The organism is Ruminococcoides sp. (genome assembly GCF_057037865.1).
Genome location: NZ_DBLZMS010000012.1, coordinates 389 through 45,027 on the forward strand (window position 1 = coordinate 389; position 44,639 = coordinate 45,027).

Here is a 44,639-nt window from a genome sequence, read left to right on the forward strand (position 1 = left end):
AGTTTTATGAAATTGATTCTTAAGCATACACAGGGATTACATTATAGATAGGTTGAGTCTATATTCAAATATCTGTAATAAAATATATTTTTTAAACAATTTGAGGAGGAAGAAAAAATGAAGTTGATTAAAAATCACACTAAATTAAAAAAGCTAAGCAGACATAAGTTTAAAAATTTATGCTTAGCAGTTTTGATTGTAGGTATGGCGGTTCTATTTTCTGCATGTAAAAACAGTTTGGGTAATGTTTTATATCGAAATACTGCATTATCTCAATCCTCAGACAGTGCAGTTAATGCGGATAATCTGTTAGGTACTTGGGTGTCTCCAGACGCGGATAATCAAACTTTGAAAATAGACAGCAGTGAGGTGACATTTAATTACAGAACGTTTTCTTATACGGTGAATGGTAATGAATTAGAGTTATACCAGACTTATCCCTATCAAGGTGGTATTGAAGGAAGTATGCCGTATGAATTAGATGGTGATGAACTTACGATTACTCTTGGTTCTGCTTTTGAGGGATATTTCTACGGCAGAAGCGGAACGGTAGTTTTGGTAAGAAAGTAATATAGTAATTATTAGTACAAATATCAGGAGGATAGAATGAGAAAAATTGCATTAATTTTTGTTATGATTTTTTTAATTTGTTGTATGACAGCTTGCAAAAATAAAGGTACAGTACAGGAAACATCTTCCATAACTAATACTAAGAATACAAGTAATACGGAAAGTAGTAACGTTGAAACAACTGTTGAAGAAACAAAACCATCGTACAATTTAATTGATAAGAGTAGAGATGATTTGAGTGACAGCGAAAAGAAACAACTTAAGTATTATAATGATGGTTACACTTTTATCGCACAGTTAAGTTATGATCAAAAGTGGCTGTTATATAAATACGGTGAACTGTATAAAGTAATTGACGCTTCAGATTTCTATTTGGAGAAAAAAGATAAATTTAAGGACGCATATGCTGATGGTGAAACAATTGGTAATTATATTGTAATGGACAACTATCTATATTTCTTTATAAGTAAAACTAAAGATGTTTGCAGGATAAACTTAGATGATTGCACTATTCAAACATATATTGATGGATCTGAATTTGAAGATTATGCAGTTTATGATAATTCTATAATGTTAAAACATAAAAAGAAATTAGTATTTATTTGTACTTGTGAGGAATGGAACAATATTGTAGAAGTTGATACTACAAAATCAACGCCAAAATTAGAATATAAAGGTAAGTGTGATACTGTTACTATTCCAGGTGATGAATGGAATCAATTTAACTTTATTCCCATTGATGAAGATAACTATAGAATTACAGAATACAAAGACGGTATTGTAAGTGACCTGACTGCATACTGCAGCTATAATTTTTCTTTAAATGATTATAAAATTACTGATGTAGTTAAATTCCCAAACATTGAGTATGATGAAAAAAATTGGCAGGATTATGTGGATGAAGAGTCTCTAGGCTACTTTTATAGAGATAATAAGGATATATTATTCTCATATATTTTAAAATCAGACACTAATGATATAAGCGGAAGGACTGAAAGAAGCTGTGCTATTTTGAAATCTAATTCAAACGGAAACAAAGATTTACTAAATGGTAATGTAGGATGTTTTACATTAAAGATTAGTTATACGGTGGATAAAATATCGCAGCTTAATTCTTCAAAGCTTAGTGAGGACTGGTTTTTATTCAATGGAGAAGGCAAAGATTTAATATACTTTTTTGATGATAACGAATTATACGAAATTGATGGGTATGTAAGTTATGCAGATTTATGGAATGTATATTTGAATCAATATGATGAGAATACCAAGCTGAATTATATTAGCAAACCAATAAGGAATCTAAAAAGTAATATTTATACGGGTAATGACGAAATATAGTTAAATGATTTTGGAGGAAGAAATATGAAAAAGTATATATCAATAATATTTGCAGTTTTAATAGTTATTTCAATTTGCTGCGGCTGTTCATTATTTGGAAGTGATTCAAATAATGGTGTGTTGAACATTCCAGGCAAAGGACAGAAGTATTATAAAAGAGTTGTATATAAAGGTGACGAAAATAGTTCTATTACAGCTAAGTACCAAAATAATTATCTTACAGTATTTGATTATATTTATGATCAAAGTTCTTCACAAAGTAAAAATAGATCTGTTTTGTTTGATAATAAAGCCAAGATATGCTTTGATGGCGCTGATGATAAATTGACTAATTTTTATGTGAATAACGATAAAATAATTACTTTTGATGATGACAGTGATAATGACACAGTTAAGCACTACATTATGGATATTAACGGAAGTAATAAAAAAGAGTTTTTCAGCGGTTATAATCCTTTAGATTATAGGGATGGCTTTTGGCTGGTTTCAAACAATAATCAAAAGTGTGGCATTATTAATGAGAATGGGGAAGAGGTTATTCCTTGCAAATATGATTCAATGTCTCTTTTTGACAAAAAAGGTTATGCTATAATTTATGATTCTAAAGAAGAAAAATATGGAATGATTGATAAGGAAAACAATGTGGTTATTCCTATAAATTATACATATTTAGTACCGTTTAATGCGAATGTAAACGGATATTACAGTCATTTATATTTGCCAAATGATGTTACATATGATTATACCTTGGTGCAGACATCAGGTGATGAAGTTTATACAATTGATAGACAGGGAAACAAGATTTTTGATGTTGAAAATTCAGATTATAAATCCTCGTCAGGTACTACGACATTAACTCAAAATTTATTACCTGTTGAAAAGAACAGCTTGTACGGTTTTATTGATATGCAGGGTAATGAAGTAATTCCGTTAAAATATAACAATATAAAATGGGATTTTGTAAATGGATATGCCTGTGTTTCCATTGGTGGTAACTATGGAATAATTAATGCGAAAGGTGAGGAAATTTTACCTTTCGAATATTCGAGTATAGATCCATTTGACCAAAATGGATTGGCTGTTGCTAATAGGGAAGATAGTAACAATCAACTTGTTATTGATCTTGCAGGAAATATAGCCTATGAAACATCTAACAGTATTGAAGCTCTTGGCGGAGGATATTTCAAAGAAAGTTCAAATTCTGGAACTGAAATTATTCAGATTACTACTGACGGTGGAAATTATGAAACATATTCGCCAAAAGAATTTACAAAGGATTAAGCTGATTTTTTAATAAAGGTTATGAAATCTATTTTGACATTGATTTACTGTTAGTGGCTTTGGAAGAGCTAAAAATCAACTTACATCTCAACAAAAGTCAGATATAAAAAATGAAATTAAAATGGTGAAAACCAAAATTAGAAATATGTAAAAGAGGTGTTGATAATGAAATTTAAAGGCATTACAAAAAATATATGTGCATTTATTCTGGTTGCAATTTTGCTTGTAGGAACGGCAATAGTAGGTGTAAATGCAGAAACAACAAACGAATACGAATATACAGTTGAAGACGGAGTTGCAACTATTACAAAATATATCGGTAATAGCGAAAATGTCGTAATTCCTTCTGAAATTAACGGATATAAAGTTAAGTCTATTTCTTTTGAGGCATTTAGACAGGACAATTGCAAAGTTATTAAGAATGTAGTTGTTCCTGAAGGTGTTGAAGAAGTTTCTAACTGGTTATTTACAGGTTGCACTAATATGGAAAGTATTACTTTGCCAAGTACATTAAAAGTTTTGGCTACGGATTGGTTTTTATCGGCAGTAACAGTCTGAAAGAAATTAAGTTCAGCAAGGATAATCCAAGGTATTATTTAGATAAAGGCGTGTTGTATGATTCTAAAAATAATCAGTTAATGCTGTGTCCTGCTAAAAATCAGTTTGAGAATAATGAATATGAAATTCTTGATGGAACAACTGATATAAGAAGTTGGGCATTTAGCAATTGTACTTCATTGAATAAAATTATAATGCCAAATTCTGTACAAACAATTGGTGACAGTAGTTTTTCTAATTGCTCTAATCTTAACGAGATTGTTTTATCAGAAAATATTAACTTTATGGGTTACGGTTCATTTAGCGGTTTAACATCTTTAAAAGACATCACTGAAAATACCGCTTTTACTTATTTGGGATTTTACGGAGATAGTAAAATATCTGATTTTACTATAAGAGGATATAAAAACACTGAAGCAGAAAAATATGCTAATGACAACGGATTTAGATTTGTAGCACTGGATGATGAAGTAGATTATTTTTCATACAACCCTTTTGAATTCTTTGATAAGTCATTTGATGAAATAACATATATTTTCGGTATGGATTACACAAATGTTTACGAAAGAGAATCAGGACTTCATAAAATTATATGTTACCCTAACACAGGCAATCCATACGAATTTGGTTTTGATAATAATACAGACCGTGTAAAGATTATTTGGATTTACAATACATCTGATAAGTCAGTAAAACTATTTGATGATATTACTGATAAGTCAACACTTGTTGATATTGAAAAATCTTCAACTTCACAAACATACGAGAAATGGATTGGTAAAAATCCGTCTGATGATAACAATACGGAGCAATATGTTACATTTAAACTTGATAATTCCTTTATCGTTAAATTTGAGTGGACTACTAATGATTTTAACACAGAGAGTGCAAATCGAGTTTTAATTATGAAATCTGATTCAGAATCAACTGTTCCTACTACACAACCTTTTACAAACTCTTCAAAAGTTGATTTGGAAACTACAATAACTCCCACTTCTTCAAATGATGTTACATCAAGTATTTCAACAAACGACATTGCTTCAAAAGATAGTGTTGGTAACGATAATGGAGCAGTACAGACAGGTGCTGTTTCAACAATAATTATTTTGATGATAGCATTGTCTGCACTTGCGATAGGTGGTACAGCTGTTTACAAGAGAAAAATGAAATGATAAACAATCTATAATATTTTATTTAAAGCTGACAGAATGAGTGTTCTGTCAGTTTTTTTGTCACATAAATAAAATTGAATTCATATAATATCAGGTGTTTGTTTTTAGACAAGCTAAATTTAGCAAGTTGGAGTTATCAAAAAATAAGTTGTTCATAAACTGCTATGGGGTGGTTTTATGAAATCTGATAAATATGAAATTGAATATGTATATAAAAATAACGGAGTTTCTTATAAAGAGTTAATGGGCAAAATTTTGCAAAGCGAAGTTATACTAAATGGAGCGTTAAAGCAAAAAAATTTAAAAATGAAAGTAGTAAGTAGCTGTCAAAAAAGAAAAGGAAGTGCTTGATATGTCTGTTTTTGACAGCAATAACGATTATATTGTTTACAATGTAGGAATTTATTTGAGATTATCAAAGGAGGATGAAAATACGGGACAGTCTGAAAGTATAGAAAATCAGAGAAAAATAGTAGAAAATTTTATTTCAAATTATAATTGGAACATTGTTGAAATTTATATTGATGACGGCTTTTCAGGACTTAATTTTAACCGACCTGCATTTAAAAGAATGCTTGAAGATATTGAGAATAAAAAAATAAATCTTGTGATTACAAAAGACCTTTCGAGGCTTGGACGTGATTATATATACACAGGATATTATCTTGAAAGATATTTTCCAACCAAGAACATCAGATACATTGCAATAAGTGACGGAATAGACACATATGGAGATAACGGTAACAACGATATTTCACCTTTTAAATCAGTTATAAATGATATGTATGCAAAGGATATTTCAAAAAAAATAAGAGCTGTTATGGATACAAAAAGATTAAATGGAGAGTTTATCGGAGCTTTTGCACCCTATGGCTATTTGAAAGATCCCAATAATAAGAATACATTTATTATTGATGACAAGGCTTCAAAAGTTGTTAAACGTATATTTGATATGTATATTGAGGGAAATAGTATGGGAAGAATTGTAAAAATTTTAAATGATGAAAATATCCCATGTCCTTCAAAATATAAAAGTACTCATTGTTCTTATAAAAATGCAATGGTAAAAAGGTATAAATGGTGTCAGGAAACTGTAAAACGTATTCTTTCAAATCCAACATATATTGGAAATATGACACAGCATAGACAAGAAAAAATAAGTTATAAAATTGATAAGTTCAGAAAAATTCCCTGTAGCAATTGGATTACGGTTGAAGGAACTCATGAACCGATAATATCGCCTGAAATTTTTGAAACGGTTCAAAATCTTATAAAACGTCAAACCGTAAAATATTCAAGAGGTAAAGAGAGTTTTCACCTTTTAAACGGACTTGTTTTTTGTAAGGAATGCGGTAGGAAAATGACCTATCGTCGAGATTCTTCTGGAAAAATGATTATGAATTGTATTACATATACAAAATTTGGTAAAAGTGAATGTACCAGTCATCGAATAAGGGAAGAACTCTTAACCGACTATGTAATAAATGATTTAAAGCGTATTTCCAAACAATATTTAGATAATGGCTTTTTTCAGTCAATTTCTAAATTAGAAACTTGTGAAGATAAAAGTTTAAAATCTGAATTGCGGACAATAGAAAAACGTTTTGGAGAAATAAAAAATATAGTCAAAAGTTTGTATGAAGATAAAATTAAAGGTACTATATCAGAAGAAGATTTTTTGTGTATGACAAAAGAATACAGCGAAGAAAAAAGTCGGTTGCAAAATAAAATGGAAACAATTAATGATAGGTTTAATGAAAAAACAAGAGAATTCAGTTATATAAAGCTATTAAAAGATATAGCTGAGTTTAATATTGTAAATAAAGTAATATTATCACAATTAATTGACAGGATAGAGGTTGATAGTAACAGAAAAATTACGGTATATTATATGTTTACAAACCCTCAGATTGACAATATAGACTAACTGGATTGACACAGAGGGTTTGTAAAATCAACCATAATTGTACAAACTAATAATAACCGTCACCATCCGGACCGCCGTATGGCAGAATGTTACTTATTTTGACTGAGAAATATGTTGAGGTGGGAGGCTTTGCGGTCAAATATTATTCTTTTTGTAATTATGGATAGTAAGTCGTTTTGCGTTTTTAAGGGATAAGTTTCTTTAATCGTGAAAGCATCATTAATTAAATTGTTCTTAATAAGAATATTGATTGCTTTAATTACAACTTTTTCAATCTTTTCAATTCTTACGCTGTGCGATGAATGGCAGTTGCCGTGAATGTAGGCGGAGCATTGGAGAAAATTATTTTTAATCGGAACGAGGGTTGAATTACAGTTTGAACACTTGACAAGATTTTGAATAAGGTGTCTAATTTCGGTTTGTTTATGGGAATGTTCTCTATTTATTATTCCTTGCAAGAATAATATTTGCCTTGTTTGTTCAAAAATTACTTCATCAACAATCGGTTCGTGAGTGCCGTCTGAAATTATCAGGTTATCGTTATAGAAATCTCTGCCTGTTTTGCAGATTGGATTCCACCTGATTTTGCCGATATAAACGGGATTTTGCAGAATATATTCAACGGCACGGCTATCCCAGCGGTTGCCCTTGGCGGTTCTGATTTCTGACGAATTCAAGTTGTCACAAATCATATTTATATCTTTATTATTCAAAAAATCGGCAAAAATTTTACTGACAATTCGGGCTTTTTCGGCGTCAACCACAAGCCTTCCGCCTGTCACTTTATAGCCAAAGGGTGCAATGCTGACGATGCCGCCACGCTCGGCTTTTTCGGTCATTCCTCGCCTTACCTCACCCGAAAGCCGAATCGAATAGTATTCGTCCGACCATTCGATAATGCGTTCAATCAGCTTTCCGAAGGGACCGTCATCAACGGGTTCGGACACGCTGATGACTTCAATACCGTTTTTTCTCAACAGCGATTTATAGAAAATGCTTTCCTCCTGATTGCGGGCGAATCGTGAAAATTTCCAGACAAGTACGGCTGAAAACATGGGAGGCTTTTGCTTTGCAAGGCTTATCATTCGGTTAAATTCAGGTCGCTTGTCGGCATATCTTCCCGAAATTCCGTTGTCACGAAAAATGAACTTTTCATCAATCAGATAGCCTTTTTCATCTGCAAATTTTCTGATGATTTTCAGCTGACTTGACGGTGAAAGCTCAGTTTGATTTTCGGTTGACACCCTTATGTATGCCGCCGCAAAGTGATTTTTATTGTGATTTCCCGACAAATTAATCACCTCTTTAAAGAATAATTCTTTTATGCAATAATATGCCTGCGATTGAAATAAAATTCTTCGGCAAATTTCTCGAAAACACTTTACTTTGCTAACGCACTAATGTATAATATACAGAGATTGTTTTGCAAGGTGATTTGCAGAACATAGGTAGAGAGTATATCAGATTATGGAGGAATAATTATGAAAAAGAAAAAGTTACTTTCTGTACTTCTTGCAGGTGCAATGTCAGCGTCAATTTTTGTAGGTTGCGGTTCTTCTGCAACGGACTGGGATTATATCTCAAACAAGGGAGAGCTTGTTATCGGTGTTACATATTTTGAGCCGATGAACTACCTTGATGCAGACGGCAAGCTTACAGGTTTTGAAACTGAGTTTGCAGAGGCAGTTTGCGAGAAAATGGGTGTTACTCCAAAGTTCCAGAAAATTGACTGGGATTCAAAAGAGGTTGAGCTTAACTCAAAGACAATCGACTGCATCTGGAACGGTCTTACAATTGATGACGACAGAAAGACGACAATGGATATTTCAACTCCTTATATGGAAAACAAGCAGGTTATGGTTGCAAAATCTGATGTTGCAGACAAAATTAAGTCAGCAGATGACCTCAAGGATAAGACAGTAGTTGCAGAGAAGAAGTCAGCAGGTGAAACTGTTGCTCAGACAGACGAGTTCTTCTCAAGTGCAAAGTATGTTTCAGTTGACGCACAGGCTAAGGCTCTTCTCGAGGTTAAGTCAGGCACAGCAGATGTTGCGGTTATCGACTATGTAATGTCAATCGGTACACTCAAGAGCGGTTCTGACTACGCTGACCTCAAGGTTGTTGACGGCAAGGACTTTTCACCTGAGCAGTATGGTATTGCACTTCGTAAGGACAGCCCCGAAACACTCAAAAAGCTTAACGATGCTATTCAGGCAGTTGCCGATGACGGCACACTTGATAAGATTGCAGAGAAGTACAGCCTTCAGGATCTTCTTCTTGTAAAAAAGAAATAATTTAATTAAAATAAGCTTGTACATACAGGGCGGACTATGTTCGCCCGTTGTGCTTTTTATTGATTATAAATTTACAGGTTCAAATTTGTAAGCCTTTTGATATATTCAAAACTGAAAATACTTGGATAGAGTGGTATATAAAATGGATCAATTTTTTAATGTAAGCGGTCAGTTGCTTGAGGGATTCGGCGAAAACTGTATAATTTTCATTGTAACCCTTCTTGCGGCAATTCCGCTCGGACTTATTATCTCAATGGGTTCAATGTCAAAATTCAAGCCGTTAAAATGGCTGACAAAAACATTTGTGTGGATAATCAGAGGTACTCCGCTGATGCTCCAGCTTTTCGTAGTGTTCTATGTTCCGCCGCTTGTGTCAAACGGCAGTGTGACATTTGCACGAATGAATGCCGCACTTATTGCATTTATAATCAATTATGCCGCATATTTTTCTGAAATCTTCCGTGGCGGTATCGAGTCTGTTCCAAAGGGACAGTACGAGGCAGGTCAGGTGCTCGGCATGACAAAGGGTCAGATTTTCTTTAAGGTTGTGCTTTTGCAGGTTGTAAAGAAAATTACTGCACCCATGGGCAACGAAATTATCACTCTTGTAAAGGATACCTCACTTTCAAGCGTTATCGCAATTCCGGAAATTCTTATGAGAGCAAAGGACTTCTCAATGCAGGGACTCATCTGGCCGCTTTTCTATTCGGCAGTATTCTTCCTCGCATTCTGCGGAATTCTTACCTTGCTTTTCTCATTTATAGAGAAAAAGCTTGATTACTACAAGGGTTAAGGGGGAAAGGTTATGTCTTTGTTAAATGTTGAAAACATCCGTAAAAGCTACGGCAAAACAGAGGTTTTGAAAGATATCAGCTTTTCTCTTAAAAAGGGCGAGGTGCTTGCGATTATCGGCTCATCGGGTTCGGGCAAGACTACGCTGTTAAGGTGCCTTAATTTTCTTGAAACTCCGAGCAACGGCAAGATTTCCGTCAATGACAAAGTGCTTTTTGACAGCAATGACAGCTCTGCAAAGAGCGACAGCGAAATCAGAAAAAGACGGCTTCACTTCGGACTTGTGTTCCAGTCATTTAACCTGTTTCCGCAATATACGGTTATCGAGAATATTATGCTTGCTCCAAAGCTTGCCGCAAAAGAGCAGATAAAGCAGACAGGCGAATATATGGGCGCAAAAAGCTATAAAGAGGCTCATGAAATTATCAAGAGCAATGCAAAGTCTTTGCTTGAAAGGGTAGGCCTTTCCGAAAAGAGCGAGTCATATCCTTGTAATCTCAGCGGCGGTCAGCAACAGCGTGTTGCAATTGCAAGAGCGCTTGCACTCAATCCCGATGTTCTCTGCTTCGACGAGCCTACCTCCGCACTTGATCCCGAACTAACGGGTGAGGTGCTTAATGTTATCCGCAGTCTTAAAACCTCCGACAGCACAATGATTGTTGTAACTCACGAAATTGAGTTTGCAAGAGATGTTGCCGACAAGATCATTTTTATGGCTGACGGTGTAATTGCCGAAGAAGGCACTCCCGAACAGGTAATCAACAATCCGCAAAATCCAAGAACCCAGGCATTTTTGTCAAGGTTCAACTGATAACTGAATATTAGGTGAGGAAAGCACTCGAAAGGGTGCTTTTTTACATATTTTTACAAATAACCTTGAAAAGTTTATGCCATTGTGCTATAATAATCGTGTCATTCACTGACGAAGGCACAAAGCCTGAAAAAATGAGAAATCCCGATAGGGAAAACGGAGGAAAAACAAATGAAAAGAATTTTCACAATCAGCGTTGCGGCTGTTATGGCACTTCTTATGGTGCTTTCACTTACAGCTTGCGGTAATTCAACACTCGGCTATTACAAGCTTACAAGTGCAGAAGCAAGCGGTATGAGCTTTGACAGCAGTACTCTTGCCGCTGTCGGTATGGACAAAGGCTACATTCTTCTTAAAGAAGACGGCAAGGCTAAGCTTTCTGCAGCCGGTCAGGAGCAGGAGCTCACATACGATGACAAGAACTTTACAGCAGGGAGCGAGAGCATTCCATACACACTCAAAGACGGTGTTATTACAATGGAAAAAGACGGTACAAAGCTCGTTTTCACATTTGACGCTAACTTCAAGCCCGAATCTTCTAATTCAGAGTCATCAAAGTAATAAAACTTAACGGTGCAATAATTTCGGCAGTCCAAATCGGACTGCCGTTTTTGTATATCCAACCCAAAAAACAAGGGCAGCGGAATTCCGCTGCCCATAATTTTTATAAGATTTTATCAGTCTGAAAGACACTCGTCAAGTGCATCAATAATTGCGTGCCTGTCCATATGCTGACCGATGAATACAAGCTTGATTTCTCTGTCGCCGTATTTTTCGTCCCACTTTTCAGCCATATCGGGATACTCTGCAAGATAGAGCTTCTGCTGTTTCTTTGGGAATGCGGCAAGCCACTTGCCCTGTTCCGTAGCAGTAATCTGAACGCCTGCCTGCTCGAATACATAAACATCTTCTCTCTTGTCATCAAACCAGAGAACACCCTTTGCACGGACTACGCTCTTTGGCCAGTTCTCAACAAACTGCTGGAGCTTGTCCTGATTGAAAGGACGAATGCGGTGGTAAACAAATGAACCGATGCCGTACTCTTCTTCACCGTCCTCATGATCGTGGTCGTGGTGACAGCAATGACCGTGTTCGTGGTCGCAATGAGAGTGGTCAAGACCGTCCTCATCATGGTCATGGTCGTGATGCTCATGTTCGTCATGGTCTTCATCGTGGTGGTGATGGTGGTGATGATGACCGTGACGGTCTGTATCCTCGTCATCTTCATCCTTATCATAAATCTGAGCCCAACCTGCGGATGCGGCTGTTTCTTCAAAATTAAAGCACTTTGTATCGAGAATATCCTTAACTTCAACCTTGCCGAACTGTGATTCAATAATTCGTGCCTTTGGCTGAAGCGTCTTAATCATAGCCTTAACTCTCTTGAGCTGTTCCTCTGTTACCTTGTCAACCTTGTTGAGGATGATTGTTGAACAGAACTCAATTTGCTGAATAAGAAGGCTTTCAACATCCTCTTCATCAACATCTTCCTTGAGGAGATCGTCGCCGCAACCGAATTCTGTTGCCATACGGAGTGCGTCAACAACTGTAACAATGTTGTCAAGACGGACAAGCTCTGGTATATTGTTTTCCTTATCGCCCTCAAGAACCGAGATTGACTGTGCAATCGGAAGTGGTTCGCAAATACCGCTCGCCTCAATGAGAATGTAGTCAAACTTGCCTGACTTTACAAGGTCTGTAATCTGGTTGATAAGGTCAACGCTCAAAGTACAGCAGATACAGCCGTTTGTAAGCGGAACAAGGTTTGTATCTTTCTGAGTAACAACGCCTGCCTTTTGAATAAGCTCTGCATCAATGTTTACTTCACCGATATCGTTTACGATAACGGCACACTTGTAGCCCTCCTGATTGCCGAGGACATGGTTGATAAGAGTAGTTTTGCCTGCACCGAGATAACCTGTAAGAAGCGTTACGGGAACAGGAAGCTTAATGTTAGCCATATATTTCATTTCCTTTCGTTGAATTGTGCTTATTAATGCGGATTACCGCTGTCCTTAAATATAACACTTTGCAAAATTATTGTCAATACAAAGTATGGAGTGCGGTCAATCCGAATAGCTGATTATTGCTGTACATTTTGTGTTTTTTGTATAATCACCTTTTATTTATTTTGGTTTTATGTTACAATAGTCAAAAGTAATTTTACGGAGATAGATTATGATTGTACTTGCATCTGCTTCACCACGAAGAAAAGAGCTTTTAAGTTTTATAACAACCGATTTTAAAATTGTCCCCGCAGACATTGACGAAACGGTTGAGAACAATGTTCCGCTTGAAAAGCGTCCCGAATATCTTGCCGTCAAAAAGGCATTGCATATTTCAAAAAACGGTTATGAAAATGACATTGTAATCGGTTGTGACACGGGAGTTTTTGTTGACGGCAAAATGCTCGGCAAACCTAAGAACAGGGAAGATGCCGAGAATATGTTAAAACTGCTTTCGGGCAGACAGCACAAGGTTATCACGGGTTGTTGTACCGTCAAAAACGGTGTTGCAAAATCATTTTCCAATGTAACGCTTGTTGAATTTTTTGAACTTTCCGATTCGGAAATAGAGGAGTACATTGCAACGGGCGAGCCTTTTGACAAGGCAGGTGCATACGGAATACAGGGCAAAGGTTCTCTGCTTGTAAAGAAGATTGACGGCGACTATTTTAATGTTGTCGGACTTCCCGTAAGTGAATTAAACAGGATTTTGAAAAAGGAGTATTCATATGAATGATAATATAAATAAAACAGTCAATGAAATTCTCGAAAGCTATTCAAAGCATGAACAAACTTGCAGACTTTCGGAGGATAACATTATCAACAAATCTGTGCTTATTCAGGTGCTTGAAGAAATCCGCAAGCTGTTGTTTCCGGGCTACTTTGACAAGAACAGAGTAAGAGAAGAATACATCGGCTATATTGTAGGCGACAGAATAGAATTTATTCAGTACAACCTTAAAAAGCAGATCGCAAAGGCTTTAAAGGGTTGCGAAAAGTGCAACGACCTTTCATATGACGAGGTTATGGAAAAGTCAGAAAAGCTGGTTTATGAGTTTCTCTCAAAGATTCCGTCAATCCGTGATTACCTTGCAACAGATGTTGTTGCGGCCTTTAACGGCGATCCTGCCGCATACAGTACGGATGAAATCATTCTCTGCTACCCAGGATTTTTTGCAATCACGGTTTACAGAGTGGCGCATGAATTGTGGAAACTTAAAATCCCGATGATACCGAGAGTGCTTTCGGAGTACGCACACGGACTTACGGGAATTGATATTCACCCGGGTGCGACAATCGGCAAGTATTTCTTCATCGACCACGGCACAGGTATCGTAATCGGTGAAACTACCGAGATAGGCGAGAATGTAAAAATCTATCAGGGTGTAACCCTCGGTGCGTTGTCAACAAGAAAAGGTCAGCAGCTTAAAGGTGTCAAAAGACATCCTACTATCCGTGATAATGTTACAATCTATTCGGGTACAACTATCCTCGGCGGTGAAACCGTAATCGGCAAGGGTGCAACAATCGGCGGTAATGCCTTTATCGTGAACTCAATTACAGAGGGTATGAAAGTAAGCATTAAAAACCCCGAACTCCAGTTCAGTCCCGACCTTTCGGAAAATAATCAGGACAAGTATTGGTATTGGATGATTTAAGCTTATGTTTTAATTGAAAATTGAAAATTTAAAATGGAAAATTTTGGTCGGGAAGAAAGTTTTGCGTAGAACAAACTTCACATTCCCGACCGTATTCATATTGATTTGCTTTGCAAATCAATTGATATAAACAAAATTCCATATATAATGAAAATTAACTATATAAATGAAATACAGTTACCGAAATAATGTAGGGGAGAACCGTGTTCTCCCGTTCGTGTGCAATGCACACGATTGCACGCATTTGACTACCGCCCTGTGTGCGATGCATACAAAATAATCAACAAAAGGAAGTGACAATATGCCCGACTTTACAGTACGGTACGCTAAGAAATTAGAACTTGAGCGTGTGAATGAAATTCGTTATCAGGTCAACAGGGTTCATTCAAACGGCAGACCTGATATATTCCGAGATGATTTCTGCGATGAGATGAAAAACATAGTATACAAAGTTTTTGACGGCGAAAATTCCGATGTTATCGTTGCCGTGAACGGTGACACAATCTGCGGATTTGCAACCGTTGAATACATAGTCAAGGAAAAATCTCCGTACGGTTTGCAGAGAAAATTCTACCGGATTGCAGAATTCGGAGTTGATGAAAACTTCCGCAGAATGGGTGTTGCAACCAAGCTGATAAGCTTCTGCAAACAAGAGGCTAAGAACAGGGACTTTGACAGGCTGGAACTTGATGTGTGGGAATTCAACGAGGGTGCAATAAAATTTTACGATTCCGTAGGATTCAAAACCTACAGAGAATACAAGGAAATGAATATTTAAACCGAAAAAATCCGTATGAAGATTGCTCCATACGGATTTTATTTTGTGTATCAAATTTTATTTATCGCCATTTAAAGGTGACGAGTCCGTAAACATAGATAAATGCGATAGCTGTAGGAACTACATATTTGAAAATCGGTTTCATCCACGAACGCACTTTCATACCGATGCCCATGTTGGCTTCTTTAATGAAGTTATCCCAACCCCAGCCGAACTTGTTGCAACAGAACAGAGCAAGCACAAGAGAACCGAGAGGAAGAACATTTGTGGAAACAATGAAGTCCCAAAAATCAAGCCATGTTGTACCCTCTGCAAACGGCTGAAAATGAAGAACGCTGAATCCGAGAGCCGTTGTGAGTGCAAGCACAAACACTACAATTCCGCAAATAAGACTGCCTTTTATTCTTGACCAGCCTGTCAAATCACGAATCATTGCAAGAATATTTTCGCAAACACCCAAAACGGTTGACATTGCCGCAAACACCATAAACAGGAAGAAGAGCGAACCCCATATTCTTCCGCCGGGCATATTGTTGAACACGGTTGCCATTGTGTCAAACAAAAGGTTCGGACCTGAATTAACTTCAAGGTTGTAAGTAAAGCAGGCAGGGAAGATGATTATGCCTGCAAGCAGAGCTACGAGTGTGTCAAGAGAGATAACATTGATTGCCTCGCCCATAAGTGAATGGTCTTTGCCGATATAACTTCCGAAAATAGCCATACCGCCCATACCTGTTGACAACGAGAAAAATGCCTGATTCATCGCACCCACAACAACATCACCATTGATTTTTGAAAAGTCGGGTTTGAGGTAAAATGTCATACCCTCACCCGAACCGCTCAAAAACAGACTGTGGATTGCAAGCACAATCATAAGTGCAAGCAAAGCAATCATCATATATTTTGTTATCCTCTCAAGTCCGCCCTGAATGTTGAACGAGAGTATAACAAAGGCGATAACAACCGTTATCATCATAAAAATAACATTGACTGACGGATTTGCAATCATTGTGGTAAATCCGAGGTCACGGTTGTTACCCGTCAGAAAATTTACGAAGTAGTAAATTATCCAACCGCAAACAACTGTGTAAAAAGCCATAATTGCAAGGTTGCCCACAAGGCAGGCCCAACCGAAACCGCCCCATTTTTGCTTTGGCTTTTCAAGTTTGCGGTACATTTTAATCGGACTTGTCTGTGCCGCTCTGCCCACCGAAAATTCCATTATCAAACACGGAATTCCCAAAACAATAAGACAGATGATGTACACAAGCATAAAACTTCCGCCACCGTATTGTCCGCACATCCACGGAAACTTCCACACATTTCCGCAACCGATTGCACAGCCTGCCGAAAGCATTATAAAGCCGAGTCGGCTTCCTAATTTTTCACGATTCACAACACAAGTCCTCCTGCCGAATTTATTTTATCTACACAATATTTTTTCGTCATAAATACTGCTCCTTTGTTTATTTTGCAATACAAAGAGTAGTATAGCAAATAAAATACCATTTGTAAAATTGATAAAGCTGTGCTATAATAACGAAGATATCGTTCGTATAAAAGAGGATTTAGTTATGGATACCAATGTGCTTAAAACCTTTGTAGCTGTGTGCGAATATTCGGGATTTTCTGCTGCAGCGGAAAAGCTCGGCTATACCCAGTCAACCGTTTCATCACAGATAAAACAGTTGGAAAGCGAGCTTAACACGGTGCTTTTTGACCGCTTTTACCACAGAATCAGCCTGACTTCCGACGGCATAACGGTTCTGCAACACGCAAGAGAAATTCTTGAATCTCACGAAAAGATGCTTGAAGATTTGCGTACCCCCGAAACAATTGAGGGCAACATTCGCCTTGCAATGTCAAGTTCTGTCTGCAACCGATTTTTTAAAGATGATTTTCTTGAGTTCAGAAAGCATTTTCCTAATATTCACCTTGTCGTTGTCGAAAGCGGTACAGAGCAGATGTTTGATATGTTACGCAAAAATGAGGTTGATTTGATTTTTACGCTTGACAGCCACATTTATGATTCGGAATTTATAATTTGTGCAGAGCATGAGGAAAAGGTTCACTTCTTTGCATCAGTTGACAATCCACTTTTGAATAAAGAAAATATTTCGCTAAAAGAATTATGTACCGAGGATTTTGTACTGACCGAAAGTAATATGAGCTACAGAAAATTGCTCAACAATGAACTTGCCGCACAATCGCTTGAAATTCATCCTGTTTTGGAAATAGGAAACCCTCTGCAAATTTGTTCTCTAATCAAAAACAGCAAAATGATCTCGTTCTTGCCTGATTTCATCACGGAGGATTACTACAATTCGGGAGAGATAAAACATCTTCCCGTCAACGATTGTGATGTTTCGGTGTGGACGCAGTTGCTTATCCACAAAAACAAGTGGAAATCTCCTGCGCTTAATGCGTTTATTGATTTTTATCGGGATGTTATACGAAAATAAAAAGTATCACATTTTGCCTTACGCACCGCCGTATTGCGTTATGATAATCTTGGCAAGCTTTGCGTTCGGCTTTTTGATATTGACGGGGTACTGTAACTTTTTTTCATAGACAAACATCAGCAATCCTCCTCGTTTTCCCACGGCCACGGTCCCTTTATCCAGCTCCACATATTGGTGCTTGTCATACTCTTTTTCAAAGGACCGAATTTTTCTTCATATTCTTCAACAAGCGGTTTCAATTTTTCTTTGAAACCGTTCATTTTTTGTATCATTGCCGTATCGTGCGGATGAGTGTCAAGATAAATCTGAAGGTCAAGTGCGGCAAATTCGTAGGTTGAAATTTTCTTTAAAAGAATTTCTCTTTCAGTCAAGTCCCTCACCGCATTTCTTTCCGTAGAATGGTTTGTTGAGAACGGGGAACATTGTACCCGACTCAAGTCCCTGCAACGGGCTGTAGGTTGGGGAGTCGAACTGCTGAAAGGGAACATATGCCATAGCCTCGCTCGTTCTCTTTGGCAGACACGGTATTCCGTACTGCTGAGAAATAATTTCTTTAATATCCAATTTAATTCTCCTTTTTGTTCAAACTTATGAACATTGCTGTTCATTCTCATAATATGCCCGTTTCATACTTGTGTTTACATAATAAAAAACAGAGCCGACAGCAATGCCGTCAGCCCTGATACAGAGGTTTTACCGTAAATATCCGATTAAATGTTAATTAACCTTTTTGGCAGAATTTGAAGTAACCTTTGCAATGATTGCAAAAACTACGCAAAGCACAATTCCGATTGCCGAAACGATGCCTACAAGAGTGAAGTTTGTGTTTGAAATGAGTGAAAAATCAAGCACACCGCTGTCGGGGTTCTGAAGTGACGCAAAAACTGCAACGGCGTCAATAATTACGGCAACCATAAGTGAAAGAATTGAAATTGATGCCGAAACAGTTTCCGTAAGGTTCTTTTCAATTTTCTTTGCAACGCTGATTTTTTCACTTCTGAAGTTAAGACAGCCGAAAAGCCAGAATACAGCCGCCGCATTGATTATTGTTTCGGGAATCATATATGTAGCGTTGTAGCTGAGTGAATAGAGAAGTCCGTCGGTTGATGGGATTGAAACACCTGCCCATACGGTACAGCCCGAAATTACATGACAGATATATCTCAAAGCACAAACTCCTACCGTGCCTGTTACGGCAGCGGCAGACGGATTGCTGACCTTGTTTCTGAGAAAGCCTGCAAGACCGATAACCGTGAATGCAATTACATAGTCGAAGAGAATGATTGTTACGGCTGCCCAGAATGAAGTTGCGTATGAAAGGTTTGAAGCTCCCTGAATAAGCTGAATAATGCTGAATACAAATCCCGAAAGCAATCCCCATTTTACACCGTGACGATATGAGATAATTACGATCGGAACAATGCTGAATGCGGTAACACTGCCGCCGTAGGGAAGTTCAAGGATTTTTACAAAGCTTAAAACTGCCGCAAGTGCAATCATAATTGCACATTCGCACATAACAAGTGCATTTTTCTTATTGTTCGTTTTCATTAAAACTACTCCTTAAAATAAAATTCTCTCGGAGAAAAAACACAACAAAAAAGGAGTATGCCAAAAAGACATACTCCAAGTGCGTACACTTCAAGCTTGATATGTCCCTTCGTTGGCATTATCCAAATCAGGTTGACGGTCGAAATCGAATTTCCTCTCATCCGGTAACAGCTCCCGTTTTGTATGTGATTATTCTCACTCTGATTACAAATATTACACATCTTTAGGTTGTGTAATATCTACACTATGATTATAAACTGTATTTGACAATTTGTAAAGTCTTTTGTGTGCAATGTTACAGATAATCGCATATTAATTGACAAACACTTTGCTTTTGTGATAATATGTATCCTGTGATTTTGCGGTTTATTGCCGAATGGCAGTAAATTTTGCAACAATTGATAAACTAATTGAAGAAGGTTTTTTAATGGACAGCAGATTTAATTCACCGGCTGAAATTGCGTCGCTGGTGTCAAAATCAGGTGTAACAAAATCAATGCTTTCTCTGCCGAAAATGATTTTGCTCGGACTTATGGCAGGCGCATTTATCGCATTCGGCGGTGCGGCAAGCGATGTTGCAATGCACGGAGTTGCCGATGTGGGGCTTGCAAGAGTGGTTGCAGGCGTAATCTTCCCCGTGGGACTTATGCTTGTTGTGTTTACGGGAAGTGAACTCTTTACAGGTAACTGCCTTATGATTATTCCGACACTTGAAAAGAAAATCAAGCCTGTTTCAATGATAAAGAATCTTGTTACGGTTTATATTTCAAATTTTGTCGGTGCAATGATTATTGATTTACTGATATTTTTCTCGGGTCAGCTCAATTATTCAAACGGCGGACTTGGTGCTTTTACAATCAAGGTTGCACTTGCCAAAACAACAATCAATCCTGCAACGGCAATTATCAGCGGCATACTTTGCAACATTCTCGTGTGCCTTGCAATCGTTATGGCAACAGGCGCAACAGATGCAATAGGTAAGATTTTCGGCGTATTTTTTCCGATTTGTGCATTTGTAGTCTGCGGATTTGAACACTGCGTTGCAAATATGTTCTATATTCCGACAGGTGTTATGGCGGCAATGAATCCCGAATATGTTGCAAAAGCTCAGGAGCTTTACGGTATTACGGCACAGCAATGTCAGAATCTTGCAAATCTTTCGGGTTGTGAATCTTTGCTGTTCGTTACAATCGGCAACATAATCGGCGGTATGGTCTTTGTGGGACTTCCGCTCTATTTTGCCTATATTCGCAAAAAGAAAAGTGCTTAAAATACATAAACATAAATAATTCATGAGAGCAGTCGTTTTGACTGCTCGTTTTCTTTTTAGTGCAAATTATTTAAAAGTATGTTATAATAAGCCTTACAAAACAAAAACGGAGGATATAATGGATTATTCACAGATTCTTTCACAGCAGTTTAATATTAAAGAGGAGTATGCTAAAAACATCATCACATTGCTTGATGACGGCAACACTATTCCTTTTATTGCACGATACAGAAAGGAAATGCACGGTTCAATGGATGACCAGTTGATTCGTGAATTTGCCGAAAAGCTTGAATATTTAAGAGGACTTGACAAGCGCAGAGATGAAATTCGTTCACTCATTGACGCACAGGAAAAGCTCACGGATGAAATTAACCTTGCACTTGACAAGGCTGCCACACTAAGCGAACTTGAGGATATTTACCGCCCGTACCGTCCAAAGAGAAAGACAAGGGCGTCAATTGCAAAGGAAAAGGGACTTGAACCGCTTGCTAACGATATTTTAAAGCAGGAAAAAGGTTTTGATCCGTCAAAGTCGGCAGTTGATTATATTGATGAAGAAAAGGGAGTTACCTCCGTTGAAGATGCAATTCAGGGCGCAATGGATATCATTGCAGAACTTGTGTCGGATAATGCGGAAATCCGTAAGAGAATAAGAAATCTTACAAACGCAAACGGTGTGCTTGTGTCTGTTGCAACAGATGAAGAAAAGGACAGCGTTTACAAAAATTATTATGACTACAAAGAGCCTGTTAAAAAGATTGCAGGTCACAGAGTACTTGCCGTGAATCGTGGCGAAAAAGAGGGATTTCTCAAAGTCAGCGTTGAAACCGACAGCGAAAAACCGCTTAATTCAATTTTCAGAGCAATGATTACAGACAAAAATCAGCTTTGTTCAGACATTATCCGTGAGGCTTGCACAGACGCTTATCAGCGACTTATTTATCCCTCAATTGAGCGTGAGGTCAGAAACGACCTTACAGATACCGCCTCCGAAAATGCTATGAAGGTTTTTGCCGTAAACCTCAAGCAGCTGCTTATGCAGCCGCCTGTAAAGGGCAAAACCGTGCTTGCACTTGATCCGGGATATCGCACAGGCTGTAAGACTGCCGTTGTTGACAGCACAGGCAAGGTGCTTGATACAACCGTAATTTATCCTACACATTCAGACAAAAAAATTCAGGAATCAAAGCAGACCTTGCTCCGCCTCATCAAAAAGCATCATGTTGATATTATTTCAGTCGGCAACGGTACTGCAAGCAAGGAAACCGAGATGTTCACAGCCGAAACAATCAAAGAGGCTGACCACCCCGTTTATTATATGGTAGTCAGCGAGGCAGGTGCGTCGGTTTATTCGGCATCAAAGCTTGCCGCAACAGAACTTCCCGACCTTGACCTCACACTCAGAAGTGCCGTGTCAATTGCAAGACGACTTCAGGATCCTCTTGCAGAGCTTGTAAAGATTGAGCCTAAGGCAATCGGTGTCGGTCAGTATCAGCACGATATGCCGCAGAAAAAACTCGGTGAAACACTTGACGGTGTTGTAGAGGACTGCGTAAACTCGGTTGGTGCAGACCTTAATACGGCATCGCCTGCACTTTTGTCGAGAGTGTCGGGACTTAACGCAACCGTGTGCAAGAATATTGTTGCTTACCGTGAAGAAAACGGTGCGTTCTCATCAAGAGCAGAACTCAAGAAAGTCCCGAAACTCGGACCTAAAGCGTTTGAGCAGTGTGCAGGATTTTTGCGTGTTCCCGAAAGCAGAAATCCGCTTGATAACACAGGCGTTCACCCCGAAAGCTACAAGAGTGCAAAAGAACTTTTAGGACTTCTTGAATATTCTGACAAAGAAATAAAATCAGGCAACTTCTCCGATATTCAGCAGAGAGTAAAGGCAAAGGGAACAAAGTCACTTGCCGATGTTCTCGGAATCGGACTTCCAACCCTTGACGATATTGTAAAGGAACTTTCCAAACCGGGCAGAGATCCCCGTGACGAACTGCCTGCACCAATGCTCAGAAGTGATATTCTCGACATCAAGGATTTGAAAGAGGGAATGGAACTTAAAGGCACGGTCAGAAATGTAATTGACTTCGGCGCATTTGTCGATATCGGCGTTCATCAGGACGGACTTGTTCATATTTCGCAGATTTGCGATAAGTACATCAAGCACCCGAGCGAAGTTCTCAAAGTCGGTGATGTTGTAAATGTAAAGGTTCTTTCAGTTGATCCCGAAAAGAACAGAATTTCCCTCACAATGAAATTTTAATGCGAATAAAGCAAAAAGACACTTCTATTGTTCCGCAAATCACCTTTGCATTATTCCGCAACTGTTGATATTGTTCCGCAAAAGGAGAATTTTAAATGCGTAAACTGGCTGTATATGTACACGGAAAGGGTGGTAATGCTACAGAATCGGAGCATTACAAACCTTTGCTACCTGAATATGATGTTATAGGCTTTGACTATAAATCAGAAATACCGTGGGATGCAAAACAGGAATTTACAAATCTGTTCGATAATTATTGCAAAAATTATGATTATATAGTTCTGATTGCGAATAGCATAGGTGCATTTTATTCTATGAATGCCTTTTCAGATAAACAGATTGACAAAGCTATGTTTATTTCGCCTGTTGTAGATATGGAAAACCTCATTACCAATATGATGAAATGGGCGAATGTAACAGAGAATGAACTTCGTGATAAGAAAACAATCTCTACTGAATTTGGTGAAACTTTATCTTGGGAATATCTTTGCTATGTTCGTGAACACCAAATTTCTTGGAATGTTCCCACCTCAATTTTGTACGGTGAAAATGATAACCTTACATCGTTTGAAACAATCAACAAATTTGCAAAGAAGATAAATGCTGACCTTACTGTTATGAATGGCGGTGAACATTGGTTTCATACAGCTGAACAGGTGAAATTCTTGGATAATTGGCTAACAAAGTTCATTTGATGTTATTTACAATGACGAGGTGTGCTTATGAAAAAGGCGGTTGCAATAATTTGTGCTATTGTTATTTTTGCGTTTTATTTAAGCGTGTCGAATTGTTGAATCAATCGAAAAAGTGTATCGCCTTATTGAAAGCAGTTGAGTAAAAAAAGGCTGACGAGAAATCGTCAGCCTTTTGTGTGTAATATTCGGTAATTATTCAGCCTTTTACTGCATATGATTTTCAAGGTGATTTTTCAATGCGGCAAAGGTTTCGTCGCTGATAATGTGTTCCATTTTGCAGGCATCTGCGGCGGCAGTTTCGGGATTAACTCCGAGCATAACAAAGAGCTTTGAAAGAACGGTGTGTCTTTCATATGTTTTTTCTGCAATTTCCCTGCCGAGGTCGGTGAGAATAAGCGAGCCGTCATCGCCGACTTTAAGATAACCGCCCTCTTTGAGAAGACCAACGGCACGGCTGACGCTCGGCTTTGAATATCCCATTTCTTCACATACATCAATTGATCTTATATAATTGCTCTTTTTTGAAAGAACATATATTGTTTCAAGGTACATTTCACCTGATTCTTTTAATTGCATATTCTGCACTCCTTTACATTGTCTAATCATATCATGATATGAACAAAAAATCAATAAAATTAATTGTGCTTTCAATAATTATGAAAAAACGATTTACCGAAATCAACAAAAATAATATCCGAATTACAGATGTGAAATATTCAATTTGCCAAAATTCAAAATAAAATAAAATTTTTTCGCAAGCCTATTGACATATTTCGAGTTTTATAGTACCATATAATCGGTTAGCGAGAGCTAACCTTTGATTAACAAATATTGTTAGTATCTGCTAACTTAAAGGAGATTGATTTTATGATGCCTTTGATGTTTGCTAACACAGGTGAAACCAATATTATAAAGAAAGTCGGAGGTTCTCCCGAGGTTAAAAAGCACCTTGAAAATCTCGGTTTTGTTGCCGGCGGAGAGGTCACCGTTATTTCGTCACTCGGCGGAAATGTTATTGTTAACGTAAAGGAAACACGAGTTGCAATCAGCGAAGAAATGGCTCGTAAAATTATGATTTGATTCTATGTAACAAACACACGGCGGAATTGTTCCGAGAGGTGTTTTTATACGGCTTTATGCTGAAATTAAGACGGAGGAAACTGTTATGAAAACTTTAAAACAGGCAAAAGTAGGTGAAACCGTAAAGGTTGTTAAGCTTCACGGTGAAGGCGCTGTCAAACGCAGAATTATGGATATGGGCATCACAAAGGGTGTTGAAATTTACATCAGAAAAGTTGCTCCGCTCGGAGATCCGATTGAAATTACTGTAAGAAATTATGAACTTTCGCTCAGAAAAGCCGATGCTGAAATGATTGAAGTTGAGTAATTCGGACTTGCAAATCCTACGGGAGAAATCCCGTATTTTTATAACATTACGGTTAGCTTTTGCTAATCCAAGAGAGGATAACTGATATATGGAAATTAAAATTGCTCTTGCAGGTAACCCTAACTGCGGTAAAACAACTTTGTTTAACGCACTCACGGGTTCCAATCAGTTTGTCGGTAACTGGCCCGGCGTAACTGTTGAGAAAAAAGAGGGTAAGCTCAAAAAACACAAGGATGTTACAATCATGGACTTGCCCGGTATCTATTCACTTTCACCTTATACTCTTGAAGAGGTTGTTGCTCGTAACTATCTTGTCGGTGAACGCCCCGATGCGATTCTCAATCTTATTGACGGTACTAACCTTGAAAGAAACCTTTACCTCACAACACAGCTTACAGAACTCGGTATCCCTGTTGTTGTGGCAATCAATATGATTGATCTCGTTAAGAAGAACGGCGATTCAATCAACATTGATGAGCTTTCAAGACAGCTTGGTTGTAAGGTTATGGAAATTTCGGCTCTTAAGGGCACAGGCATTATGGAAGCTGCCGAGGCCGCAATCAAAGCCGCAGGCTCAACAAAGACAATCCCCATGCACAGCTTTAACGGTGTTGTTGAACACGCAATCGCTCACATTGAAGAGGCTGCGGTTCACGATATGCCCGAGGAACAGCAGCGTTGGTACGCTATCAAGATTTTTGAGCGTGACGACAAGGTTCTTGCAAAGCTTGATATTCCGCAGAATGTTATTGACCACATTGAAAAAGATATTCAGGCGGCTGAAAAAGAGCTTGATGATGACGCAGAAAGTATCATCACTAATGAGAGATACATCTACATTGCCTCAATCATCAAGAGCTGTTATAAGAAGAAAAACAAGGGTAAGCTTACAACATCGGACAAGATTGATAAGGTTGTAACCAACCGTTGGCTTGGTCTTCCGATTTTTGCGGTTATTATGTTCCTTGTTTACTACATCTCAATGCAGACAGTAGGTACTGCCGCAACTGACTGGGCAAATGACGGTCTTTTCGGTGACGGCTGGCACCTTTTCGGTATCGGCTCATCACAGGCTGCCGAGGCTGAAGAAACCTACGGCGATTCAGATGCAATTATCGAGGCATTCAATGCTCAGTACGGAAATGACGACATTGCCGAAGCTGTTGACCTTGAATCTGAAAATTATTCCGAAGATGCCGCTAAGGCTGCTCTTGCAGAACTCGTAAATCTCACACCTTCAGACGCAAGCGTTACATATTCTGTTCAGGATGAAGAAACTCTTGAAATTACAGAAACTCCCGATACTAAGAAATCTGATCTTGAAAAGGCTGTTTCAAACTATCTCAACACAGATTATAAAGAGGGTTACGGTGCTCCTGATGCCGCAACATACGGAATCTGGGTTCCCGGTATTCCTGTTCTTATCGGCAACGGCCTTGATGCAATCAACTGTGCAGACTGGCTCAACGGTCTTATCCTTGACGGTATCGTAGCCGGCGTAGGTGCGGTTCTCGGCTTTGTTCCTCAGATGCTTGTACTCTTCATTCTCCTTGCTTTCCTCGAAAGCTGCGGTTATATGGCTCGTATCGCATTCGTACTCGACCGTATCTTCCGTAAGTTCGGTCTTTCGGGTAAGTCGTTTATCCCAATGCTTGTCGGCACAGGCTGCGGTGTTCCGGGTATCATGGCGTCCCGTACAATCGAGAATGAGCGTGACCGCCGTATGACTATTATGACAACAACATTCATTCCCTGCGGTGCTAAACAGCCGTTCATCGCTATGATTGCAGGTGCTATCTTCGGTGGTTCACCGTGGATTGCAACATCGGCTTACTTCATCGGTATGGCTGCAATCGTAGTTTCAGGTATTATGCTTAAAAAGACAAAGATGTTCTCAGGCGATCCCGCTCCGTTTGTAATGGAGCTTCCGGCTTATCATCTTCCGACAGTAGGCAACCTTCTCCGTTCAATGTGGGAGCGTGGCTGGTCATTCATCAAGAAAGCCGGCACAATCATTCTCCTTTCTACAATCTTTGTTTGGTTCACAACATACTTCGGATTTGTTGACGGTACATTCCGTATGCTCGGTGAGGACGAAATTGGCAACTCAATTCTTGCCGCAATCGGTAACGGTCTTGCATGGATTTTTGCACCGCTCGGCTGGGGCAACTGGCAGGCAACTGTTGCATCCATCACAGGTCTTGTTGCTAAGGAAAACATCGTTGGTACAATGGGTATCCTTTATCCGGGCGGATGGACAGAAATCGGTGCCGCATTCACAGGACTCAGCGGTTTCTCGTTCCTTCTCTTCAACCTTCTCTGCGCTCCTTGCTTTGCCGCTATGGGTGCTATCAAGAGAGAGATGAACAACATCAAGTGGTTCTGGTTCGCAATCGGTTACCAGTGTGTATTTGCTTATGTAATTGCATTTATGGTATTCCAGTTCGGTTCAATCTTTGCAGGCGGTCTTAATGTAATCGGTCTTATCTTTGCCGTTGCAGTATTTGCATTTATGATTTATATGCTCGTAAGACCTTACAAAGAGGCTACAACTCTTAAAGTTAAGCCGGCTAAGAAGTAATAAATTTATTGATTAACAAATGGGAGGAATAAATATGTTGGAATGGTTAGCGGCTAATATCGGCACAATCATTGTTGCATTAATTGTTATTGCCGTGATTGCTTTTGTGGTTGCCCGTATGGTAAAAGACAAAAAAGAGGGCAAATCCTCCTGCGGTGCAAACTGTGCGCACTGTGCGTGTCACGGTGACTGCCATAATCATAAGTAAATGTTTTGTAGGGGGTACAGCTAAAAAGCTGTACCCTTTCTTGTTTGTTATTGAAATTATGAATTTGGTGTTGAAGAAATTTTACGGTGTAAAGTGTATTCAAAACTGTTCTGAATCGTAAAAAATAAAAGGAGAGATAAATATGGAGTATGTTTTTTACGGATTACTTGCCGTGGCATTCATTGCGTTTGTGGTTCTCGTAATCAGAAGTTACAGGAAAAAGCTTGCAAGCGGATGTTGCGGTGCAAGTGACGAAAGTGTTAAGAAAAACAAGGTTGCCGATAAGGATAAGTCACATTATCCCTATGAAAAAACTCTTGTTGTTGACGGAATGGTCTGTAAAAACTGTTCCGCAAGAGTAGAAAACGCACTCAATTCAATTGACGGTGTGTGGGCGGAAGCGGATGTTTCTTCCGGCAGGGTTACGGTCAGAATGAAAAATGAAATCGAGGAAAAAGTCCTCAAAAAGACAGTTAACGATATAGGCGCATACACCGTTATGAAGGCGGAATAAGGCCTTTTAGGAGAAGAGAGGCAACCTTATGGCAGTATTGCAGAAAATTGACAATCCATACGGTATGATACAGACTGTTGAACACTGCGAATCGTTCAGCATATACCGTTCACAGGACAGCACGGGCGATTGCGAGGTCACCGTGTATCCTGTGTTTTCAGGCATTGAGCTTGTGTATTACGATGTACATATGCAAAGTTGTGACATTAATCTTGCAAAGGGAAGAGAAATGCTCATCATCACGCATTGTCAGGAGGGCAGAATTGAGTTTGAATACAAAAACGGCGAATATCTTTACCTTGCGTCGGGTGATTTGTCGATACAGAAGAATACGGAGAACATCCGACACAGATATTGTCCGCTGAGCCACTACCACGGTGTGTCGGTTGCAATTGATATGAACCGTGTGCCAAGGTGTTTTTCGTGTATTCTTGACGATGTTTTTGTCAGCCCCGAAGAGCTTGAAATGAAATTCTGTTCCGAAAAGCCGTACTCAATTATGCGTGAAAATATCAGCATTGAGCATATTTTTTCGGAACTCTATTCCGTTCCCGAAAATATCCGAAAGGGTTATCACAAGGTTAAGGTGCTTGAACTTCTTTTGTTTTTGAGCGGCCTTGAATACAAGGGTGAGAGTGAGGAAAGACGATATTTTTCACGCTCACAGGTTACCGCCGCAAAAGAGGCAAAAAAATATCTGCTTGCTCACCTTGACGAGCATATAACAATTACGGAGCTTGCCGATATGCTCGGCATCTCTTCAACTTCTCTTAAAATTTGCTTTAAGGGTGTCTACGGCGACACGATTAACGGCTACATAACGAACTGTAAAATGCAAAAGGCCGCTTCGCTTTTGAAAAACACCGACAAAAGTGTGCTTGAAATTGCAGGAATTGTCGGCTACAACAACGGCAGTAAGTTTGCGGGTGCTTTCAGAAGGGTGATGAACAAGTCGCCGAATGAGTACAGAAAATCGCTCGTCTGAACAGAGCCTTATATGTCCGTAAAGAGCAGTAAAAAGACTTTGTAAGGTGCTATAATAACATTGTCGAAAAGATACGCCTATATTCTTTTCTGACAGACTGCGGAAATATCCGCAGAGTATTTGATGATTACTTTGCCGGGTAATTATTCATAATATCTCTTCTCCTTTCAGGGACAGCGTTTGCTGTCCCTAAATCTTTGCTGAAATTGTCTGTCCGTTTGGAGCGTAGAAAACCTTTTAAGAGCCGATAACAACATTGATTGATGGTATATTTTAACTGTAAGATAAAGACAACAAACAAGTCTTGCTTATGGAATTAAGTTAGCAAAAGCTAACTGTAAAACAATTATCGGATAATCACTGTGGTGTATTTATTCAATTCTATTCAAATCATTCATTCAATTATTTAGAGGAAAAGATGTCAGAAGATTTAATTATCAAGCATTGTTCCCCAACGCTTGCAGGAATAAAAACGGCTAACCTTTTTAACTGTCCGTACTCATCACGGCTTGAGTGCGAATGTGATGTGAGAAAGCTGAATAAAATGTTCTGCAAAAAGGGAATAAAAGTTCTGCCACTGAAGTTCAGCAACGGAAAGGCTTTAATCTATATTTTTCGCCCGTCCAAGCTTGCTGTTGATTTGTCCGATGAATATGCGTGCAAGCTGCTTGAGTCGCAGGGGTATCATTCACACGATGCCGCACGCTGTATAAGGGAGCTTCGCCACCGACTTAAAGACTCAACCGAGTTCCCGCACGAAATCGGACTGTTCCTCGGTTATCCTCCCGAAGATGTCCGTGGCTTTATTCTTCATAAAGGAAATTGCTGTAAATATTCAGGTTGCTGGAAGGTTTACGGTAATGAAGAAAAAGCAGCCAAAGAGTTCGCCAAATTCAAAAAATGTTCTGACATCTATTACTCTAAGTGGTTACAGGGCACGCCTATTCAGAAACTGACGGTTGCATGTAACTGACTTAAAGTGTAATCAAGTACAAAAACTGAAAGGTGAGTATATAATATGAGTAAAGTAGCAGTAGTATTCTGGAGCGGTACAGGTAACACAGAGCAGATGGCGGAAGCCGTTGCCGAGGGTGCAAAGTCCGCAGGCGCAGAAGTTACTCTTGCAAATGTAAACGATTTTGATTCTTCATCGGTTGCAGATTTTGACGGCATTGCATTCGGTTGTCCTGCAATGGGTGCGGAGGTTCTTGAGGACAGCGAGTTTGAGCCTGTTTTCAATGAATGTGAAAGTGCATTAAACGGCAAAAGCATTGCCCTCTTCGGTTCATACGGCTGGGGTGACGGTGAATGGATGAGAAACTGGGAGGACACCTGTAAGGGTGACGGTGCAAACCTTGTTTGCGAAAGCGTTATCTGTAACGATGCTCCCGATGACGATGCCCTTGAGGCTTGCAAAAAGCTTGGCGCATCACTTGCTTAACTTAGGCTGTAAGTATTCAATTAGTTAATACCAATTTCATAATTTCATAGAAACGCCTGTTTACGCTTGTAAGCAGGTGTTTTTATTTGTTCATCATTAATATTTTATATTCTGTTTGCGAATTATGAATAAGACTTTAAAAAATCCTGCAAAAATTCCCTTTGTTTATTCCAAAAAAACTTGATTTTAAAGCCTTGTTGTATTAAAATAAGCAATGGATACATATAGAAAAGGAAGTAATTGGTATGCTTACATTAGACAAAATCTATCACGCATCATATGTTTTGAAGGATGTTATCAGACAGACTAATATCGTTCAGGCAAGGGGTATTTGTGATGATTGTGATGTTTATCTCAAACCCGAAAATCTTCAGATTACAGGTTCATTTAAGGTAAGAGGTTCAGGCTACAAGATTTCTCAGCTTACCGAAGAAGAAAAGGCAAGAGGTGTTATTGCCTGTTCTGCAGGCAACCACGCTCAGGGTGTTGCACTTGCTGCTACAAAGTACGGTATCAAGTCGCTTATCTGTCTGCCTGACGGTGCACCTATTTCAAAGGTTGAGGCTACTAAGAACTACGGAGCCGAGGTTTGTATGGTTCCGGGTGTTTATGATGACGCTTATAACGAGGCTTTAAGACTTCGTGATGAAAAGAACTATACATTTATCCACCCGTTTGACGATGAAAATGTAATTGCAGGTCAGGGTACAATCGGTATCGAAATTATGAACGAAATGCCCGATGTTGACGCTGTTGTATGTGCAATCGGCGGCGGCGGACTTATTTCGGGTGTTGCCTGTGCAATCAAGAGCCTTAATCCTAACATTAAGGTTTACGGTGTTCAGGCAGAGGGCGCTCCTTCAATGGTTGAGTCAATCAAGAACGGCGAGCCTGTTCATCTTGACAGCGTTTCTACAATTGCCGACGGTATTCAGGTTAAAGAACCGGGTGAGCATACATTTGAATATGTGAAGAAGTATGTTGATGATATCGTAACAGTAAGCGATGACGAAATTTCATCTGCAATTCTCAAGCTTATTGAGTCACAGAAGATGATTGCCGAGGGCGCAGGCGCAGCTCCTTTGGCTGCTGTAATGTTCAACAAGCTCCCTGTTAAGGGCAAGAAGGTTGTTTGCGTTGTATCAGGCGGTAACATTGATGTTACAATCCTTTCAAGAGTTATCAAGCGTGGACTTCTTATGACAGGCAGACAGCAGACTGTTTGCGTTGAACTTCAGGATAAGCCCGGTCAGCTTGTTGCCGTTTCAAATATTATTGCACAAAAGGGTGCAAATGTAATTTCTATCCACCACGAAAGAGGCGGAGAGGGTACGGATGTAAACGGTTGTTACCTCCGTGTTGTTCTTGAAACAAGAGATTTTGCTCAGATTAAAGAAATTCACGACGCACTTGTTGACGCAGGCTTTAAGCTTGTTTAATCAGTAATTTTTAATATATTGACAGGAGGTCATTATAATGGAAAAGGTTTACACTAAAAATGCTCCCGATGCTATCGGTCCGTATTCACAGGCTGTAAAGGTAAACGGTCTTGTTTTTACATCCGGTCAGATTGCAATTAACCCTGCAACAGGCAATGTTGAGGCTGCAACAATTGAGGCTCAGACAGAACAGGTTTGCACAAACCTTAAAAATGTTCTTGAGGCATCAGGCAGTTCACTTGAAAAAGCTGTTAAGACAGTTTGTTTCTTAAAAAATATGGAAGATTTCGGTGCTTTCAATGAGGTTTACGGCAAGTATTTCACATCAAAGCCGGCAAGAAGCTGTGTTGCAGTAAAACAGCTTCCAAAGGATGTCCTTGTTGAAGTTGAGGTTATTGCAGAAGTTTAATTCTGATTAAGAATTAAAACAACATCTACATAAAAAATCAAAATCCCGATTAACCGTAAAAAGTTAATCGGGATTTTTGTGTTTATATTTGAAATATATGTTGTTATGAGAATGTAGGGGGCGGATAGTATCCGCCCCCACAGCGAGCCACCGTACCCAATTCGTGTAGGTAGTTTGTAATGCCCACAAAACATATCACGCCCGAGCGTAGCTTTATAATTGTTTGTACAATTTATCAACAATATTTTTTTAAATAAAAAAATCGGGAACAAGAATTTGCGTTTGTACACAAACCTTATTCCCGAAATTATCGAACAATTTAATTCTATTAGCCGACAACCTTTAAAAGCTCGTCAACCTTATTTGTCTTTTCCCATTCAACACCGAGTTCTTCTCTGCCCATATGACCGTAAGCGGCAAGTGGGAGATACTTTGTTTCCGTGAGCTTGAGCTGTCTGATGATAGACTGCGGACGGCAGTCAAATACCTTTTCAACAGCGTTTGCCAGTTCTTCGTTTGAATATTTTGATGTGCCGAATGTGTCAACCATTATTGAAACAGGCTTTGCAACACCGATTGCATATGCAAGCTGAATTTCGCACTTCTTGGCAAGCTTGGCGGCAACAATGTTCTTTGCAATATATCTTGAGTAGTAAGCGGCACTGCGGTCAACCTTTGTCGGGTCTTTACCGCTGAATGCACCGCCGCCGTGACGAGAAAATCCGCCGTAGGTATCAACAATAATCTTTCTGCCTGTAAGACCTGAGTCGCCGACAGGACCGCCGATTACAAATCTGCCTGTCGGGTTTACGAAAATCTTTGTGTTCTCGTTCATAAGCTCAGCAGGGATAATCGGTTTGATAACATACTCGATAAGGTCTTTTCTAATCTGCTCAAGTGTAACATCTTCATCATGCTGTGTTGAAATTACAACCGTGTCAATGCCAACAACCTTGTCATCGTCATATTCAACAGTAACCTGAGTTTTGCCGTCAGGACGGAGATATGAAAGAGTGCCGTCTTTTCTTACCTTTGTAAGCTGTTTTGCAAGCTTGTGGGCAAGAGAAATTGGCATCGGCATAAGTTCGGGTGTTTCATCACACGCATAACCGAACATCATGCCCTGATCACCTGCACCGATCTGATTGTCGGTATCGCTTTCGCCGTCTTTAAGCTCAAGACTTTCGTTTACGCCCATTGCAATGTCGGGTGACTGTGCGTCAATTGATGTGAGAACCGCACAGGTGTTGCCGTCAAAACCGCACTTCGGATCGTTGTAGCCAATGTTGTTTACAACCTTTCTTGCAACATCTGCGATGTCAACATAGCAATCGGTTGAAATTTCACCCATAACATGAATCATGCCTGTTGTAGCCGTAACCTCGCAAGCAACATGGGCGTTTTTATCCTGAGAGAGGATTTCGTCAAGAACTGCGTCGGAAATCTGGTCACACACTTTGTCGGGATGACCTTCCGTTACAGACTCGGATGTAAATAAATGTTTAGCCATTTAGAAAACTCCTTCCAAAAAAATAAGCACCGTTCATCCGAAAGGTGCTGTGTTTACTCATCTTTCGGTAAATACCGCAGGATTTGGCACCTTGCATACGCAGGTTGCCGGACTTCACAGGGCCTGTCCCCTCAGTCACTCTTGATAAGATCATTCTTATTCAATTCTATAAATAGATTATACAGTATCTTTCGACAAATTTCAAGATTAATTTGCAATTTTAAAAAGGTAAAAATAGTAAATATTTCAGCCGTTTGGATTGAAAATTTTAACTTATAGTGCTAAAATTAACCCGAGGTGACTGAAAATGAGTATTACCGTGAGAGAATACGGGGAAAATGATATTAAGGGTATGGTTTCCGTATGGAATGAAGTTGTAAGGGACGGAGTTGCCTTTCCGCAGACTGAAGAACTTGATTTTGAAAGCGGAAAAAAGTTTTTTGCAGAGCAAACTTGTTGTCCCGTTGCAACCGATGAAAACGGCGAGGTTCTCGGAATGTATATTCTTCATCCGAATAATGTCGGCAGATGCGGTCATATTTGTAATGCAAGCTATGCGGTTTCCTCATCGTCGAGGGGAAAAGGTGTCGGCAGAAAGCTTGTGTCGGATTGCCTTGGGCGTGCTAAAAAATACGGCTTCAAAATTTTGCAGTTCAATGCTGTTGTGAGAACCAACAAACCTGCAAGAAAACTTTATGAAAGCCTTGGCTTTGTAAAACTCGGAGTTATTCCGAAAGGTTTTTTGATGAAAGACGGTCACTATGAGGACATCTGTCCTTATTATAAAGAACTTTAAAATTTCAATTTAATCAGGAGGACAAGAGATATGATTATTGATTTTAAACATATGGAAGAACAGATTTTGCCGAATTTTAAAGGCGGAGAAAAGGCGTATGCCGTAAAGAAATTCACGGATGACAGAAATATGATTATGCACGGTCGCCTTGAAAGCGGTGCGTCAATCGGACTTCACACTCACGAGGGCAACTGCGAAATGTTCTACATCATTGAGGGAACAGGCAAGGTGCTTATGGACGGCGAGTATGAAAGAGTTGAGGCAGGCGTGTGCCACTATTGCCCGAAAGGTCATACACACCGCCTTATTAATGACAGCGACTCCGACCTTGTATTCTTTGCTGTTGTTGCAGAGCAGAAGTAATTTTATTTTCGGTTTATGATTTCCGATTATTCTCTGTTGTATCTTAAATCCCTATGCAAAAACTAAAACAGGGGTGATTACGGTGAACAGAACTGCAGAAATACTCGGAGAAAAATGGGATTTGCCGCTTGGTTTTACAATGGCACTCGGTGAAAATCCCGACGCAATGTTTGTCTTTTCAAGTATGCCGAAAAAGTACCGTGAAAGCTGCATTGACAGAGCGAGGAACGCAAATTCCCGTTGTGAAATGCAGAGAATAGTATCGGATATAGCACAAAAATCTTTTAATGATTTTATAGGCTAACAAAAAAGCAACGGAGAAAAAACTTCGTTGCTTTTAAATTGCTGTCTGTTATTCGTTTGCACTTTTATAAAAATCTCTTTTACCGATAAGCTCGCTTGCATTTCTCCAACGAACTTTCTTTGAGCAGATGACCGTGCCTTTATAATTGTGTATGTCATCTTCCTTTACATCACCGTTGTCGCACCAATAAATAAGACCGTCTTTTACGAAAAATGATGCATTCAATATTTCACAGGTGTAATCTTGCTTCACGGGATACATGCTTATATATTCAAGTTCGGAAAATTCAAGTTCAAGTGCGGAAATATCCTCAAATTGTCGCTGAATAAGAACTGTTAATGTACGCTTTGTGTTTACCGGCGACATTGACAGATTCGTTTCGACATAAGCACCGCTTGAATATTTTATTTCTTTTATGCAACTGTCGTGAAATCCGATAATTTCTTTCATGAAATTGTCAATTTCATGCTGTGTACGAAGTTCTTTCCACATACATATCAACCCACGATAAATAGAATATGTAAATAATTATACAATATTCCGACCTTTAATTATATCGGTAAACTGTACAATCATTTTATGTCTGCTTTGTTGATAAAGCCAAAAATGCACTCCGACAAACCAAAACTGCCACGACAATGCACGAAGAGGGACATATGATTAAGAAAACCAACCCGACCGATTGCGGAATTTTGTTGTAAAAATATTGACTTTCTACTATATGTACGCTATAATGTACATATAGTAATATAGGAGGTGCGTTTATGATTAATACTAATGTAACTAATTTCAGAAAACAAATTTTTGAATTGATTGATCAGACTGTAAAGTATAATGAACCTATAAACATCAGCACCAAAAGCGGAAATGCTGTTCTTATAAGTGAAGAAGATTATAATAATCTTGTTGAAACAATGTATCTTAATTCAATTCCCGGTATGAGTGAAAAATTAAAGGACGGAATTGAAACTCCGCTTGAGGAGTGTGAAGAATTTGAGTGGTAATTATAAGCTGATGATTACAAAATCAGCCCAAAAGGATAAGGAGAAAATCAAGCAGTATCCTGCATTAAAGCGTAATGTGCAGAATTTACTTGAACTTATCAGCGAAAATCCTTTTCAAAATCCACCGCCTTATGAACGGCTTATCGGAAATTTGAAACAATGCTATTCACGCAGAATAAATTCTCAGCACAGACTTGTCTATATGGTTTATGAGGAAGAAAAAATCGTAAAAATAATCTCTATGTGGTCACATTATGAGTTTTAACAGAAAATCAGTTTATAAATATGAAAAGGCACCTTCAATGTGAGGTGTCTTTTTTTGCATCTTACAAACTGTACCTATAAAAATTCTGAAAATTGTACATACAAATAATGACAGTGGTGTTGTATAATGACAACATCACAAGATAAATGTTGAACTGTTCAGAAATTTTAAGGCGTGGTATGATGACAAAAAAAGCTGTATTAATCAATGATCTTTCGGGACTTGGCAAGTGTTCGCTGACGGCGGCAATCTCTGTTTTGTCCGTAATGGGCATTCAGGCGTGTCCTATGCCGACAGCCGTTTTGACAAGTCAGACGGGATTTGAAAGCTTTTACTGCAACGATTGCACTGATAAGCTTGATTATTACACAAGTGAATGGAAAAAACTCGGCTTTCAGCCTGACGGAATCTATACGGGTTTCCTCTCAAGTGAAAAGCAGGTGGACAAAATTCTTTCATTTATAGACAGCTTTGAAACCGACAACACGCTTGTACTTGTGGATCCGGTTCTCGGTGACGGCGGAAGAACCTACAGTCTTTATACCGAAACTCTCGGCAAAAAGATGAAAAAACTCGTTTCTGTTGCCGATGTAATCACCCCGAACCTTACCGAATGTTGTATTCTGTGCGATACCGACTATTCAGAACTGATTAAAAATGCCGATTCTCCCGATTTTCTTGATACGGTTGCAGAGCTTGCCAAAAAGCTTTTGAAACTCTACAAGGTGAAAACCGTGATTGTTACAGGCATTGAGCATAAAATTTCCGATGAGGTTACAAAGATTAACAATCTTATTGCAGCCGATGATGAGGTGTTTTGTGTCAGCTGTGAAAAGACGGGCGGAAGCTATTCGGGTACAGGTGATTTGTTTGCCTCGGTTGTCTTTTCTGGACTGCTCCGTGGTGACAGCCTGAAAGATACCGTAAATCTGGCGGTAAAATTCATACAGACCTCTCTTTGTGAAACCGTTAAACTCGGTATTCACCGCAACGAGGGTATTGAATTTGAAAAACATTTAAAAATGCTTTTGTGAGGAAATTACTATGACTGCTAAAACTGTTTCAAAAACCGATTCAAAATATAATGTAAAGCTGATTGCAATTACGGCAATGTGTGCGGCTCTTATTACCGTTACAACTGCTTTTATCAAGATTCCGTCACCGCTTGGATATTCTCATGCAGGCGACTCTATGATTTATCTCGCCGCAAGTATCCTTCCCGGACCTTTCGGAATTATCGCATCATCAATCGGCGGCGCTCTTGCCGACCTTATTTCGGGTTATCCGCATTGGGCAATCCCAACAGCTATTATCAAGGCTGTCAACGCAGTTCCGTTTGTGCTTTGCAGAATGGCGATGAAGAAGCGTGGCAAAGATGAAAAAATCATCAGTCCGTCATCACTTCTTATGCTCATTCCAACAACAATCGTTACAATCGGCGGTTACTTTATTGCAAACGGTCTTATGTATGACTTTGGTGCCGCAATTGCGGAACTTCCCACTTGCTGGTTGCAGCCCGGTGTAGGAGCATTAATCTACATTGTTGTAGGCATCGGTCTTGATAAAATCAATTTCAAGAAAAAACTCTCGCTTTAATGTGAGTTTCAATAAGGAGAAGAAAACATAATGGCAGATATTCTTTATGTGTACAAAACATCTATCTATGCTAATCTGACGAACAAATGCCCTTGCAGATGCACATTCTGTATCCGCAACAATACCGATTCGGTCGGCAGTGCAGATACACTCTGGCACAAGCATGATCCGAGTATGGCGGATATTAAAAAGGCTGTTGATGATTTTGATTTCACAGGCTACAAGGAGCTTGTATTCTGTGGCTACGGCGAACCGACTTCAGCTCTTGACAATATGCTTGAAACCGCAAAATATGTAAGGGAAAAGCACCCCGACATCAAACTCAGACTCAACACAAACGGTCTTTCTGACAGAATCAACAACAAGCCCACAGCTGAGTTGATTTCAAAGTATATTGATTCTGTTTCAATCAGCCTCAATACCTGTTCATCGGAAAAGTATGACGAAGTTTGCCGTCCTGTTTTTGACCATGCGTATGAGTCAATGCTCAAATTTGCAGAGGATGCAAAGAAGTATTTTGAACATACGCAGTTTTCAATCGTAGATACAATTCCCGAAGAAGACATCAAGGCTTGTCAGAAAATTGCCGATGACAGGGGAATTCATCTCAAAATCAGAAAATATTCTGATTAATCGTTAATTTTAATTTTTCATTTCATTTTATATTTCAGAAGTAAAGCCGACTTGTTGTTATGACAGGTCGGTTTTATTTTTATTCGGTATGTCATCCGCAACTGTCCGATAGGACAATTTCACTTTCAAATGATTCTATTCTTAAAGCTGTATATCCACCGCCTTGACGGAGGTAATTTTAATTGCTATAATTTATACAAATGGGGTGGTGCTTTGAAAAAGACAAAACTGTTGAAAATTGTCCTCAAACGGACAGGCGCAATTAAGCTTTTGTGCAGTTATGTTATCGTGTTTTTTGCGGTGAGTGTTGCAATATGGATTTTTGAGCCGAACATAACTCGGCTTTTTGACAGCATATGGTACTGCTTCAGCGTTGCCACAACAATCGGACTCGGAGATGTGCTTGCAACAACGCTTGTCGGCAGAGTGCTTTCAATCTTTCTTTCGATATGTTCAATTCTTATCATTGCAGTAGTTCCGGGCGTAATCACAAGCTACTATGTGGAAAGTACAAAACTTCGTGCTGACGAAAGCAGTGCAAAGTTTCTTGATGATCTTGAGCGCCTTCCCGAACTTTCAAAAGAAGAGCTTGTCGAGCTTTCCGAAAAGGTGAAAAAGTTTAATCGTAAAAAGTAAATTTAATAAATGCGGACATAAAAAATCCCGACAGTATCAAAAACATACTGTCGGGATTTTGCCTTTAAAGAAATATATTAACTTATTTTATGAATCCCTGAACAATCAAAATCAGTACAAGAACAGGGAGTACATACTTGAAATACGGCTTTAAAGCCTTTGAAAATTTAATGCCTTTACCGGTGTTACACTCATCAAGGTAGTTGTCAAATCCCCAACCGAATTTTGTAACGCAGAAGAGGAGATACACAAGCGAACCTACAGGAAGAAGGATATTGCTTACGAGAAAATCTTCCATACCGAGAACATTCTGACCGAAAATTTGGAAACCGCTCCAAATGTTGAAACCGAACACACACGGCAAACTTGCGATAAGAATGATGATTGTGTTGATAAGAACAGACTTCTTTCTGCTGATGCCGAACATATCAATCCAGAACGAAATGATGTTTTCAAACACGGCAATGATTGTTGAGAAGCACGCAAAAGTCATAAACAGGAAGAACAGAGTACCCCAAATTCTTCCGCCGGCCATATTTACAAACACATTCGGAAGTGTTACGAAAATCAGAGCAGGGCCTTGGTCGGGCTGAACACCGTATGAAAAACAAGCGGGGAAGATGATAAGACCTGCCATAATCGCAACAAATGTGTCAAGTGCGCAAATTTTGATTGACTCACTCGGCAGAGCGTGGTCTTTTGACATATAACTGCCGAAAATTTCCATTGCCGCAATGCCAAGGCTGAGTGTGAAGAATGCCTGATTCATAGCGGATGAAATAACATTGCCAAGTCCGATTTCATTCACCTTGTCCAAATCGGGAATAAGGTAGAAGCTGAGTCCCTCGCCTGCACCCGAAAGGAATAAGCTGTTGCCTGCGAGTACAAGAATGAGTATGAGCAACGCAATCATCATAACTTTGCTGACTTTTTCAATGCCCTTTTGAATACCTCTGCTGCAAACAAGGAATCCGAGGACGGTGATAATCGCCATCCAAATTACCATTTCAAGCGGATTTGACTGCAATTCGTTGAATACTCCGCCAACTTGCTCCGAGGTCATTCCGCTTTCAAATGAACCCGTCGCAAATTTGTAGAAGTAGCTCGTCATCCAACCCGAAACCGTGGTGTAGTACATCATCAAAAGGTAGCATCCGAGCATACAGAACCAGCCGTGAATGTGCCACTTGCTCTTTGGCTTTTCAAGTTTTTTGTAGCCGAGAACAGCACTTTTTCTGCTCGCTCTTCCGACTGCAAGTTCCATTGTCAAAACAGGAACTCCCATAAGAACGAGGAAGATTAGGTACAAAAGTACAAATAGTCCGCCGCCGTTCTGTCCTGCAACATACGGAAATCGCCACACATTGCCGATTCCGATAGCGCAACCCGCACTTACAAGGATAAACCCAAGTCGGGATTTAAAATTTTCTCTTTCCATAAACGAATTCTCTCCTATAAAAACAAACTCTTTGATTATACAAAAAATTCACACATTTGTCAAGATGCTCTGTTTTTAATAAATGAAGAATTTTCGCAAAAAAACCGCATAAATAAGCCGTTTTTTAGAGCAGAGGGTAGATAATGGGACAGTGGTTTATGGTATAATATTATTAAAGAAAAGAAAAGGAAAAACCTAATTAAAAGGGCAATAACAATAATTGTTACTAAGTTAATGAAAGGCGGAAATTATTATGTTAATGAATTGTAAAAGAAAGATCCACGAAAAGCTTGTGTTTGAAAACGCACCGCAAAATCCCGAAGCAATCAAGGGTATCCGTGCATACCTTTTGGCGCTGCTTTCCTATGCAACGATGTCGAAGAGATGTGAAAATGCTGACTTTGATTTGCATATTGATATTGAGGGCGATGAAACGCTTTTTGAAACCGAAGACGAAAGTGCGGGCGAGATAATCCAGAAGCTCGGTAATCACGGCGGATTCACAATTGACATCACCTGCAGCGGAAAATTTGTGAATATCGGCAACTGTTCCGATGAGGAATTTATCACGGTGGCGTGTTTTCCTGATAGAGTTCCAAGCATTTTTGATTGCCTTGAAAATTCTGGCGAAAAGGACTTCAAGTACGGAAAAATAGCTTATTTTGACGGCATTGATTTGTGGTTATCCCAGTACATTGACGATAAAACCTGTATGGACAATGTTTTTGATTTTGGCGACATTGTTGAGAAAAAGGACTTCGCAATTTCAAATTTGTGGAATAGTGAAATGTTTCTTGTTATCGCATTTGATTTTGAAAAGTATCACGATGAGGCTGAGGAAATCAAGAATATAATCGAAAGATATATTTATGTTGATGATGAAAAAGCATTTAAAAAGTGCCGCAAAAAGTGGGATGAGGAAATGATAATCGGAATTGACGGTGTGCAGTGGATTCCCGAAAATGTGGGAGAAATCGTTGCATTTACCGATGAAATCAACGAAGTGCTTGCTCGACTTGACAGGGATGAAGATGTAGGAATTGAATCGTATGGACTTTTCTGCAATATGGACGAGTTCTTCTCGGCGCAGATTTATGCAGACAATGAGGAACATTGCTTTAAAGTTGTTGCGGTTCAGTCCGTAGTATGAAAAAAGGGAAGGATTTCTCCTTCCCAATAAAAAGTTTGATTATTCTATTATGATGTTTTTAACGCCGTGACTGAGGATTACATTGATAAGCTCGTTTCTTGAATAATTTGTTTCTGCGGCAGAGCCAAGTGACAGTGTTAATAGTTCAACTGAACCTGTGACAAACACAACAGACAGTAATGTTCAAAATGTGACTGTAAATAATTCTGCTAATTCAGATAGTAGTACAAATGTTGAATATTCTCAGAATTTTGTTCAGGTTAATCCGAAAAAGAAACCTGCTCCAATAAAAATAGTGATACCTGTAGTGATATTATGTGTTTTGGCGGCTGTTTTGATTGCACCATTGATTGACGCAAATCCTGTTGTTTCTAACAGGTTGGTTGGAAAATGTAAGAACAGCAACGAAACAACATATGTATTTAATGAAAATGGTATTCAGTACTACTACAACTTACATAACTTGGTAATAAATGCATTTTCAGACGATTTTAAAGACGCTACTTTTGATAGAATTCATCTTTCAGAAAGTGATTTGCAGTAAACAAAAACGAGGAAGGCATAAAACCTTCCTCGTAATTTTTTTGCTATTTTGTTAAGTCGAAAAGTGAAAATTCAAAAATTAAAACTCAATTGCATCTGTGAAATCGTCAGCTTCATCTTCAGATTCGTCAAAATAATCGGCATCGTCAGAATCACTTTCGTCTTCGGAAATGTCAATCATATCGAACTCGTCATATGTAACAGCCTTGTTGAGCTTGAAAAAGTTTGTCTGGCAGAAGTAGCAGCAGACACGGATGTAGTTGAGAAATTCGGGAGTTTCATTTTCATAGTCCTCGGCAGAAACACCCTCTTTGATGATAAGCAGCATCTCGACAATCTGCGAGTTACTGATAAAGAAGTTGTTATGCTCCTCAAAGATGATGAAAATATCGTCATCATCGAGGTCATATTTTTCGCAGGCATAAAGTGCTTCGCTCTTTGAATTCCTCACAACTCTGTAAATCTCAAAATCAATCATATCAGGCTCATCACAATCAATGTTGCCCATAACGCAGAGTTCAAGAAAAGTCTTGCTCATAACAGCCTTGTCGGTCAGTTCAAGGTCAAAGTGCTTTTCAAGAGAAATGATAAGCTCGTCCTGTGACTTCACACCAGGTGTGATGAGTGGCTTGTATCGTTTGATGAGTTTGTTTTTATAAAATTCCGAATTTTCATACTTTAATGAAAGATTAGCGGCAATGTTGTCAAATATATTCATCGTTATCTCCTTAAAAAACAAGTGGTTTTTATGTTTACAAGTAAATTATAATCGAATTTAAGGATAAAATCAATATGCTTTTTGAATATAATGCCCAAACAGATTTATAAATTCGCAGTTTTCATTTATAATCTTAATGTAGAATGACAAACTTGTAGGGGCGGATATCATCCGCCGGCCTTGATGCTATCATATGTTTCTTCTGAATGTGTTGATATGATAAAAATTGTGTATTCGTAATATTGAAGTAAAATATATGATAAGCAGAAAACGGTAAGGAGGAGAGTTATGAGCTTGTTTGATAAAATGAAAAAATATCAGCCCCCTGAAAAACCGAATGACGGTGAATTTAAGAGCGATGTAAACACGATTCTGCACGGTACAAGCGTTCAGAACAGAAAAGAAATGTGCGAGCTTGAATACATGAAGGCAAGACGGCTTTTGAAAAATCCGACCGTTGAAACCGTTGCCCGTGCTAAAAATATAATGAATACCCTTGCAACCGATTTCGATTATCTTCCTGCCGTATTGTGGATGGCTGAATTTTCCGTGAACGGTGTCAAAAATCCCGAACAGGCGGCTATGTGGTACAAAAAAGCCGCAGACCTTGGCAGTGCGAATGGAGCGTCCAAAATTGCAGATATTCTTATGGACGGCAGAGGTGTTACCCGAAATCCGAAACTTGCAATGGAGTACTATAAAATTGCCGCCGATAACGGCATAGCGTCAGCATCATTCGCTTTGGGTGAATATTATGCAAAAACAGGCAATAGGGAAGAGGCAGTAAAAGCCTACGAAAAAGCCGTCAAAGGCGGATATAAAGATGCCGAAAAAAAGCTTGCCAAATTGAAGAAAAAGTTTTGATTGGTAAGATTTTAATTTAGTCAAATAATATATAAATGAAGCAAAGTAGTTGTCATTTTGTAGGGAAGAACCGTGTTCTCCCTTTGCAATTAGATTGTAAGCTTTATAAAAATGCTCTGATTTGATTGATGTTGTGTTTAAATTTGAACGCAGTAAAATGTGCAAAAAGAAAAGGTACTCAGTTTTGAGTACCTTTTCGTGTGGAGCGGATGATTACTTTGTGGTACGAAAGTTGCAAATCTCGTCTTTGTCTAAAGCGTTTAGGCTTAACTTGGATCAACGCTACGCCCTAAAAACAGTTCGCTGAACTGTTTTCTAAACGGGCTTTCGATTCCCATCTGGTTGTTTTATTTTTTAATTTTTGCAAAAAGAAAAGGTACTCGTTTTTGAGTACCTTTTAATGTGGAGCGGATGATTACTTTGTGA

Annotated in this window: 51 protein-coding genes, 1 pseudogene and 1 riboswitch; of the genes and pseudogenes, 40 read left to right on the plus strand and 12 right to left on the minus strand. The window is 39.0% G+C overall.

Annotation, left to right across the window (positions count from 1 at the left end; translation table 11 throughout):
* The first annotated feature begins 117 nt into the window (after positions 1–117).
* From AC2HW8_RS09520 to AC2HW8_RS09550, 7 genes are all read left to right on the plus strand, one after another.
* Positions 118–570 (plus strand): hypothetical protein, encoded by a 453-nt coding sequence (locus AC2HW8_RS09520; protein ID WP_293641461.1) that lies wholly within the window; start codon positions 118–120, stop codon positions 568–570.
* Between the two features lie 36 nt (positions 571–606).
* A complete protein-coding gene (locus AC2HW8_RS09525) occupies positions 607–1,908 on the plus strand; it encodes a hypothetical protein (protein WP_293641459.1) in 1,302 nt (433 codons plus the stop codon).
* Between the two features lie 24 nt (positions 1,909–1,932).
* A complete protein-coding gene (locus tag AC2HW8_RS09530) occupies positions 1,933–3,189 on the plus strand; it encodes a WG repeat-containing protein (RefSeq protein WP_293641457.1) in 1,257 nt (418 codons plus the stop codon).
* Between the two features lie 165 nt (positions 3,190–3,354).
* Positions 3,355–3,747, plus strand: coding sequence for a leucine-rich repeat protein (locus tag AC2HW8_RS09535; protein WP_484327492.1), 393 nt, complete (start codon positions 3,355–3,357; stop codon positions 3,745–3,747).
* Positions 3,748–3,800: 53 nt separating this feature from the next.
* The gene (locus AC2HW8_RS09540) at positions 3,801–4,919 is read left to right on the plus strand and encodes a leucine-rich repeat domain-containing protein (protein ID WP_484327493.1); all 1,119 of its coding nucleotides are present in this window, start codon (positions 3,801–3,803) and stop codon (positions 4,917–4,919) included.
* A gap of 177 nt (positions 4,920–5,096) precedes the next feature.
* Positions 5,097–5,270 (plus strand): hypothetical protein, encoded by a 174-nt coding sequence (locus AC2HW8_RS09545; protein ID WP_181971391.1) that lies wholly within the window; start codon positions 5,097–5,099, stop codon positions 5,268–5,270.
* Position 5,271: 1 nt separating this feature from the next.
* A complete protein-coding gene (locus tag AC2HW8_RS09550) occupies positions 5,272–6,846 on the plus strand; it encodes a recombinase family protein (RefSeq protein ID WP_278418401.1) in 1,575 nt (524 codons plus the stop codon).
* A gap of 89 nt (positions 6,847–6,935) precedes the next feature.
* Here AC2HW8_RS09550 and AC2HW8_RS09555 read toward each other — a convergent pair whose 3' ends face one another.
* The gene (locus tag AC2HW8_RS09555) at positions 6,936–8,138 is read right to left on the minus strand and encodes a recombinase family protein (RefSeq protein WP_484327494.1); all 1,203 of its coding nucleotides are present in this window, start codon (positions 8,136–8,138) and stop codon (positions 6,936–6,938) included.
* 189 nt (positions 8,139–8,327) lie between these two features.
* On the opposite strand from AC2HW8_RS09555, the gene AC2HW8_RS09560 reads away from it, so the two are divergent.
* From AC2HW8_RS09560 to AC2HW8_RS09575, 4 genes are all read left to right on the plus strand, one after another.
* Positions 8,328–9,140, plus strand: a complete 813-nt coding sequence (locus AC2HW8_RS09560) for a transporter substrate-binding domain-containing protein (protein ID WP_117846683.1) — start codon at positions 8,328–8,330, stop codon at positions 9,138–9,140.
* A gap of 142 nt (positions 9,141–9,282) precedes the next feature.
* On the plus strand, positions 9,283–9,933 hold the full coding sequence (locus AC2HW8_RS09565) for an amino acid ABC transporter permease (RefSeq protein ID WP_021883421.1): 651 nt from the start codon (positions 9,283–9,285) through the stop codon (positions 9,931–9,933).
* 12 nt (positions 9,934–9,945) lie between these two features.
* A complete protein-coding gene (locus AC2HW8_RS09570) occupies positions 9,946–10,743 on the plus strand; it encodes an amino acid ABC transporter ATP-binding protein (RefSeq protein ID WP_015523566.1) in 798 nt (265 codons plus the stop codon).
* A gap of 171 nt (positions 10,744–10,914) precedes the next feature.
* Positions 10,915–11,304, plus strand: a complete 390-nt coding sequence (locus AC2HW8_RS09575; RefSeq protein ID WP_119252284.1) for a hypothetical protein — start codon at positions 10,915–10,917, stop codon at positions 11,302–11,304.
* A 116-nt stretch (positions 11,305–11,420) separates the two neighbouring features.
* Here AC2HW8_RS09575 and AC2HW8_RS09580 read toward each other — a convergent pair whose 3' ends face one another.
* Positions 11,421–12,704, minus strand: a complete 1,284-nt coding sequence (locus AC2HW8_RS09580) for a GTP-binding protein (protein WP_021883418.1) — start codon at positions 12,702–12,704, stop codon at positions 11,421–11,423.
* 217 nt (positions 12,705–12,921) lie between these two features.
* On the opposite strand from AC2HW8_RS09580, the gene AC2HW8_RS09585 reads away from it, so the two are divergent.
* From AC2HW8_RS09585 to AC2HW8_RS09595, 3 genes are all read left to right on the plus strand, one after another.
* Entirely contained in the window at positions 12,922–13,485 is a 564-nt protein-coding gene (locus AC2HW8_RS09585) for a Maf family protein (protein WP_117886168.1), read from the plus strand.
* Positions 13,478–14,407, plus strand: coding sequence for a serine O-acetyltransferase EpsC (gene epsC, locus AC2HW8_RS09590; RefSeq protein WP_015523570.1), 930 nt, complete (start codon positions 13,478–13,480; stop codon positions 14,405–14,407). The genes AC2HW8_RS09585 and epsC overlap by 8 nt, the downstream gene beginning before the upstream one ends.
* A gap of 301 nt (positions 14,408–14,708) precedes the next feature.
* Entirely contained in the window at positions 14,709–15,185 is a 477-nt protein-coding gene (locus AC2HW8_RS09595; protein WP_215638830.1) for a GNAT family N-acetyltransferase, read from the plus strand.
* 61 nt (positions 15,186–15,246) lie between these two features.
* On the opposite strand, the gene AC2HW8_RS09600 is transcribed toward AC2HW8_RS09595, so the two are convergent.
* On the minus strand, positions 15,247–16,581 hold the full coding sequence (locus AC2HW8_RS09600) for a sodium-dependent transporter (RefSeq protein ID WP_215638831.1): 1,335 nt from the start codon (positions 16,579–16,581) through the stop codon (positions 15,247–15,249).
* A gap of 178 nt (positions 16,582–16,759) precedes the next feature.
* Here AC2HW8_RS09600 and AC2HW8_RS09605 point away from each other — a divergent pair, with 178 nt between their 5' ends.
* Positions 16,760–17,647, plus strand: a complete 888-nt coding sequence (locus AC2HW8_RS09605) for a LysR family transcriptional regulator (RefSeq protein WP_021883414.1) — start codon at positions 16,760–16,762, stop codon at positions 17,645–17,647.
* Between the two features lie 24 nt (positions 17,648–17,671).
* Here AC2HW8_RS09605 and AC2HW8_RS09610 read toward each other — a convergent pair.
* From AC2HW8_RS09610 to thiT, 4 genes and pseudogenes are all read right to left on the minus strand, one after another.
* Positions 17,672–17,764, minus strand: a pseudogene (locus AC2HW8_RS09610) (manganese catalase family protein); the annotation flags it as partial.
* A complete protein-coding gene (locus AC2HW8_RS09615; RefSeq protein WP_046432184.1) occupies positions 17,764–18,018 on the minus strand; it encodes a spore coat protein CotJB in 255 nt (84 codons plus the stop codon). The gene AC2HW8_RS09615 and the pseudogene AC2HW8_RS09610, both read right to left, overlap by 1 nt.
* Positions 18,011–18,211, minus strand: a complete 201-nt coding sequence (locus AC2HW8_RS09620) for a spore coat associated protein CotJA (protein WP_021883412.1) — start codon at positions 18,209–18,211, stop codon at positions 18,011–18,013. Before AC2HW8_RS09620 ends, AC2HW8_RS09615 begins: the two co-directional genes overlap by 8 nt.
* Before the next feature lie 153 nt (positions 18,212–18,364).
* On the minus strand, positions 18,365–19,198 hold the full coding sequence (gene thiT / locus AC2HW8_RS09625) for an energy-coupled thiamine transporter ThiT (RefSeq protein WP_288201244.1): 834 nt from the start codon (positions 19,196–19,198) through the stop codon (positions 18,365–18,367).
* A 427-nt stretch (positions 19,199–19,625) separates the two neighbouring features.
* On the opposite strand from thiT, the gene AC2HW8_RS09630 reads away from it, so the two are divergent.
* The 3 genes from AC2HW8_RS09630 (at position 19,626) to AC2HW8_RS09640 (ending at position 23,429) form a co-directional block, all read left to right on the plus strand.
* Positions 19,626–20,468, plus strand: coding sequence for a formate/nitrite transporter family protein (locus AC2HW8_RS09630; RefSeq protein WP_101105896.1), 843 nt, complete (start codon positions 19,626–19,628; stop codon positions 20,466–20,468).
* A gap of 118 nt (positions 20,469–20,586) precedes the next feature.
* On the plus strand, positions 20,587–22,734 hold the full coding sequence (locus AC2HW8_RS09635) for a helix-hairpin-helix domain-containing protein (protein WP_336300633.1): 2,148 nt from the start codon (positions 20,587–20,589) through the stop codon (positions 22,732–22,734).
* A gap of 95 nt (positions 22,735–22,829) precedes the next feature.
* Positions 22,830–23,429, plus strand: coding sequence for an alpha/beta hydrolase (locus tag AC2HW8_RS09640; RefSeq protein WP_117950653.1), 600 nt, complete (start codon positions 22,830–22,832; stop codon positions 23,427–23,429).
* A 204-nt stretch (positions 23,430–23,633) separates the two neighbouring features.
* On the opposite strand, the gene AC2HW8_RS09645 is transcribed toward AC2HW8_RS09640, so the two are convergent.
* Positions 23,634–24,005, minus strand: a complete 372-nt coding sequence (locus AC2HW8_RS09645) for a metal-dependent transcriptional regulator (RefSeq protein WP_015523581.1) — start codon at positions 24,003–24,005, stop codon at positions 23,634–23,636.
* Positions 24,006–24,296: 291 nt separating this feature from the next.
* Here AC2HW8_RS09645 and AC2HW8_RS09650 point away from each other — a divergent pair, with 291 nt between their 5' ends.
* The 10 genes from AC2HW8_RS09650 to AC2HW8_RS09695 all read left to right on the plus strand — a co-directional run bounded on the left by AC2HW8_RS09650 (position 24,297) and on the right by AC2HW8_RS09695 (position 32,393).
* Positions 24,297–24,509, plus strand: coding sequence for a FeoA family protein (locus AC2HW8_RS09650; protein ID WP_015523582.1), 213 nt, complete (start codon positions 24,297–24,299; stop codon positions 24,507–24,509).
* Positions 24,510–24,594: 85 nt separating this feature from the next.
* Entirely contained in the window at positions 24,595–24,816 is a 222-nt protein-coding gene (locus tag AC2HW8_RS09655; protein ID WP_021883406.1) for a FeoA family protein, read from the plus strand.
* An 88-nt stretch (positions 24,817–24,904) separates the two neighbouring features.
* On the plus strand, positions 24,905–27,397 hold the full coding sequence (gene feoB / locus AC2HW8_RS09660; RefSeq protein ID WP_484327495.1) for a ferrous iron transporter B: 2,493 nt from the start codon (positions 24,905–24,907) through the stop codon (positions 27,395–27,397).
* 34 nt (positions 27,398–27,431) lie between these two features.
* Positions 27,432–27,605 carry a FeoB-associated Cys-rich membrane protein gene (locus AC2HW8_RS09665; protein ID WP_015523585.1) on the plus strand — a complete coding sequence of 58 codons (174 nt, stop codon included), beginning with the start codon at positions 27,432–27,434 and terminating at the stop codon, positions 27,603–27,605.
* 142 nt (positions 27,606–27,747) lie between these two features.
* A complete protein-coding gene (locus tag AC2HW8_RS09670) occupies positions 27,748–28,119 on the plus strand; it encodes a heavy-metal-associated domain-containing protein (RefSeq protein WP_484327496.1) in 372 nt (123 codons plus the stop codon).
* Positions 28,120–28,147: 28 nt separating this feature from the next.
* The gene (locus tag AC2HW8_RS09675) at positions 28,148–29,104 is read left to right on the plus strand and encodes a helix-turn-helix domain-containing protein (RefSeq protein WP_021883403.1); all 957 of its coding nucleotides are present in this window, start codon (positions 28,148–28,150) and stop codon (positions 29,102–29,104) included.
* A 418-nt stretch (positions 29,105–29,522) separates the two neighbouring features.
* Positions 29,523–30,077 (plus strand): DUF3793 family protein, encoded by a 555-nt coding sequence (locus AC2HW8_RS09680; protein WP_015523590.1) that lies wholly within the window; start codon positions 29,523–29,525, stop codon positions 30,075–30,077.
* Between the two features lie 45 nt (positions 30,078–30,122).
* Positions 30,123–30,545 (plus strand): flavodoxin, encoded by a 423-nt coding sequence (locus AC2HW8_RS09685; RefSeq protein ID WP_015523591.1) that lies wholly within the window; start codon positions 30,123–30,125, stop codon positions 30,543–30,545.
* A 245-nt stretch (positions 30,546–30,790) separates the two neighbouring features.
* Positions 30,791–31,984, plus strand: a complete 1,194-nt coding sequence (gene ilvA / locus AC2HW8_RS09690; protein WP_118101329.1) for a threonine ammonia-lyase — start codon at positions 30,791–30,793, stop codon at positions 31,982–31,984.
* A 37-nt stretch (positions 31,985–32,021) separates the two neighbouring features.
* Positions 32,022–32,393 (plus strand): RidA family protein, encoded by a 372-nt coding sequence (locus tag AC2HW8_RS09695; RefSeq protein ID WP_015523593.1) that lies wholly within the window; start codon positions 32,022–32,024, stop codon positions 32,391–32,393.
* A gap of 328 nt (positions 32,394–32,721) precedes the next feature.
* Here the strand turns inward: AC2HW8_RS09695 and metK are convergent, their stop codons facing one another.
* Complete coding sequence (gene metK / locus AC2HW8_RS09700; RefSeq protein WP_484327497.1) at positions 32,722–33,903, minus strand: methionine adenosyltransferase; 1,182 nt, start codon at positions 33,901–33,903, stop codon at positions 32,722–32,724.
* Between the two features lie 54 nt (positions 33,904–33,957).
* Positions 33,958–34,054, minus strand: a riboswitch (SAM riboswitch).
* A gap of 156 nt (positions 34,055–34,210) precedes the next feature.
* Between metK and AC2HW8_RS09705 the strand changes: the two genes are divergently transcribed.
* From AC2HW8_RS09705 to AC2HW8_RS09715, 3 genes are all read left to right on the plus strand, one after another.
* Positions 34,211–34,699 carry an N-acetyltransferase family protein gene (locus tag AC2HW8_RS09705; RefSeq protein WP_484327498.1) on the plus strand — a complete coding sequence of 163 codons (489 nt, stop codon included), beginning with the start codon at positions 34,211–34,213 and terminating at the stop codon, positions 34,697–34,699.
* 30 nt (positions 34,700–34,729) lie between these two features.
* Complete coding sequence (locus AC2HW8_RS09710) at positions 34,730–35,062, plus strand: cupin domain-containing protein (RefSeq protein ID WP_484327499.1); 333 nt, start codon at positions 34,730–34,732, stop codon at positions 35,060–35,062.
* A gap of 82 nt (positions 35,063–35,144) precedes the next feature.
* Positions 35,145–35,366: a hypothetical protein gene (locus tag AC2HW8_RS09715; protein ID WP_021883399.1), complete on the plus strand. Its 222-nt coding sequence runs from the start codon at positions 35,145–35,147 to the stop codon at positions 35,364–35,366.
* A gap of 48 nt (positions 35,367–35,414) precedes the next feature.
* Here the strand turns inward: AC2HW8_RS09715 and AC2HW8_RS09720 are convergent, their stop codons facing one another.
* The gene (locus AC2HW8_RS09720) at positions 35,415–35,858 is read right to left on the minus strand and encodes a KH domain-containing protein (RefSeq protein ID WP_021883398.1); all 444 of its coding nucleotides are present in this window, start codon (positions 35,856–35,858) and stop codon (positions 35,415–35,417) included.
* A gap of 272 nt (positions 35,859–36,130) precedes the next feature.
* Between AC2HW8_RS09720 and AC2HW8_RS09725 the strand changes: the two genes are divergently transcribed.
* From AC2HW8_RS09725 to AC2HW8_RS09750, 6 genes are all read left to right on the plus strand, one after another.
* Positions 36,131–36,370 carry a type II toxin-antitoxin system Phd/YefM family antitoxin gene (locus AC2HW8_RS09725; protein WP_015523598.1) on the plus strand — a complete coding sequence of 80 codons (240 nt, stop codon included), beginning with the start codon at positions 36,131–36,133 and terminating at the stop codon, positions 36,368–36,370.
* Complete coding sequence (locus AC2HW8_RS09730; protein WP_101070330.1) at positions 36,360–36,635, plus strand: Txe/YoeB family addiction module toxin; 276 nt, start codon at positions 36,360–36,362, stop codon at positions 36,633–36,635. The genes AC2HW8_RS09725 and AC2HW8_RS09730 overlap by 11 nt, the downstream gene beginning before the upstream one ends.
* A gap of 179 nt (positions 36,636–36,814) precedes the next feature.
* Positions 36,815–37,669, plus strand: a complete 855-nt coding sequence (locus tag AC2HW8_RS09735) for a pyridoxamine kinase (protein ID WP_021883396.1) — start codon at positions 36,815–36,817, stop codon at positions 37,667–37,669.
* A 10-nt stretch (positions 37,670–37,679) separates the two neighbouring features.
* Positions 37,680–38,231, plus strand: a complete 552-nt coding sequence (locus tag AC2HW8_RS09740; RefSeq protein WP_021883395.1) for an ECF transporter S component — start codon at positions 37,680–37,682, stop codon at positions 38,229–38,231.
* Positions 38,232–38,261: 30 nt separating this feature from the next.
* The gene (locus AC2HW8_RS09745; protein ID WP_117950661.1) at positions 38,262–38,864 is read left to right on the plus strand and encodes a TIGR04100 family radical SAM protein; all 603 of its coding nucleotides are present in this window, start codon (positions 38,262–38,264) and stop codon (positions 38,862–38,864) included.
* Between the two features lie 213 nt (positions 38,865–39,077).
* On the plus strand, positions 39,078–39,500 hold the full coding sequence (locus AC2HW8_RS09750) for a potassium channel family protein (RefSeq protein WP_117979022.1): 423 nt from the start codon (positions 39,078–39,080) through the stop codon (positions 39,498–39,500).
* Positions 39,501–39,582: 82 nt separating this feature from the next.
* Here the strand turns inward: AC2HW8_RS09750 and AC2HW8_RS09755 are convergent, their stop codons facing one another.
* Positions 39,583–40,938 carry a sodium-dependent transporter gene (locus AC2HW8_RS09755; protein WP_303793053.1) on the minus strand — a complete coding sequence of 452 codons (1,356 nt, stop codon included), beginning with the start codon at positions 40,936–40,938 and terminating at the stop codon, positions 39,583–39,585.
* A gap of 259 nt (positions 40,939–41,197) precedes the next feature.
* On the opposite strand from AC2HW8_RS09755, the gene AC2HW8_RS09760 reads away from it, so the two are divergent.
* Both AC2HW8_RS09760 and AC2HW8_RS09765 read left to right on the plus strand, forming a co-directional pair.
* Positions 41,198–42,088, plus strand: coding sequence for a hypothetical protein (locus AC2HW8_RS09760; RefSeq protein ID WP_147339853.1), 891 nt, complete (start codon positions 41,198–41,200; stop codon positions 42,086–42,088).
* A 157-nt stretch (positions 42,089–42,245) separates the two neighbouring features.
* Positions 42,246–42,632 carry a hypothetical protein gene (locus AC2HW8_RS09765; protein ID WP_303793054.1) on the plus strand — a complete coding sequence of 129 codons (387 nt, stop codon included), beginning with the start codon at positions 42,246–42,248 and terminating at the stop codon, positions 42,630–42,632.
* A gap of 78 nt (positions 42,633–42,710) precedes the next feature.
* Here the strand turns inward: AC2HW8_RS09765 and AC2HW8_RS09770 are convergent, their stop codons facing one another.
* Positions 42,711–43,349, minus strand: coding sequence for a hypothetical protein (locus AC2HW8_RS09770; protein WP_303793055.1), 639 nt, complete (start codon positions 43,347–43,349; stop codon positions 42,711–42,713).
* 288 nt (positions 43,350–43,637) lie between these two features.
* On the opposite strand from AC2HW8_RS09770, the gene AC2HW8_RS09775 reads away from it, so the two are divergent.
* A complete protein-coding gene (locus AC2HW8_RS09775) occupies positions 43,638–44,213 on the plus strand; it encodes a tetratricopeptide repeat protein (protein WP_117886200.1) in 576 nt (191 codons plus the stop codon).
* The last annotated feature ends 426 nt before the right edge of the window (positions 44,214–44,639 follow it).

Excerpts from the sequence above, each read along its gene's own strand:
- AC2HW8_RS09655 (WP_021883406.1), top strand. The coding sequence starts at position 24,595 with ATGAAAACTTTAAAACAGGCAAAAGTAGGTGAAACCGTAAAGGTTGTT.
- AC2HW8_RS09745 (WP_117950661.1), top strand. The coding sequence starts at position 38,262 with ATGGCAGATATTCTTTATGTGTACAAAACATCTATCTATGCTAATCTG.
- AC2HW8_RS09685 (WP_015523591.1), top strand. The coding sequence starts at position 30,123 with ATGAGTAAAGTAGCAGTAGTATTCTGGAGCGGTACAGGTAACACAGAG.
- AC2HW8_RS09680 (WP_015523590.1), top strand. The coding sequence starts at position 29,523 with ATGTCAGAAGATTTAATTATCAAGCATTGTTCCCCAACGCTTGCAGGA.
- AC2HW8_RS09710 (WP_484327499.1), top strand. The coding sequence starts at position 34,730 with ATGATTATTGATTTTAAACATATGGAAGAACAGATTTTGCCGAATTTT.
- AC2HW8_RS09525 (WP_293641459.1), top strand. The coding sequence starts at position 607 with ATGAGAAAAATTGCATTAATTTTTGTTATGATTTTTTTAATTTGTTGT.
- AC2HW8_RS09530 (WP_293641457.1), top strand. The coding sequence starts at position 1,933 with ATGAAAAAGTATATATCAATAATATTTGCAGTTTTAATAGTTATTTCA.
- AC2HW8_RS09645 (WP_015523581.1), bottom strand. The coding sequence starts at position 24,005 with ATGCAATTAAAAGAATCAGGTGAAATGTACCTTGAAACAATATATGTT.
- AC2HW8_RS09560 (WP_117846683.1), top strand. The coding sequence starts at position 8,328 with ATGAAAAAGAAAAAGTTACTTTCTGTACTTCTTGCAGGTGCAATGTCA.
- AC2HW8_RS09630 (WP_101105896.1), top strand. The coding sequence starts at position 19,626 with ATGGACAGCAGATTTAATTCACCGGCTGAAATTGCGTCGCTGGTGTCA.
- thiT (WP_288201244.1), bottom strand. The coding sequence starts at position 19,198 with ATGAAAACGAACAATAAGAAAAATGCACTTGTTATGTGCGAATGTGCA.
- AC2HW8_RS09595 (WP_215638830.1), top strand. The coding sequence starts at position 14,709 with ATGCCCGACTTTACAGTACGGTACGCTAAGAAATTAGAACTTGAGCGT.
- feoB (WP_484327495.1), top strand. The coding sequence starts at position 24,905 with ATGGAAATTAAAATTGCTCTTGCAGGTAACCCTAACTGCGGTAAAACA.
- AC2HW8_RS09760 (WP_147339853.1), top strand. The coding sequence starts at position 41,198 with ATGAATTGTAAAAGAAAGATCCACGAAAAGCTTGTGTTTGAAAACGCA.
- AC2HW8_RS09545 (WP_181971391.1), top strand. The coding sequence starts at position 5,097 with ATGAAATCTGATAAATATGAAATTGAATATGTATATAAAAATAACGGA.
- AC2HW8_RS09775 (WP_117886200.1), top strand. The coding sequence starts at position 43,638 with ATGAGCTTGTTTGATAAAATGAAAAAATATCAGCCCCCTGAAAAACCG.
- AC2HW8_RS09585 (WP_117886168.1), top strand. The coding sequence starts at position 12,922 with ATGATTGTACTTGCATCTGCTTCACCACGAAGAAAAGAGCTTTTAAGT.
- AC2HW8_RS09770 (WP_303793055.1), bottom strand. The coding sequence starts at position 43,349 with ATGAATATATTTGACAACATTGCCGCTAATCTTTCATTAAAGTATGAA.
- AC2HW8_RS09725 (WP_015523598.1), top strand. The coding sequence starts at position 36,131 with ATGATTAATACTAATGTAACTAATTTCAGAAAACAAATTTTTGAATTG.
- AC2HW8_RS09735 (WP_021883396.1), top strand. The coding sequence starts at position 36,815 with ATGATGACAAAAAAAGCTGTATTAATCAATGATCTTTCGGGACTTGGC.
- AC2HW8_RS09570 (WP_015523566.1), top strand. The coding sequence starts at position 9,946 with ATGTCTTTGTTAAATGTTGAAAACATCCGTAAAAGCTACGGCAAAACA.
- AC2HW8_RS09575 (WP_119252284.1), top strand. The coding sequence starts at position 10,915 with ATGAAAAGAATTTTCACAATCAGCGTTGCGGCTGTTATGGCACTTCTT.
- AC2HW8_RS09640 (WP_117950653.1), top strand. The coding sequence starts at position 22,830 with ATGCGTAAACTGGCTGTATATGTACACGGAAAGGGTGGTAATGCTACA.
- AC2HW8_RS09670 (WP_484327496.1), top strand. The coding sequence starts at position 27,748 with ATGGAGTATGTTTTTTACGGATTACTTGCCGTGGCATTCATTGCGTTT.
- AC2HW8_RS09665 (WP_015523585.1), top strand. The coding sequence starts at position 27,432 with ATGTTGGAATGGTTAGCGGCTAATATCGGCACAATCATTGTTGCATTA.
- AC2HW8_RS09605 (WP_021883414.1), top strand. The coding sequence starts at position 16,760 with ATGGATACCAATGTGCTTAAAACCTTTGTAGCTGTGTGCGAATATTCG.
- AC2HW8_RS09705 (WP_484327498.1), top strand. The coding sequence starts at position 34,211 with ATGAGTATTACCGTGAGAGAATACGGGGAAAATGATATTAAGGGTATG.
- AC2HW8_RS09695 (WP_015523593.1), top strand. The coding sequence starts at position 32,022 with ATGGAAAAGGTTTACACTAAAAATGCTCCCGATGCTATCGGTCCGTAT.
- AC2HW8_RS09635 (WP_336300633.1), top strand. The coding sequence starts at position 20,587 with ATGGATTATTCACAGATTCTTTCACAGCAGTTTAATATTAAAGAGGAG.
- AC2HW8_RS09535 (WP_484327492.1), top strand. The coding sequence starts at position 3,355 with ATGAAATTTAAAGGCATTACAAAAAATATATGTGCATTTATTCTGGTT.
- AC2HW8_RS09650 (WP_015523582.1), top strand. The coding sequence starts at position 24,297 with ATGATGCCTTTGATGTTTGCTAACACAGGTGAAACCAATATTATAAAG.
- AC2HW8_RS09520 (WP_293641461.1), top strand. The coding sequence starts at position 118 with ATGAAGTTGATTAAAAATCACACTAAATTAAAAAAGCTAAGCAGACAT.
- AC2HW8_RS09550 (WP_278418401.1), top strand. The coding sequence starts at position 5,272 with ATGTCTGTTTTTGACAGCAATAACGATTATATTGTTTACAATGTAGGA.
- AC2HW8_RS09565 (WP_021883421.1), top strand. The coding sequence starts at position 9,283 with ATGGATCAATTTTTTAATGTAAGCGGTCAGTTGCTTGAGGGATTCGGC.
- AC2HW8_RS09580 (WP_021883418.1), bottom strand. The coding sequence starts at position 12,704 with ATGGCTAACATTAAGCTTCCTGTTCCCGTAACGCTTCTTACAGGTTAT.
- metK (WP_484327497.1), bottom strand. The coding sequence starts at position 33,903 with ATGGCTAAACATTTATTTACATCCGAGTCTGTAACGGAAGGTCATCCC.
- epsC (WP_015523570.1), top strand. The coding sequence starts at position 13,478 with ATGAATGATAATATAAATAAAACAGTCAATGAAATTCTCGAAAGCTAT.
- AC2HW8_RS09740 (WP_021883395.1), top strand. The coding sequence starts at position 37,680 with ATGACTGCTAAAACTGTTTCAAAAACCGATTCAAAATATAATGTAAAG.
- AC2HW8_RS09675 (WP_021883403.1), top strand. The coding sequence starts at position 28,148 with ATGGCAGTATTGCAGAAAATTGACAATCCATACGGTATGATACAGACT.
- AC2HW8_RS09755 (WP_303793053.1), bottom strand. The coding sequence starts at position 40,938 with ATGGAAAGAGAAAATTTTAAATCCCGACTTGGGTTTATCCTTGTAAGT.
- ilvA (WP_118101329.1), top strand. The coding sequence starts at position 30,791 with ATGCTTACATTAGACAAAATCTATCACGCATCATATGTTTTGAAGGAT.
- AC2HW8_RS09720 (WP_021883398.1), bottom strand. The coding sequence starts at position 35,858 with ATGTGGAAAGAACTTCGTACACAGCATGAAATTGACAATTTCATGAAA.